Raw genomic sequence first — 57671 nt, 5'->3', positions numbered from 1 at the left:
CGCCTTGGCCTTCAGGTCCCAGAGGGCCATGTCGATCGCGCCGATGGCGCCGAACGTCGCGCCCGAGTGGCCGGTCTTGAACACCCGGGCCAGCATCCGGTCATAAAGCGCCGAGACGGCCCGGGGATCCTCGCCCTCGACGGCGCCGAAGACGCGGTCGATGTCGCCGTGCGCACCGAGTCCGACCCCCTCGAGACCGCTGTCGGTCTCGAGGATCAGCACGTGCACCTCGGTACGCGGCTCGGGCATGACCCCGTTGGCGTCGCCGATCAGGCGTCCCCAGTCGTGCTCTGTTGTCAGGCTGCGATAGCCGGTGACCTTCACATTGCTCCTTTGGCAGGGTTTCGGCTCACTCCTTGGTGCCGCCCGCCGTCATGCCGGCGACAAGGAAGCGCTGCGCGAAGAGAAAGACGATCAGCACGGGCAGCACCGAGATGACGGTCGCGAGCGCGAGCGTCGGCAACTGCACGGACTGGGCCCCGGCGGAGCTGGGGTTGAACGCCGGGGTCGAGGCGAGCAGGGAGGTCAGCCCGACCTGGATCGGGTAACCGTCGCTCGAGGGCAGCATCACGAAGGGCAGGAAGAAGTTGTTCCAGCTCTGCACGAAGCTGAAGAACGCGACGAGCGCGATGATCGGCGCGGCCAGCGGCAGCGCGACCCGCGTGAACACCTGGAGCTCGCTGCACCCGTCGAGGCGGGCCGCCGCGAGCAGGTCACGCGGAACGCTCGTCGAGAAGTAGATGTAGGTGAGATAGACGCCGAACGGGAAGAACGACATCGGCAGGATCACCGAGAGCGGGCTGCCGATCAGCCCCACCACGTTCAGCTCCAGGAAGATGGGCAGCACCAGCGCGGTGTTCGGGATCAGCATCACGATCAGCGTCAGCACCAGCAGCAGCCGCCGGAAGCGGAACTCCGTCAGGGCCATCGCGTAGCCCGCCGGGATGCTGGCGATGAGCGTGATGACCAGCGCGCCGAGCGCGTACAGCGCCGAATTGCCCACCCAGGCGGTCACCGCGCCGTCCTGGAAGCCGAACAGCTGGTCCCAGTTGGCGGCCAGGTCGCCGAGACTTCCGGGCAGGAACGGACTGCCGATGATGAGCCCGCGCGCCGACTTCGTCGTCGCCAGCAGCAGCCAGACGATCGGGATGGCGAAGAAGAGCACGAAGACCACGACCACGACCGCCACGATCGTGCGGCCGCTCCAGCCACCCAGGCCGCTGCGGCTCTTGGCGTGGCGGCCGGCGTCCACTGTCGTCATGGGCTCAGCCCCTCTCGAACAGGCCGCCGCGCGTCACGAAGACGGCCGACAGCGCGAGGGCGATGACCAGCAGCAGCAGCGAGATGGCCGCCGCTCCGTTGAAGTCGTTCTGCTGGAAGGCGTACTGGTAGGCGAGCTGGTTGAGCGAGTAGTCGTTGGGCACCACCGCGTTGCTGGCCTGCGAGAGCAACTGGGGCTCGACGAACAGCTGCGTGCCGGCGGCGAGCGACATGATGCCCATGTAGGAGATCCACTTGCGCAGCAGCGGCAGCTGGACGCGCCAGGCGATCTGCACGGTGGTCGCGCCGTCGATGCGCGCCGCCTCGATCACGTCGTGGCTGATGTTGTTCAGCGCGCCGTACATGATGACGATCCAGCCGCCGGCGCCGGTCCAGAAGGCGATGATGGCGAAGACCGGAGGCAGGTTGCCGGGCACGATGGTCTGCACGAAGCTCGAGAAGCCCAGCAGGTGGAGCAGCCCGGATACCGGGCTCGCGGTCGGGTCGAGCACGAACAGCCACAGCAGCACGCTGGAGGCGCCCGCCAGGGCGCCCGGCAGGTAGAAGATGAAGCGCAGCGTCCGGCTCATCCACCGCACGCGCACCGCGTGCACGACGATGGCCAGGAACGAGACCAGCACCACCAGGGCGACCAGCCAGATCACCAGGTACAGCGCGACGTGCGTGACGGCCGGCCCGAAACGGAAGTCGCCGACGACCTTGACGAAGTTGTCAACGCCGGCGAAGCCGCCGTCGCCGGTGGTGAACGCGAGGTAGAGGGCGTAGAACGCGGGCAGGATCCCGAACGCGACCGCGAGGATCGCGTACAGGGCGATGAAGGCGTAGCTCATCGCGCTGCGTTCTGCGCCGTCACCGCGGCCGGCCGGCCGCCTGTGCGCGTTCGCCACCGGCGGGGCGGCTTCGCCCGCCGTCGTCATCTCACTTGATCGTGTAACCATTGACCTGGGCTTGGTTCTTGATGGCGGTCTCCCATTCGGGAAGCAGGTCGACCAGGCTCTTGCCGCCGGCGATCGCGGGAGTGACCGTCTTGGCCCAGATCGCCTCCTGGCTGAAGATCCCCGAACCCCATCCGGTCCAGATCTCCGAGCCGGCCTTGACCAGCGCCTGCAGGTCGCCGGCGTAGTAGCCGCTCGACTCCTGCTTCTTGATCCACTTGTCCGCCGCCGGGGCGTAGGCCGGGAAGCCGGGAGCGAGGTTCACCTGGTAGTCGTCCGCCGTCGTGACGAACTCGACGAACTTCTCGGCCGCCTTGAGGTTCTTGGAGTGGCTGCTGACGAACCAGGTGCCGCCGCCGACGTTGCCGGTCACGGCCTCCTCGCCCTTCCACGCCAGCGGCGCGGCGACGCCGAGCTGGCCCTTGGGGACGTTGAGGGACTGCGGGTTGTTGAAGATGGCGCCCGCGTACCAGGCCGGGCCCGGCATCATGAGCACCTTGTCGGCGTACTTCTTCACGAACTCGGGGGTGAAGACGCTGATGTTGGGGGTGGTGCCGTTCTTGACCAGCGTGTCGAGCATCGCGGCGACCCGCTTGCACTCATTGGTGCCGGTGCTGACCGTCACCTCCTTGGGACCGGTGACGCCGTTCGCCTGGCACTTGCCGCTCCACATGTAGATCTCTGGGGCGAAGGCGTCTCCGACGGTCCCGACGATGTAGCCGGAGTGCTCCTGGGCGACCTTCTCACCGATCGCCTGGTACTCCTCCCACGTCGTGGGGACGGAGTAGCCGAACTTGTCGAACAGGCTCTTGTTGTACCAGAGCACCACCTGCGCGAGGTCGTTGCGGAGGCAGTAGACCTTGCCCTCGACGGTGCATGGGTTCAGCGAGCCCTTGGTGAAGTTGTCGAGCGTGCTCTGCGGAACCAGCCCGTCACTGAGCACGGCCGCGTACGCCTGCTTGCCGTTGGTCTTCTGGCTCGCCCACGCCGCGTCGTTGTTCTGCGACGAGAAGACCACGTCCGGCCAGCCGCTGCCCGCCTGGTCGAACAGCTGGATCTTGGTCCGGAAGGAGTTGGAACCGTTCGCCGAGCCGTCGTAGGTGACCACGTTCAGCTTCGCGTCGGGGTTGGCCTTCTTGAAGGCGTCCACCGCGCTCGACCGGTCGGCGTCCACCCACACCGTGATGGGGGCCTTGTCATCTTGCGCGGCCTTCGGAGCCCCGTTGGACCCGGAGGAGGCGCCGCCGCCGCCTCCGCAGCCGGCCACCGTCAGTGCGATGGCGATGGACCCGGCACCGGCGATGCCCATCCATCGGCGCGTACGTCCCGCCTTTGTGCTATCGACCATAGGAGTGTCCCTGTCTGGACGGTCATGTTGACGTGCTGTTCATCGGGTCGAAATATAAGACCATACGTATTATGTTTGCAAGGGTTCCCTTCACCTCGTGGCACGAGCGATAACAGCCGCCACAAGGTGAGGCGCTCCGGCGATCCCCTCCGCGTCCCCCGAGTTCGGACAAGTGGCGCATCGGTGCAGCATCGCGATGAAACTTTCAGCACAAGGCGGTCGCGGATGATGTGATCCGGCCCAGCAAGGAGCGGCCGGAGTCCCGCGCGGCGCCGGCGATCACCCGGGCCGACGCTTGACGGCAGCTCAGCACATCGTATTTGCTCCGCCGCATCACCCGTCCACCAGCGAGGGGTCGGCCCCGCCCCGTGAATGTTATCGATAACATCACCTCCCCCGCCTCTCGCCGGGACGACCGGCCGCCGCGCGCGGGCGCCGTCCCGCCGGCCGTGGTGACGACGGCCGCCCCATCGCGCGGGCCTCTGGGACGAGAACGGCAATGACCACGATCACGGCTTATCACGGAGGAATCAGATGCGCAGGATCCTGAAATGGGCGCTGGCGGCGTCACTGGCCGCCGGGTCCCTGGTCGCGGTCGGCGGCGCGACGTCGCCGGTCGCCGCCCTGGAGAACGGGCTGGCCCGTACGCCGCAGATGGGGTGGAACGACTGGAACAGCTTCGGCTGCAACGTCAACGAGACGCTCATCCGGCAGACCGCCGACATCATGGTGTCCAGCGGCATGGCGGCGGCGGGCTACCAGTACGTCAACATCGACGACTGCTGGTCGACCAAGAGCCGCAACGGAAGCGGCGACCTGGTGGCCGATCCGCAGAAGTTCCCCAGCGGCATCAAGGCCCTGGCCGACTACGTGCACGGCAAGGGGCTGAAGCTCGGCATCTACTCCTCGGCCGGCACCACGACGTGCGCGGGGTATCCCGCCGCCCTCGGCAACGAGCGCCGCGACGCCAACCTGTGGGCCTCGTGGGGCATCGACTACCTGAAGTACGACAACTGCGGCGACCACCAGGGCAAGAACGGCCAGCAGCGCTACACCGCCATGCGTGACGCGCTGGCCGCCACCGGCCGCTCCATCCTGTACAGCCTGTGCAACTGGGGCCAGGAGAGCGTCTGGACCTGGGGAATGGCGACGGGCAACTCCTGGCGGACCACCGGCGACATCCAGGCCAACTGGAACTCCATCACCGGTCTGCTGGACCAGCAGGTCGGCCTGGACGCCTACTCGGGGCCCGGCGGCTGGAACGACCCCGACATGCTGGAGGTCGGCGTCGGCTCGCTGACCGCCACCGAGGGCCGGGCGCACTTCAGCCTGTGGGCGCTGCTGAACGCCCCGCTCATCGCCGGCAACGACATCCGCTCGATGAGCTCCGACACCCGCACGACCCTGACCAACACCGAGGTCATCGCGGTGAACCAGGACTGGGGCGGCAGGCAGGGCACCAAGATCAGCGACAACGGGAACCTGGAGGTGTGGCGCAAGCCCATGTCCAACGGCTCGGTCGCGACCGTCCTGCTCAACCGCGGCACCAGCACCGCGACCGTCTCCACCACCGCCACCGCCCTCGGGCTCGGCTCCGGCTCCTCCTACTCGGTGCGCGACCTGTGGGCGCACACCACCGGCTCCTCCGCAGGGACGATCAGCGCCTCGGTGCCCGCCCACGGAGCCGCCATGTACATCGTGTCCGGCGGCGGCACCCCGCCCAGCCCGACCCCCACGCCCACCCTGCCGGCGGGCGGCTCGATCAAGGGCACGGCGTCGGGACGGTGCCTGGACGTCAACAACGCCGGCACTGCGAACGGCACCGGCGTCATCATCTGGGACTGCAACGGTCAGACCAACCAGCAGTGGAGCTCCACGAGCGCCAGTGAGCTGCGGGTCTACGGCAACAAGTGCCTGGACGTGAACGGCGCGGGCACGGCCAACGGCACCAGCGTCATCATCTGGGACTGCAACGGGCAGAACAACCAGAAGTGGCGGTTCAACTCCGACGGCACCATCACCGCCGTCGGCGCGAACAAGTGCCTGACCGCGGCCGACAACGCCACGGCCAACGGCACCAAGATCGTCATCTGGGACTGCAACGGCGGCGCCAACCAGCGCTGGGCCCGCGCCTGACATCCTCCGGCCCCGTCCGGGGCGGTCCTGTCCGGGGTGGCTCGCGCCCCGGACGGGACCGCTGAAATATTCACGGCCGAGGCCGGGCGGGTAAGCCGGCTTGGCCCAGGTAGACGCGGGCGCGGAGCGCCCGGCGGCCCGGCACCGCCTTGACGGGGCCGGGCCGCGTCGTATTTGCTCCGCCGCACACCACCAATCACGACCCCGGCCTCGACGCGGTTGGTGTTAGCGGTAACAGGCGCCGGGCCGATCGTGATCGCCGGACGAGGCGGGCCGCCGACGTCTCACGTGAGCACGAGCACCATGAGGCAGCGATGTTAGCGCTAACAGGCATCGGGTCCCGTCTTCGGAGACGTGCGGGGCCCGGCGCCCGCCAGAGGGCCGCTCCCCGGGACGACGGGGCGCAGAGGGAGAATTCACCACCTCAGGAGTGAACGTGAGACCAGCGATTCCACAGCCCGCCAGAGCGGGGTTCAGGCGCGCAGCCGCCTGGCTCGCGGCCCTGCTGTGCATGATGACCTTGCTCCCGGCCGCCGCGGCCCGGGCGGACAACCCCATCGTCCAGACCGTCTACACCGCGGACCCGGCTCCGCTGGAGTACAACGGCCGGCTGTACTTGTACACCGGGCACGACGAGGACGGCTCGACGTACTTCACCATGAAGGACTGGCGGGTGTGGTCGACCACCGACATGGTCAACTGGACCGACCACGGTTCGCCGCTCAGCGTCGCCACCTTCAGCTGGGCGAAGTCGGACGCGTGGGCCGGGCAGACGATTTACCGCAACGGCAAGTTCTACTGGTACGTCCCGACGACCAACCGGTCGACCGGCCGGATGGCGATCGGGGTGGCGGTCTCCGACAGTCCCACCGGGCCGTTCAAGGACGCAATCAGCCGCCCGCTGGTCGAGAACGGTGAGATCGACCCCACGGTGTTCATCGACGACAACGGCCAGGCCTACCTGTACTGGGGCAACCCGCACCTGTCGTATGTGAAGCTGAACACCGACATGATCTCCTACTCGGGCGGCGTGTCGCAGATCCAGCTCACCACCGCCGGGTTCGGCAGCCGCAGCGGGGACGCCAACCGGCCGACCCTGTTCGAAGAGGGGCCGTGGGTCTACAAGCGCGACGGCCTGTACTACATCGTGTTCGCGGCCAAGTGCTGCTCGGAGTTCATCGCCTACTCCACGGCCACCAGCCCGACCGGCCCGTGGACCTACCGGGGAACGATCATGCCGACGCAGGGCGGCAGCTTCACCAACCACCCCGGCGTCATCGACTACAAGGGCAATTCGTACTTCTTCTACCACAACGGCGCGCTGCCGGGAGGCGGCGGTTACACCCGTTCGGTCGCCGTGGAGAAGTTCAGCTACCGATCCGACGGCACCATTCCCACGATCAACATGACCACGACCGGCGCTCCCCAGGTGGGCACGCTCGATCCCTACGTCCGGCAGGAGGCCGAGACGATCGCCTGGGAGTCCGGCGTGGAGACCGAGGCCGCCGGCGAGGGCGGCATGAACGTCGGCTGGATCGAGAACGGCGACTACATCAAGGTCAAGGGCGTCGCGTTCGGCTCCGGCGCCACCTCCTTCAACGCCAGGGTCGCCTCGGGCGCCAGCGGCGGCAAGATCGAGCTGCGCCTGGACGGCACCAGCGGCACGCTGGTGGGGACGTGCACCGTCCCGGGCACCGGCGGCTGGCAGACCTGGACGACCGTCTCCTGCTCGGTCAACGGCGCGACGGGAACCCACGACCTGTACTTCAGGTACACCGGCGGCAGTGGCACCCTGTTCAACGTGAACTGGTGGCAGTTCACCGGCTCCGGCGGCCCGAGCCCCACTCCGACGCCCACTCCCACGCCCACGCCGACCCCGACTCCCACCCCCACGCCCACCCCCACACCCACGCCGACCCCCACGCCCACTCCGACGCCCACGCCCACACCGACCCCCGGCGGCGCCTGCAGCGCGGTCTACCGCACCACCAACTCCTGGTCGGGCGGCTTCCAGGGCGAGGTCACGGTGACGGCCGGCAGCTCGGCGATCAACGGCTGGACCGTCAAGTGGACCCTGGCGAGCGGGCAGAGCATCACCCAGCTCTGGAGCGGCACGCTGAGCACCAGCGGTTCCGCCGTGACGGTGAAGAACGCCTCCTACAACGGCTCACTCGGGGCGTCCGCTTCGACGACGTTCGGCTTCACCGGCGGCGGCAGCCCGTCGACGCCGACCCTCACCTGCACCAGCCCGTGAGGACGGCGGCACCCTGACCGACGACGGTGTGGGTGCGCCGCTGTGCCGGCGCACCCACACCGCGTCGTCCCTACCGGGTCACGCTGAAGTCGCTGAAGCCGAACTGCCCCGTCACGCCGGCGGCGTGCGAGGTCGCGATCAGTCCGGCGTCCTGCGTCTCGGCGATGCCGGGCAGGGTGACGGTCGGCCCCACCTTGGTCCAGTCGGCGCCGTTGGTGGAGTAGTAGCCGCTGACCCCGTCGGCGGCGCGGACGAGACGGACCCAGGCCGGCGCCTTGACCCCCGAGGCTCCGGCGAAGGAGTCGAGGTACCCGTTGCCGTTGGCGTCCCACTGGAAGGCGACCCCGTTGCCGGGGGTGACGACCAGGGCGGCGTATCCGGGCGACGACGCGGCGGCGGTGAGGTCGTTGCGGATCACCACACCCGCCTTTGCCCAGGCGTTGGTGTTATCCATCTGGGTGACCCGCGCGGTCACGGTGGCGGTTCCGGCGACCGCGTCGTCCTGGTAGAGGGCGCCGTACTCGTCGAAGGAGCCGCCGCCGTCCTGCCAGATGTCGGTCCCGGAGGTCAGGATGGCGTACGCGCCCGCGGCCTCGGCGAACCGGCTCGGCACCGAGCCGTGCCCCTTGAGGGAGGTCAGCGGGTTGAGCGCGGTCACCGTCGCCGACCGCTTCAGCTCGTAGTCGGTCTTGCCGGCCCGGAACCTCACCGACACCGCGACCGGCGCGCGGCTGACCGGCGCCGTGAACGACGCGGGCGCCGTGATCTTCCAGGACGCGGTGACCGAGGCTCCGGGAGCGAGCCCGCGCTTCGCCGGCTTGCCGACCGATTCGGCCTGCCAGCCCTCGGGGACGGCGACCGAGGCGCTCAGCTTGTCGGCGCGGCCCTCACTCACGTTCGCCACCGTGGCGGTGAGCGTGGCGGTCTCGCCGGCGCTCACGTTGGCCGGGTCGACCGTGAGGTAGGCGCCGAGCGGCGGCCGCTGCGGGTCCGGGGACCCGCGGTACGGGCCCCTAGGGCCGGCGTTGTAGATCACCCGGCCGGCCTCGATCGGCGGGTTGCCGGCGGAGATGGTGACGTTGTCGCGGGTGAGATTCCCGCGGCTGCCGTTGACGATCCCGGTGATGGCCGGGTTGGTCGTGTAGTTGCCGACGACCGTGAAGTCGCCGGTGTGGTTGCCGTTCTGGTTGTTGGCGTGCGCCCACTGCGCGGCGGTGTTGACGAAGACGTTGTGGCTCGCGCTCAGGTACCGGGAACCCTCGTCGAAGTACAGCCCGAGCTGCCCGCTGTTCTCGCAGAAGTTCTCGTCGATGGTGCTGCGCGGCATCGCCGAGAGCGTGTAGATGCAGCCGGCGTCGAACATCGTCTGGACGACGTTGCGCACGTGGTTGCCCACGACGCGGACGTCGCTCGAGGTCGTCGGCGTGTCGTAGATCGGCTGGAAGTCGTAGAGGCCGCGGTTGAGGTACTCGGGGCTGCCCCCGGGGTCGTTGGCGCCCCAGCCGTAACCGAGCCCGATGCCGGTGTAGGGCATGTCGGAGACGTAGTTGTGCTCGATGGTCAGACGCGAGACATAGCTGGCGAAGATCGCGTCCTGGTCCAGGTACTCGCGGGCGGTCGCATAGACGCGGTTGTCGCTGAGCCGGATGTCGCTGTTGACCATGCGGGGGTCGGACGGGTGGTGGGCGTCGGGCCGTACGCCGCCGACCATGATGCCGCCGCCGGCGCTCGCGGTGAACGTGCTGCCCTCGACCGCGATGTCGTGCGCGCCGAGCCCGATGCCGGAGGCGTGGGCGTTGGCGTCGTTGCCGATGCCGAGCGCGAGCGAGCCGAGGTTCACGAAGGTGGCACCGGTGAACCGGACGCCCTCCGCCGCCGACACCTGCACCGCGGCGGACGACTGCGCCCAGCCGTTGCGCGAGCCCTCGAATCCCTTGCAGCCGAACGCGCAGGAGGTGAAGGCGTCGGCCGGACGGTCGGGCTGGACACCGGAGATGAACACGCCGGTCTGCTGGTTGGCGTACCCGTCGGGCGAACTCGGGTGCAGCCACGTGGTGCCGGTGAAGGTCAGGCCCTCGAACCGCAGGTCGCGTGCCGGCTGGTCGTAGGTGCCGCCCACCTGGAGCAGCGACTCCAGCCGCGGCAGCTCCACGCGCGCCCGCGAGAGATCCTGTCCGGGGAGCGGCTTGTAGTACAGCGTCCCGGCGGTGGTGTCCAGGTACCACTCGCCGGGCTCGTCGAGGAACCTCTTGGAGTTCAGCAGGAAGAACGTCGGCGTGCGGAGCGGCGACTGGATGGTGTCGTAGCCGTAGGTGTTGTTGTCCCACGCGGGCTGCTGCATGACGACCGTGGAACCCGAGATGCTCCGCACCGGCGCGAACCGGTTGGTGAAGGACAGCATCGCCTGAAGTTCGACGCGCTTCTGGTCGGGCAGCGTGGCAAGGTAGGCCAGGGCGGGGTTGTTGACGGTGAAACCGGTCGCGTTGAGCGTGATGTCGCTGCGCGCGATCTTGGTCCGCGCCCGCTGTGCGAGAACGCCGTCGACATAGAGCTGCCGGCTGTCGAATCCGGGGCCGACCTGGGCCTTGTAGACGCCCGTGGCCGCATCGTCGGGTTCCCAGCCGGTGACGGGCTTGGCGCCGCTCAGTACGGGCTTGGCTCCACGCGCGGCCTTCCAGGTCACGGTGTGCCCGGCGCGGCCGGAGTCGACGGCGTCGAACCGCAGCGGCGAGGTCAGCCGGTAGGTGCCGTCGAGGAGTTCGACTGTGACGTCGCGCTTCCCCTCGGCCGCCGCCTCGCGCGCCCGTCTCTGTGCTTCCTCAAGGGTCGCCAACGGCCGGCCGGCACTGCCCGGACCCTTGTCGTCGGCGTTCTCGGCTCCGGCGGGGGCGACCACGATCGTGTGGCCCGCTCTGGCCGCCTCGGCCTGCGCGGCGACCGGAGCGATGAGTGATCCCATCGTGATCAGCAGGGCGGCGGATGCCGCGACCGATGTTCGCCTGTGCGACATGAGCGACGAACGCACGTGTGTTCCCTTCTTTCGGCACGGGGAGAGGGATGGCTGCACGGCGGTCAACGTCGAAATGGGTCACCCGGTGCGACCGCCGGCATACGTCCTGAATGTCCCGTTGATCACCATCCGCGCAGGAACGTAACTCGTATGACGTCCTACGTCAATACCGATGACACACGCGTACGCCTCGGTATCGCAGGCATTGAGGGTGAAACTTACATTTCGGCCGACCGGCAGAGGCGAGGGCGATTCCTCACCGCCGCCGCGACGCGCTCGCGTGACGACCGCCCGCGCGACCGACGGCGCCCCCGAGGGGAACCGCCGACGTTGAGCAGGGCATATGGCGGCGTGGACGCCATATGGGGCCGGCGACGGCGGACGGGTTCCAGGAGGCGCGACGGCGAGGCGGGGGCTTGGAGAGGCCGCACGGCACGCGGAGCCCGATGTGCTAAGTCTGAAACTTGCGTCTTGACGGACCGTCACCTTGGGCCGGTAATTAGTACCTATGTCCCCGAGAGGATCTCTCGGAGCAGGCGCAGGAGGCGTGGGAACGCCGATGGCGCCGAGCGGTTTTTCGACCTCACATGCCATCACATCGAGTCCGCAAGGACACGTACCAGGTTGTTAGCGCTAACACTGTCTCGGAGGCCGCCGGCGCATCCCCCGGCGGCCCGCCCCTCAAGGCCGCGGCCGCCCCTGGTCACGCCGGCCCGGCCGGCGTCTCGTCACACCGATTTCGCCCCTCACCGAAAGGACCCCCCATGAGCCGGCGAAGAGAAAGCACGGTGCGCGTCGCCGTGAGAGCCGCGGTCGCGCTGCTGACCATCGCGATGATGTCCCTGATAGGCGCCTCGGCCGCCCAGGCGGCGGTCGGGATCACGATCAACGGTGGTTCCGGCGGCCGTACCTTCGACGGCGTCGGCGCCATCAGCGGCGGCGGCGGCAACAGCCGCCTGCTCATCGACTATCCCGAGCCGCAGCGAGGCCAGATCCTGGACTATCTGTTCAAGCCCGGGTACGGCGCGGCGATGCAGATCCTGAAGGTCGAGATCGGCGGCGACACCAACTCCACCGACGGCGCGGAGCCGAGCCACCGGCACACCTCCGCCGACCTCGACTGCAACCGCGGGTACGAGTGGTGGCTGATGGAGCAGGCCAAGGCCCGCAACCCCAACATCAAGCTGGTCGGCCTCTCGTGGGGCGCCCCCGGCTGGCTCGGCAACGGCAACTTCTGGTCCCAGGACACCATCAACTACCTGGTCGACTGGCTCGGCTGCGCCAAGAACAGCCACGGGCTGACCATCGACTACCTCGGCGGCTGGAACGAGAAGGGCCGCGACCTCAACTGGTACGTCAACCTCAACAGCGCGCTGGACTCCCGGGGATTCGGCAACGTCAAGATCATCGCCTCGGATGACTGGGGCTTCGACGTGGCCAACGACGCGGCCAACAACACCGCCTTCCGCAACGCCGTCGACGTGTTCGGCGGCCACTACGTGTGCGGCTACCGCGGCGCCCAGCAGAACTGCCCCAGCTCAACCACCGCCATCAACTCCGGCAAGGTCCTGTGGGCCAGCGAGAACGGCTCCGATGACTACAACGACGGCGCCAAGGCGCTGGCTCGGGGCATCAACCGGGACTACATCGACGGGAAGATGACCGCCTACATCAACTGGCCGGTCATCGCCGCGATCCCGCCGAACCTGCCCTTCTCCACGATGGGCGTGGCGGTGGCTCCCCAGCCGTGGTCGGGTTACTACGCGATCGGCAAGAACGCCTGGGTGATGGCGCAGACCACGCAGTTCACCACGCCGGGGTGGAAGTACCTCGACTCCTCCACCGGCTACATCGGCGGCAACCGCAACAACGGCAGCTACGTCTCGCTGAAGTCGGCCAACAACTCCGACTACAGCACGATCATCGAGACCATGGACGCCACCGCCGCCCAGACGCTGAACTTCAACGTCACCGGAGGCCTGTCCACCGGCCAGGTGCACGTGTGGGCGACCAACCTCAACTCCGGCAACGCCTCCGACCACTTCGTCCACACCACCGACCTCACGCCCTCGGGCGGCGCGTTCTCGCTGACCGTGCAGCCCGGATACGTGTACACGATCACCACCACGACCGGCCAGGGCAAGGGCACCGCCACCAGCCCCGCCCGCGGCTCGCTGGCCCTGCCCTACTCCGACACCTTCGACTCCTACGCCACCGGCCGCGAGGCGAAGTACCTGCAGGACATGCAGGGCTCCTTCGAGATCACCGGCTGCGGCGGCGGACGCACCGGGCAGTGCGTGCGCCAGATGGCCCCCCGCCAGCCGATCCTGTGGACCGGCGGTTCCCACCCCTACGCCCTGCTGGGCGACCTCGGCTGGGCCAACTACACCGTCTCCACCGACGTGCTGCTCGAGCAGAGCGGCTACGCCGAGGTGATCGGCAGGGCCGGCGGCCAGCACTCCTTCGGCCCCGAGGGGTTGAACGCCTACTACCTGCGCGTCAGCGACAACGGCGCCTGGCAGATCCTGCGCAACAACATCGACAACCAGATGACCACGCTGCGCAGCGGGACCGTCGCCTCCCTCGGCACCGGCCGCTGGCACACCCTGACGCTCGGCTTCTCGGGCGGCACCATCACCGCCGGCATCGACGGCGCCCAGGTGGGCTCGGTCACCGACGGCACCTGGGGCGCCGGCCAGGTCGGCATCGGCACCAGCACCACCGAGACCGCCCAATTCGACAACCTCACGATCACCCCCGGCCAGGGCGGCGGCACCGGAAACGGCAACCTGCTGCGCGGACAGGCTTCCGGCCGTTGCATCGACGTGCCGAACCAGTCGCAGACCAACGGCACCCAGGTGGCGCTGTGGGACTGCAACGGCGGGGCCAACCAGCAGTGGCCCCTCACCTCCGCCAAGCAGCTCCAGGTGTACGGCACCAAGTGCCTGAGCGCCGAGAACGGCGGGACCTCGGCCGGAACCCGGGCGGTCATCGGTGACTGCAACGGGCAGTCCAGCCAGCAGTGGAACCTCAACGCCGACGGCAGCGTGACCAACGTCCAGTCCGGGCTGTGCCTGGACGCCAACAGCGCCGGCACCGCCAACGGCACCACGGTGATCCTGTGGACCTGCAACGGCGGGACCAACCAGAAGTGGACCCGCACCTGACCTGACACGGGCGGCCCGTCGTGGCGACCACCGGCCACGACGGGCCGACTCAGCTCCCGTGCCGGGGGCTTGCCGATGATCCGCGCCGGCGGGCCCGCGGACGGACCGGAGTCACTGCGGAGCTTGACCGCTGGTGCGGGCGGCCGGGTGGTGACCGTCGGCCGAGGAGAACAGGAGCTGCTGGATCTCCCTGCGGTAGTCCTCCAGCGTGTTGTCGATGTGGGCCGCCGCGGCGCGGGCCGCGGCTTCGGGATCGCCGGCGCGGATGGCCCGGTAGATGGCGCCGTGTTCCTCGACGGCCTTGGCCGCGTGCCCGCCCACGGAGCCGCGCAGCCCGATGATGGCGGACTGGGCCTGGAGCCGGCGGGCCTCCCCCACCGCGATCTGCAGGAACACATTGTGCGAGGAGGTGGCGATGGCGGCGTGGAAGGCATCGTCGCCCTCGTTGAACACATCCACGCGTCCGGTCTCGAACCCGTGGCGGCACACCTCGGCCGCCTCCTCGATGGCCCGCAGCTCCGCCGGGGTGGCGCGGTGGGCGGCCAGCCGGCTGGTCTCCATCTCCTGCGCCCGCCGGAACTCGAACAGCATGTAGACGTGGTCGAGGTCGGTGGGGAGGAACAGCGAAGCCAGCCGCCCGGCGCCGAGCATTCCCTCGTCGTCGGCCACGTACAGGCCGCGGCCCTTCTGGGCGCGTACCCGGCCGAGCGCGGAGAGGATCTTCACCGCCTCGCGGACGACGGTGCGGCTGGTGCCCAGCCGCTGCGCCAGGTCGTTCTCGGTCGGCATGCGGTCGCCCGGGCGCAGGCCCAGCCGGGCGATGAGCTCCAGCACCTGCTCGGCCGCCACCTCGTAGCCCGGCCGGTATCCGCCCTCGCGCGGGGTGTCGGTCACGGCGCTCCTCCCTAGCGATCTCAGCCAATTATGACCGAGTGCCATGCCGCGTCAGGCGGTCCGGACCTCGCCCTTTGATCGCGTACCACCAGGGGTTTCACATCGAGGGCCCATCCGCCCGCCGGGCGTCTTGGGACCGGACATCGGCGGTGGCGCCTCCACGCCTCCCATGCCACACTCATTGTTATAGAACTCAATCAAGAGTTATAGAACGATCGGAGCATGGCATGCGAGAGGTGTCGCCATGGCGCGAACCGGTCCCGCCGGACGGGACGATGGGCGAGCCCCGGACGGGAGGACGGTTCGGCGGGTACGGCGGACGGTACGCGCCGGAGTCCCTGGTCGAGGCGTGCCGCGAGGTGGAAGAGGCGTTCCGGGAGGCATGGGCCGATCCGGGCTTCCGCGGCGCCCTGGCGCGGCTGCTCGCCGTGCACGCCGGGCGGCCCACCCCGCTCACACCGGCCCGCCGGTTGTCGCAGGCGCTGGGCGTGCGGCTGTACCTCAAGCGCGAGGATCTCACCCACACCGGGTCCCATAAGATCAACAATGTGCTCGGCCAGGCCCTGCTGGCCACCCGGATGGGACGGCGCAGGCTGATCGCCGAGACGGGAGCGGGCCAGCACGGGGTGGCCACCGCGACCGCCGCCGCGCTGCTCGGGCTTGAGGCCACGGTTTTCATGGGCGAGCGCGACATCGAGCGGCAGGCGCTGAACGTGTTCCGGATGCGCATGCTGGGCGCCGAGGTGGTCCCGGTGACCACGGGCAGCCGCACCCTCAAGGACGCGACCAGCGAGGCCATGCGGCACTGGGTGGGCGCGACCGGTGACGCGCACTACTGCATCGGCTCGGTCGTCGGGCCGGATCCGTACCCGTGGATGGTCAGGGAGTTCCAGCGGATCATCGGCGACGAGGCCCGGCAACAGTGCGCCGCCGAGCTGCGTACCGGCGTCCCGGACCACGTGGTCGCGTGCGTGGGCGGCGGCTCCAACGCGGCCGGCACGTTCGCCGGATTCGCCGACACCCCGGCGCGCCTGGTCGGCGTCGAGGCGGAGGGCGGCGCCGGGGCGGCCCGCGGCCGGCTCGGCGTCCTGCACGGCTGCCGCTCGCTGTTCCTGCAGGACGACGACGGGCAGATCACCGAACCGCACTCCATCGCCGCCGGGCTCGACTATCCGGGAGTCGGACCGGAGCACGCCCACCTGCGCGACCTGGGCCGGGCCCGCTACGTCACGGTGACCGACGAGGAGGCGGTCGGCGCGGCGGTACGGCTGGCGCGCACCGAAGGCATCGTCCCGGCGCTCGAATCGGCGCACGCCCTCGCCTGGGTGATCCGCGCGGCGGGCGGCGACCTGCCGGCGGGATCGACGGTGCTGATGACGTTGTCCGGCCGGGGCGACAAGGACCTCACGACCCTGAAGGAGCTGCTGTGACCGACCCCACCACCCTGGCCGCGGGCGCGGTCGAACGCCACCTGCGCGCCCGCCGGGACACCGGCCGCGGCCTGCTCATGCCGTACGTCACCGGGGGGATCACGGCCGGTTGGACGGACTACCTGCGGGCGTTCGCCGCCGCCGGCGCCGACGCGATCGAGGTCGGCCTGCCCTTCTCCGACCCCACGCTGGACGGCGTCACCATCCAGCAGGCCAGTGACGCGGCACTGCGCCGGGGGGCGAGCGCGCGCCGGATCCTCGCCGACCTCGCCGAGGCCGGTGACCCGGGCGTGCCGCTGGTCGCCAGCACCTACTACAACCTGGTGCTGCACGACGGCCCCGAGGTGTTCTGCGCTGCGCTGCGCCGGGCCGGCGTCGGCGGCCTGATCGTGCCCGACCTGCCGGTGCACGAGGCGGACGAGCTCACCGACGCGGCCGCCGCCAACGGGATCGAGCCGGTGCTGCTGGCGTCGCCGGCGACGCCGCGGCCGCGGCTGGCCGAGATCGCGCGCCGCAGCCGCGGATTCGTCTACGCGGTGTCGGTGATGGGCACCACCGGTGAGCGGGCCGCCCTCGCCGCCTCGGCGGCGGAGCTCACCGAGCGGATCAGGGACCTCACCGACCGGCCGGTCTTGCTAGGATTCGGCATCTCCACCCCGGACCAGGCACGCGAAGCCCGCCGGCACGCCGACGGCGTGGTGGTCGGCGCCGCGGTCATGCGGCGGGTGCTCGACGGTGCCGGGCCGGACGACCTGCGGGCCTTCATCGCGACCCTGCGGCGAGCCCTCGACCAGGAGTGTGACCGACCACGATGACCCCCGACGCCGGGCACGAGGCGAGATACCGCGCCATCGCCGCCGACCTCGCCGCGAAGATCCGGTCGGGACACTACGCCCCCGGTGAGGCCCTGCCGCCGCAACGGGAGCTGAGCGCCTCCTACGGGGTGACCCTGATGACGCTGCGCCAGGCGTTGCGGGAGCTCAGCGACGAGAGGCTGATCGTGCAGCAGCCCGGCAGAGGCACGTTCGTCGCCCCGCCGCACACGGCCTACCAGCTCGACTCGCTCCGCAGCCTGGTCGACGACCTGCGCAAACAGGGCCATGACGTGCGCACCGCGGTGGCCGGGCGGGCGGTGCGCCGGGCCCCGGCCCGCATCGCCGCGCAGCTGCGGCTGCGTCCCGGCGACACCGCCCTGCGGCTGGAGCGGGTCCGCGAGTTCGCGGGCCGTCCCGCCGTGCACCAGGTGTCCTGGGTCCGGCGGCCGGCGGCCGACCGGATCCGCGACCGCGACTTCACCGCCGTCTCCCTCTACACCGCCCTCGCCGACGCGGGAGTGACGGTCGCCCGGGCGTCGGAGGTGGTGCGGCCCGGTCTGCTCGACGCCGCCGCCGCCCGCCATCTCGACGAGCCGCAGGGCAGCCCGGTGCTCGTCAGCCACCGGATCACCTACACGCTCGACGCCACGCCCGTGGTGTCGGACCATGCCACCATCCTGGGCAGCATGATGGAGATCCGCGCCGAACGCGCCGCCACCGGCCTGTCGCTCACCTGGGGCGCCACCAGCTGAGGCGCTCCGCCGCGACCGGTGGCCGGTCGCGGCGGAGCGCGTGGTGCTGGTCAGAGGTGCGGCGGGCCCGCGACCGTCACAGGTTCGTGATGGTCCACAGGTTGTTGCCGTTGCTGTTCGGCGTCCACATGCCGACGTCGGAACCGGCGCCGGTGTAGCCCATGCCGTCCAGGGCCGTGCCGGTGGCGCGGTTGATGATCTGGTAGCGGCCGCTGCCGGTGTCGTTGAGCCGCCACTGCTGGTTGTTGTTGCCGTTCGACGATGCCTGCTTGGCGATGGCGCCGTTGGAGCCGTTGCCCTGGCTGTCGATGACCAGGCCGTTGGTGCGGTTGACGATGCGGTACCAGCCGCTGCCGAGGTCGACGAGCTGCCACTGCTGGTTGTTGCCGCCGTTCGAGTTCCACTGCTTCAGGTTCGACCCGGAGGCGACGTTGCCGGCGCCGTCCAGCACCAGCCCGGTGGCGCCGTTGGAGACCCGCACGTAGGTGGAGGGCGGCGGCGTCGTCGTGCCGGTGCCCGTCAGCTTGTAGGTGTGCCCGGCCTGGCCGGTGAACCTGACGACGTCGGTCTCGGGCTTGGTCACGGTGACGGCGCCGGCGGTCGCGACGTCGACCACCTGGTAGGTGCCGGTGAAGATGCGGTTGCGCACGTTGACCGTGCCGTCGCGGTCGAACTTGACGAGGATCTCGGTGGCCGCGCCGGAGGCCCACGTCGCGTCCACGGTGTAGCCACCGCGGCCCCGCAGGCCCTGCACCTTCCCGGCCGGCCAGGCGGACGGCAGTGCCGGCAGCACGTTCAGCTCGCCGGTGTGGCTCTGCAGCAGCATCTCGGCGATGCCGGAGGTGGCGCCGAAGTTGCCGTCGATCTGGAACGGCGGGTGCAGGTCGAACATGTTCGGCGCGAGCCGGGCCGTCGTGACCAGGAGGCGGATGAGCGTCTGCGCCCGGTTGCCCTCCTCCATGCGCGCCCAGTAGTTGATCTTCCAGGCGAGCGACCACCCGGTGCCGTCGTCGCCGCGCAGCTCCAGCGTCCGCCGCGCCGCGGTGTACAGCGAGGGGGTGCCGCGCTTGGTGATCTGGTTGCTGGGGTGCAGGCCGTACAGGTGGGAGATGTGCCGGTGGTTCTGCTCGGTCTCCACCCAGTCGTACAGCCACTCCTGGATGTTGCCGCGCGAGCCGACCTTCATCGGCGCGAGCCGGTCACGCGCCGCCAGGACCCGCGTACGGAAGTCGGCGTCGGTGCCGAGCACCTGGCTGGCCTGGGCGCAGCCGTTGAACAGATCGCGCAGGATCTGGTTGTCCATCGTCGGGCCCGCGCACACGCTGACGCCCGAGTGGTGCGGCAGTTCCGGGGAGTTGGAGGGGTTGGTGACCAGGTATCCGAGGCTCGGTTCGCTCACCAGGGTGTCGAGGAAGAACTGCGCGGCGCCCTTCATCGCGGGGTAGTACTGCTGCAGGAACCCGACGTCGCCGGTGAACTGGTAGTGATCCCAGATCATGGTGGACAGCCACGCGCCACCGGTCTGCCACATGCCCCACAGCGCGCCGTCGACGACCGACGAGGCGCGCCACGCGTCGGTGTTGTGGTGGGTCACCCAGCCGCCGGCGTTGTACTGCACCCGGGCGGTGCGGGCGCCGGTGACCGCGAGCTCGCTGATCATCTTGAACACCGGCTCGTAGCACTCCGACAGGTTGGTGGTGTCGGTCGGCCAGTAGTTCATCGGCAGGTTGGCGTTGATGGTGTACTTGGAGTCCCACTGCGGGGTCAGCGAGTCGTTCCAGATGCCCTGCAGGTTGGCCGGCTGCGAGCCGGGGCGCGAGGAGCTGATCAGCAGGTAGCGGCCGTACTGGAACAGCAGCACCGAGAACTGCGGGTCGTTGGTGCTGTTGTGCTGCGCGATGCGCACGTCGGTCGGCTGGTCGGCCGCGGAGGTGCGGCCGAGATCGAGCGTCGTGCGCCCGAACAGCCGCTGGTAGTCGGCCACGTGCCGCGAGCGCAGGTCGTCGTAGGTCCTGGCCACGGCCGCGCTCAGGTAGTTGCGGGCGATGCCCTGGTAGTCGCCGCCGACGTTCTGGTAGTTGACGTAGCTGGAGCCGATGGAGATCAGCAACGTCACGCTGTTGGCGCCGCGCACCTGCAGCGTGCCGCCGGAGCTGGTGACGGTGCCGCCGTCGGCGATCGCCCTGGCCAGCGCCAGGAACCGCACCGAGCCGCTCTTGCCCTCGAAGTCGCCCGAGATGCCGTCAAGGCCCACCGTCGTGCCGTCGGGACTGCTGCGTGTCGTCCGCTGCGGGCTGTCGAACGTCGCGGAGAAGGTGATCGAGCCGGTCCGATCGGCGGTCAGGCGGATGGCGATGACCTGGTCGGGTGCGCTGGCGAACGTCTCACGCCGGTAGTTGATGCCGTTCTGCGAGTACGTCGTCGCCGTGGTGGCCGTGGTCAGGTCCAGCAGCCGGTTGTACCCCGAGACTCCGCTGGAGCCGCCGCTGAAGGTGAGCCGCAGGTTGCCGACGGTCTGGTAGGCCAGCTGGCCCGCCGGGCTGCCCAGCATGTTCTGGTCGATCAGGGTCTGGGCCTGGCTCCACTGGTTCGCGAAGACCGCCTGCCGGATCTGCGACAGCGCCCCCGCGCCGCGCGTGTTGCTCTGGTCGTACGGCCCGCCGGCCCAGACGGTGTCCTCGTTCAGCTGCAACCGTTCGACGTCGACGTTGCCGAACACCATGGCGCCCAGGCGCCCGTTGCCGATCGGCAGCGCGCGCAACCAGTCGGTCCCGGCGCTCTCGTCGTACCACAGTGCCAGATCGTTCGCGGCGGCCACCTGCGCGGGCGCCACTGACGCGGCTCGCGCGGCCGCCGTCCACTGGAACGGCAACAGCGCGGCGCCGGCTCCGGCCGCGCCGAATCGCAGCACTTGCCGACGCGACAAATCAGACATATTGCTTCTCCATCCCGAAGGGGTTGCGGACGGTGCTCCAGCCCCGGCGCACACCGCGGGGCGCAGCCGGGGACCGTAGAGGAGCGGCCGGCGTCGGGAGCCACGGACGTCGGGACATTGGACGAATGGTTCCTTCCTGACATGAAACGTCCAGTCAGGCATGACGCGCGCCGCCGCGCTGCCGAAGTAGGGCGTTGCTCGCAGAGGTGCCGCCCCTGCTTCGCAAAAGATCTCGTTGCCAGACACCCGACGTTAAGCGGGCATTTCCAGGTGTCAAGCGGGGCCGACGCCATACTGTGCGGGGACAGATCGGACCTCTACCTCAGCGCGGTGCGGCGTCGCCCCCGGACCAGGAGTTTCGACGCCGGCGCCGGCCGGAGGAGGGCTTCTTCGGACGCGGGAAGAGGCCGGGCGTGACGCGCCCGCTCTGAAAGTTTCCCGATGACATGGGATGACGACGGCCCCCTCTCCCCGGCACCGCGCGGGGCCGCGCACCCCTCAGCACCCCGGATCCGCCGGGTCACCGCCGCCCCGGCGAAGGTACGAGCCCAAGAACGCCGACCACGCAGACATCCCATGTCGAGGACGCCACTCGTCCGGCATCCGCGATCCGCTCCTCGCACGTCCGGTTCAGGACGGCGGCCCGGGAAGCGGACCGGTGGCAACACCGACACCGCACCCCAGGCCGACCGCACAGCGCCGCGATCCGGATCCCCGGCACGGAGCGCACAGCAGGAGATCGGCACCGGGGGCGTGAGGGCTGTACCGCGGAATCCGCGCCTATGTCGAGACGACGATCAGACGGCCGTGCGCGACCACTGCTGGTTGGTGCCGGTGTTGCACGTGTACTGCTTCAGGACCACGCCGTCCGCGGTCGAGGCGGAAGGCACGTCCACGCATTTGCCGCTGTGGCGTGCGCGGAGCTGGAAGTAGCCGCCGTTGGTGACCATCTGGAACTGCTGGTTGGTGCCGGTGCCGCAGGTGTACTGGATGAGTTCGGCGCCGTCGGCGGTCGAGGCGCTGGTCACGTCGAGGCACTTTCCGCTGTGGCGGCTGATGATGCGCCAGTAGCCGCTGCCGGCGTCCTGGAACTTCCACTGCTGCCAGGCGTTGCCGCCGTAGGTGTACTGGTCGACGCGCGCGCTGTTGCTCGTGCTCGCTTGCTGGACGTCCATGGCCTTGCCGCTGTGGCGCACGTTGAGCCTGTAGAACGTCTCCGGCTCTGGCGTGGGGGTGGGGGTGGGGGTGGGGTCGCCGACGTTGTCGCCCCAGGCGTACCGGACCCGGTTGGCGCCGTAGCCGTTGCGGGTGGACAGGTTGAGGGTGGTGCCGCTGCCGCCGAGAGCGAACATCGAGTAGTGGTCGTAGCCGAGGCCTGCGGTCACCTTGCCGCCGAGGGCTGGCCAGTAGGTGCCGCCCATCTGGTTGTCCCGCATCACCTGGGTCACGGCGCGGAGGTAACGCACGAAGTTGTCGGCGCTGTTCGCGTCGCCGTAGTTGAGGCCATCGGACATCGGCGCGCCGAACTCGGTCACGACCGCGCGGGAGGCGCAGTTGCCCAGAAGCGACTGCATGTGGCTTCGGAAGCCGTCGTAGGTCATCGCGCTGTAGAAGAAGGTGTAGTAGTGGAAGGACAGCAACGTCGAGTTGAAGCGGCTGTCGTTGCAGATGTCCCGCAGGTCCTGGCTGAAGCCGGTGCCGCCGATGAGCACCCGGCCGGGCGCCGCCGAGGAGTGAGTGCTGAGCCAGTTCGCCGCGACGTTGCGCCACTCCGACGACGAATAGCCGTGCGGCTCGTTCATCGGCTCGAAGTAGACGTTGCCGTTCGAGCCGTACGTGCCGACCACGCTGGACCACATCGCGTTCCATGCGGCGAGGTTCGTGATCCTGCCGCCGGAGGCGGCGCCGTCCTCCCAGTAGGCCAGGATGACCTTGAATCCACGGTCGGCGGCGGCGTCGATGGCGCCGCGGTAGGCGTTCCACCAGGTCGTGTTGGCCACAGTGTGCGTGTTGATGGGCAGCCGGACGGTGTTGACCCCCATCAGGTATTCCATGCTGTCGTAGATCGAGTTGGCCTTGGCCCGTACCGTCGCGTTGCTGTCGGACTGGCTCAGGCCCTGCACAACGAGCGGGCCGGTGCTGAAGTTGTCACCCAGCACGGCCCAGTTCATGCCTCGGAACTGGCTGGTGGCGGCATGGGCCGACGGCGCGGACACGAGGGCTGCCGCTGCGGTGAGCGCGGTCACCACAAGCCCGATCAGCAACCGGTGTAACGGCCGGGTGCTCCGCGATGGTCCTGATGAGTGACCATCAGAGGCCATGATCATTGCCATGAAACTCCCATCACTGGATCTGAATTGCCGGGCACAAACGTGCACTTGTGCACTTCGTGGTGCTGACGTACGTCCGGGCCGCGACATGTCCGGCACGCCCAGCACCGGCCTGCCGCTCGGGTTCTAGCCGTTGTTGATCATGGTCCACCGATGGTCGGTGGTGCCGCCCGCGGCCTGCAAGAGCCGACGGTGGCTGCGACATGGGGATGACAGGAGACCTCCAGCATCGTGAGCTGCGGTCGCCCGGAGAAAACGGGCGACGTCACGGCCGCCTCGCCGCAGCCGACAGCCATGAAGCGGAAACGGGAACAACGGGCAGGAGGGCGGGCATGGCCATGGATGAACGGCGGGTGGGCCGGTCGGAAACACCGGAAAGGACCGACTCTCCTTGTCTCCACACCTCTCCCATTGTTAGCGTTAACAAATAATTGTCGATCACCCACGGGGGCCTCACGCTAGAGAGGAGGCGGAAGTGCGTCAACAGAACGGGAGACGACTTGCTCGAACCGCTGGTCCGCGACGGAGGCCGCTGTAAGTTTCAGGCGGACTTCCTGACCGCGCCAACGCCCGGTCGTCCCAACGCGACTCCACCGTGCCAACGCCCGGTCGTCCCAACGCGACTCCCCCGCGCCCCGGCCGCACGCCCCACTTCTCCCATCGCGCTCGGTTGGATGATCTGACCGGGAGCCGGCGACACCCGCCTTGGGCCTCTCCGACGGGAACCTTGCCAACTACCTGTGGGACGGCAGGACGGTCCGGCTGATCGACTGGGAGGACTCCGGACGCAGCCGACCGTGCTTTCGAGCTCGCCGAGGTCATCGAACACATCTCGCCGGTCAACGGCACCTTCGACGGCGCCGCGCTGCTGTCCCACATCGCTCTCAGCCCCAGCGAAGCCGTCCGAGTATTGGCCTTCCGCCGCCTGTTCGCCTTCTCCTGGCTGCGCCTGCTCACCCCGGCGGCCTCGCCCACTCCCGGAATTCCCGATCAGCCGCGGCACGCTTTCCACGGCGGAAACTCCCGTGCCCTACGCGTCTTTCTTTGTTGACGCGGGGTGCGGTGCTCGCCGACCGGCCCCGCGACGGAAAATGCCGGGTGCGGGCGCATTTTCTGCCGCATACTCGGCAGCACGGGGAGTCGGTATGCGAGGAGTGGTCATGGGGTGTGCATTCTCTGTCGGCGGGTTGGTGGGGGACCGATGGCAGGCACTAGGGGCCGAAAGTGGCCCCTTCGGCTGTCCGGTGGGGCCGGAAATGGATCTACCGGACGACGCTCGCGGCCGGAGACAGTCGTTCGAGCGCGGGGAAATAGCGTGGATGCCCGACCAGGAGATGGTCATCAGCGTGTTCCGGCTCGGCAACGAGGCGTGCTTCGAATGGGCCCTGCTGCCGACGTCGGATCTGCATTACGACTATTTCCGGTTCGACGTGCTGTACCGGCGAGACACGGGCGCGCGGTTCGCGGGGCACGGGCACGCGAACATGAAGGTCCACGATTCCAAGAAGGGGCGGCAGTGGTTGTTCCTGCCGGCGTTGGGGGAATACGCGTTCCAGGTCAAGGGGTGTGACAATCCCACGGTCGGCTCCGAGGAAAGCCGGCAGGGCTGGACCGGGCCCGTCCATCTGACCGTGGGCGCGGCGAGCACCCCTGATCCCGGCGATCCGGCGGTCCTGGGGAGGATCGCCGACCGGTGGCAGCTTTTCGGTGGCCTCGAAGGGCCGCTAGGACGTCCGGTCGATACGGAGTCGGACGGCGGGGACGGGGCTCGCATGCAGACCTTCGAGCACGGCGTCATCACGACCTTTCCCCTGATCGACTCGGAGATGGCGGTCGTCGCGCACCAGACCGGCGGGTCCGTCGAAGTGCACTGGGGGCACATCCCGGGTGCCATTTCGATGGAGACGCGCTTCGAGGCGACGCCTGCGGACAGCGAGCACCCCGATCCCGAGTTCGGCTTCTGGGTCAGGCCGACGGATCTGGACGCCTTCCGCTGGGCCTTCGACGGCTACAGCTCGGGCCACTCCCGGTTCTCTCCCGGCCGGAAAGGGGTCGACCCGCGCACCCCCGGGACGCCGCGGCCCTACCGGATCCGGATCACCGATTTCGTCGGCCGGGTCTTCCAGGCGCAGGTCCCCTTCGTCTTTCACGCCTGTGACGTGTGGCTCGATCCGCCCGCGGTCGACGAGACACCCCAGCACGCGTTCGCCGCGCACAGCGACCGTCTGGACGCGGTGGCCGACCACTTCCTCCGGACGCGTCCGGTCGACTGGAGGGCGGTGCCGGACGGCGAGGACGTCACGTTTCACCTGTTCGCACTGCTGCATTCCATGACGCGTGATCCGGCGCATCGGAGCCCCGGACGGCCGCGCAGCAGCATTCTGGTGGCGTTGTGCCTGCGCGCGATCGTCGTCAAGAAGATGGGCACTGACGGCGACTACGACATGACCCTGAAAGGCCTGATGACCGTCGTCGGGCGTTACTCGGCGCTCCTGTCCCCCGGCCAGCTCGTCTACATCATCGACGACCTGGTCCCGGAGGGGCATTACGGCGGCCACAACATCACGACCGAGACGCACCTTGTGACAGGTTTCGGGTTCAGTTTCCTGGGCGCGGAGACCGAGAACCACCAACTGATGATCGAGTCGTGCCGGTTCCTGGTGAACCAGGCGCTGTTCGAGCGCACAGGGGAGCCGATCTACAACAGCCTCGAGAACGGGCTGAGGGACTGGCTGCTCATCTTCATGCACAATATCGCCAAGCATGACTTCATGGAGTTCAACTCGCGCAGCTACCAGCGGCTGTCGGTGCATGCGCTGCTGAACCTGTGCGAGTTCTCGAAGGACTCCGCCGTCAAGACGGGCGCGGGGAACCTGCTCGACTTCGCCGCGGTGAAGTTCGCCGTCTCCAGCAGCCGGCTGCGTCATGTGGGCCCTTTCCGCCGGCAGAAGGAGAAACTCAACCGGCCCGACGACCGGGAGTTCAACGACCTCTACTGGAAGACGGGGCACCCGCAGACCGGCTTCTTCCTCATGTATCTGGGCCGGCGCGAGGCTTCCGGGAAGCCTTCTCGGTGGTTTCCCGACGGCTGGGCCGCCGAGGCGCTCATCGCGGGGACGTCCTCCTACCGGCCGCCGGCCGCGGCGTACCTGCTGGCGCTGACGCCCTACCCGGCGAGCCAGCATGTCTTCTTCCAGGGCCGCCGTCCGACATTCACCCTGGGCGAAGAGGCGGACCCGGGCGTCGAGATCTACTACAAGTCGCCGTCGTTCGTGGTCAGTGCGGGCGGAATGTTCCTCAACAGCGGTTACGGCAGCGACGAACATGTCCAGATCGCGACGGGCAGCAATGGCGTCGCCATCGCCCAGTCGACGGCATTGCTCCCGACCCGCGCTGACGTGACGTTCGCCGACCTCATCCGGTTCGACCGCTATCCGGATATCCAGGACAAGCGCCGTCCGGTCAATACCGGGGTGCATGAGGGGTTCGCCTGCGGGGCCAACCTGCGAATCCCCGAAAGGTGGCTGAACGCGACGGGCGTCTCGCCCGCGGGGCCTTGGTGCGTGCTCAATCTGAATGCCGACCTGCCGGACATGGGGCCGCTCGGCTTCTATGTGGCCGCCTTCCGGGCGCCGGTCTCCAACGAGAGCGACCTGCAGTCCCTGTACGGCGTGGCCCCGGAGAACGTCGGCTTCTTCTACGCCGTCGACGCGGACACGGCCGGCATCGACTTCGAGACCTTCGAACAACGGACCCTCAGTCAGAACTCCTACCCGGCCGAGCTGGAGTACGGCGAGAAGTACACCTTCCACGCCCCCGACGGGCCGACATTCACGTTCCTCCTGAGAACCGAAGGCGACAAGTACCAGGCCCGAGTCCTGTCGAAGGACGACGACATACTGCCGGACTTCTCCAGCCGGCCCCGACTCGTCGATGGGCCGCATCTTCTCGCGCCGAACGGATTCGACGGGTACATCGAGATCCGCAACCCCGTCGGCGAGTGCCGGACGGCGCTCGTTCTCGACTACCGCGATCCCGTCCACCCGGGCCGCTTGGATAATTCAGCCGCGTGCCCGCAGTGGGACCTGGACACGATCGCCGCGTTCGGGGAGCGGGCCCGTTCCCTGTTCGAAAAGGGCCGGTACGATGACGCCCTGCGGACGACCAAGAACGGCGTCGCCCATTTCCAGAACGTCATCGCCGTCAATCCGGGCATCACCATCGAGCCGTTGCGGAAGATAGCCGAGATGTGGATAGGGATCGCCACGGCCGCGCATCCCGGAAACATTTCCGTCCAGCGCGCGGCGGCGGACAACGCCTGGGAGATCCTGCGTTACCTGGCGACCCGCCCGGGAGCGAACGACGCGCAACGCGCGCTTCTGGCGCCGCAAATCGCCGTTCTCACCGGCTTCCTGGCATTCGGAGCGCCCACGACGCGCCTGGCCGGGGAGGCCGCCGCGCTGGTCCGCCACCTCTACGGGGGCCTGACCGATCGTGACCACCGGCTCGACATCGCCGCCTCCTGGACCGGCGAGTCCCTTTTCCATCACGAGGTCTCCTTCAGCCCGGGCAATCCCGACCCCGTGGCCGAACAGCTCCTCCAGCGGACGACCGCGGCCGAGGCCGCCGCCATCGTCTTCCCCATGGTCCGCTCGCTGCCCGACCCGTCGCTGACCGTCTCGGACCTGCAGCGCATGGCCGACATACTGACCCGCCTTCTGGGCCTGCTCACTTACGGTGGTCCGGACTCGGCCCCAAGCGTCGAGGCGGCCGAACTGGCCCGGTTCGTCTACGCCCACCTGACCGACCGCGACCATCGCATCGACATCGCCGCGATCTGGGCCGCCCTTTCCCTGCGTCACCACGAGACGTCCGTCCACCCCCGAAACCCCGACCCGAAGGCCGAGCAGCTCCTGCAACGCCGAGCCGCGGCCGAAGCCGCCGCCGTCATCTTCCCCCTGGCCGAAGCCCTCCCCGACCCGTCGCTCACCGTCTCCGACCTACGGCGCATGGCCGACATGCTCGACGAACTGACAACGTGGCTCACCTTCGGCGCCCCCACCCCACCCGACCCCGAGACGGTCGCCCTCCAAGCTCTCTCCACCCGAGCGGCCACCCTCCGCGACCACATCCACGCCCTTCTCGGCACCCCGCACACCACCAGATAAGACTCCCCGCCGCGAACCGCTCCGTCATGAGGTGCCCCTTTTCATCGCCTGGATGAAAGACACCGAAGACCCGAGTGATCGAGGCCACGCTGGGCAGTACCTGCTGTTCGGGCAGGTGGCGGCCCGGCTGGCCGGCGTGCCCGCCGACGAGGACCGCTGGGACGACGACGTCCGCGTGGCGTTCGCCCTGGACGACATCCGCGACGTCGAGGTCGAGTCCGGGTACGCCACCGACCAGCTGGAGAACATCTGCTGGTCGGCGGCCTCCAGCGCCGGCCATGCGCGCACGACCGCCGGTGAACGGCCTGCCATCAGGGCGCATGGCAGAGGTCAGGGTCGCTTGCCCATGGCCTGGCGGATCACGTCGCGTGCCCGATCCATCATGGCGACGGGCGTGACGCGTGAACGCCTCGCTCCGCTGATCAGCGGGCGCCTGCTCGACCTCGTCGAACAGGTTTCGGATCATCCCATGCTGGGCCAGCAGCAGGTCGATGACATCGGACTTCTCAATCGTCTCCGGCCTCGTGTTCTCCGCCATGGCCGGTCTTCCTTCGTCCACCGAGGGCTACCCGAGAAGCGCCGTCTCAGGCGCCTTCCGGCGGCCCGTCAACCGCACGGCACCCTGCCCCCGCTCAAGACGTTCGACCGGGTAACCGACCGGACAGCTTGTCAAGGAAGGGGACCACCACGGCGGCCATTGACCGGGCGGCGGTGTAGTTGGCGTTGTGCGCGGCGTGGGGGACGACCGCCAGCTCCCCCCGTGGCAGCAGACGGGCGACCTCCTGCGCCCACCGCTGCGGGATCACCGGCTCACGGGCTCCCCGCGTCACCAGCACCGGTACGCCGACCGAGGGCAGCTTGTGCTCGATCGTGTCCCGCAAGGAGATGCCGAAGGTCCGCACCACCCGGCCCACGCCCGCGTCGCGGACGTCGCGCAGGATGATCGGCGCCTGCCAGGGGTCTTCGTGAGGGATGTCCCGCAGCCACCGTCCGATCTGCCGGAGCGCGGTCCTCGCATGCGCGTCGGTCGTGGGCCCGGCCAGCACCAGGCCCCGGAGCAGCGACGGATACCGGACGGCGAGGTCGACCGCGACCTGGCAGCCGAAGGAGTTTCCCAGCAGCACCGCAGGACCGATCCCAGCGGCCTCCAGCCACTCGGCCAGCGAGTCCGCCAACTCCGGCAGCTCCATGACCTTCCCGGGCTCCCCACTGAGACCGAAACCGGGCAGATCGACGGCATGCACCCGGAAACGCGGGGCCAAGTGCACGGCCAGCGGCATCATGTACCGATGGGACACCGCCAAGCCGTGCACGAGCACGACCGGAAGGGCATCTGGCGGGGGCCTCTGCGAGGCGCGATGGTGCAGCCGAACGCCTCGGACCTCCGTCCAGCGGCTCACGAACACACCGTCATCTCGCGGCGCGCGCATCGCGATCGCGTACGCCTCACGTCTCGCCGAGAGCTTCCTCATGCCGGCCCGCCACACCGCCCATCTCGTCGAACCGGGCCACCGAGCCGCTGCTTTCCGCCGCGGAGCAGGAGGGGCAGTCGGACGAACCCGTCGAGGAGGCCCGGCCTGCCGGGCAGGTGGCCATGGAAGAGGCACTGGAGGAGGCCGGCAAAGATCCCGAAGATCTGACCTGACGCCATGTCCGACCACCACGCCACGAGGCCCACGGGGATGGCCGGCAGAGCTGCACTCCTCATCACGTCATCACGGAGTTTCGAAGGCGTCGGCGTCGAGCCTTCGAATGCCACGAGCGGCGTTGCTCGCCGTACGTCCTGCTCACGACCAGAATCTCACCGGCGGCCGGACCGCAGCCGCACGGACCCGCTCATGCCCGAGACGAGGGCGTCCGTGCTCGTCTCCGGTTACCGCGTCGACCGGCCTGCGCGCTGTCGTGGCCGCCATTCGGCCGGCAGGACGGTCGCGTCGTCTTGCGGATGGCCGTTGTGATAGGCCAGCACGCTGCGGATGAGCCGGCGCAGGGTCTCGGGGACCGGAAGGCCGTCGGCGTCCGGATCATGAACTCGACGAACCGGTGCGGTACGAACTCCCGGCCCTGCGGATTGCGGGCCTCGGCGATGCCGTCGGTGTAGAACAGGACGCGGACGCCGGGCTGCAGCTGCTCGCGGCACATGATCGGTACCAGGCCCAGATCGAGCCCCATGGGGTGGGCGGGCGGACAGTGCAGCGTGGTCGTCCAGCGCCCGTCGCGGATCACCACCGGCGGGTGGTGGCCGCGGTCGACCCAGCTCAGCACACCGGTGGACTGGTCGAGGTCGGCGATGATGGCGGTGACGAACCGTCGCTCGGCTGATGAAAGCCGCCACCCGAGAGCCGAAAGGGGGCTCGCACGCCGCCACCCGCCCCCCTCTGCTGGACATGGCTGCTGAGATACGCCCGAATCAGCGGACCGAGCATTCACCGCAGTGAAACTTCACAGGTGTGGCCGGCATCAGTCGGGTGACCACCCCGGACCGCATCGTCGCCGCCGTACCATCGACCGGATCCTTCGCTCGCGGCATGCGACCTGGTGTCGCACCTTGTCATTGCGGGCGGCGCAGCCCGTCGAGCACGAGGGTGATGACATCGTCGGCCTCGGCCCGCCAACGGGGGCGGTCATGGGCCGCGCCGATGCCGTGCAGCGCCATCATCACGGCACCGGCATCCACGTCGTCGCGAACGGCGCCGTCCCGCACGGCGGCGGCCACCAGGTCGGTGACAGCCTGCTCCAGCGCCCGGCTGCCCTCGGCGAGGGCACCCGAGCGTTCGGCCATGAGCGTGGCCAGGGTCCGGGCCAGGCCCTCGTGGGCATCTATGTGGTCGACCATGCCGCGGAGGAAGGTCGCCAGAGCCTCCGCCGCGGGCAGCGTGGCCTGTAGCCGGCGGGCGCGGTCGCACAGCGCGGCGACTTCCCCGTGGTAGACCGCCTCGGCCAGTGCCTCCCGGGTGGGGAAGTGGCGGTACAGCGTGCCGGTGCCCACCCCGGCCAGGCGGGCGAAGTCATCGAAGCGCAGGTCGAAGAAGTCGCCGGCGTCAAAGACCTCTCGTGCCTTGGCGATCAGGACATCGCGGTTGCGTTGGGCGTCGGCCCGCAGCGGCTTGTCGGCGGTCATGCGCTACCTCGCGTTGACAAATGGAGATGGCCTCCATATTTTTGGAAAGTGGAGATTACCTCCAGTTCGATCGTACCCCACGAGGTGCAGCGTGAAGATCCTGATGTTCGGCCGAGGCGTGATCGCCACCATCTACGGCTGGGCCCTGGAACGGGCCGGGCATGACGTCGAGTTCTACGTCCGGCCGGGCCGCGCGGCGACGTACGCAGACGCGGTGGACCTCGACCTGCTCGATACGCGGCGCCGGGTATGGGGGCAGCGCGTCGTCGAGAAGTGGCCGGTGCGCTACCGCGAGGCGCTGGAGCCGGACCACGACTTCGACCTGATCGTGCTGAGCGTGCCGCACCACCGCCTCACGGAGGCGGCGGATTTCCTGTCCCCGCGTGTCGGCCAGGCCACGGTGCTGGTCTTCGGCAACCTCTGGGCCGAGCCGCTGACCGCGATCGGCGCACTCCCTGTCGACCAGATCGCCTGGGGCTTTCCCCAGGCCGGCGGCGGTTTCGGCGCGGACGGCGTGCTCCGTGGGGCGCTGCTGCCGTCGGTCATCTTCGGCACCCTCGGCCGGCCCCCCACCGACCGGGAGCGGGCCGTGCGCCAGGCGTTTCGCGAGGCCGGGCTCCGGCCCAAGGAGCGCCCGGACTTCCGCGGCTGGCTGTGGGTCCATTTCGCGTCGGGTGCCGGCCTGCACTCGCAGGGCCTGCGACTGGGCTCCCTGTCCAAGCTGGCCGGGGCGACGGGCGACCTGCGCCAGGCGCTGCTGGCCGGCCGCGAGCTTCTGCCGCTCCTCAAGGCGCGCGGCGTTGACCTGCGACGCCACCGGGGCGGTGTGCTGCCGCTCCGGGCGCCCACCTGGCTGACGGCCCCCGCGCTCGCCTGGCTGACCGCCCATGTCGCGCCCGTGCGCGTCAATTTCGCGGCGCACTCCGACCCCGACGCCGAGGAGCCGCGTGAGGTCTGCCGGGACACCCTGACCGAAGCACGACGGTTGGGCATCTCGGTACCGCGACTGGAAGCGGCGGAACCGAACTTCGCCCGCGAGGGGACGGGTCGAGTCTGAATTGGTGTAGCTCTTCCTCAGTGAGCGATCACGTCCAGCGGAGTGGTGTATGAGTTGATCTCCGCGTGATCCTGTTTCTGCAGTTGACCGCCCGACAATGTCGCCAGCGGCCGGTCCAGCAACCCGCCGATCCCGGGGTCCGACGCGGCCGCGTGCGCCCGCGCGGAATCACGTCCGCTCGCCAGAAGCTCGCTGACCAGGAGCGGAAACCGTCCAGCCGCCTGCCGCTGCGGCACCCACGAGAATTCGCACGCCGCCTCGCCCACGCCGCGGCGCTCCTGGCCTCGCGCCCCGCCACCGTGATGAGGCCCTCGGTCCGCCGGTACACGCCGTCCCCTCGCTTCCAATGCGTTCCTCGATCGAATCTCTGCTGCCGACGCCGATGCCCTGACCGCGTGAATCGTCTGGGCGCACGCCTGCGGCGCGGTGAGGAGACGCCCTGACGACCGCCTTGGCCGTCACCGCGGGGGGGCTTTCGCCCCCCCGCGCCTCAGCGCACCTCCTTCTTGGTTCACTTCAGGTCCACTGGTCAGTCCAGGACGGTCTCACCGATCCAGCCGCCGGGGCCGCATCCCGGCGGGATGGCGAATACCGCCGAGCCGATCGTCGTCGTCCATGTGTTGAGCAGGTCCACCTCAGCTAGGCGGCGCTGGATGGGGACGAACTGGCGGGCGACGTCGGCCTGGTAGGAGGCGAACAGCAGGCCGGTGTCGGACACGCCGTCCCGCGTTATGCCCTCGTCGTAGTTGTAGGCGCGTCGAAGGATACGCACAGCGGGATCTTCGGGGCGGGCGCGGCGGATGTGGGCGTATTCGGAGATGACCGGGAAGCCCGCGGAGGTCAGCCGCGTGAAGTCCGGTTCCTCGTGTTCGAGCCGTCCGGTCAGCGGAGCGCCGTCGGCCAGCTTCCTGCCGATGGCGAATTCCTTGGCGACGCTGTCAGCCGCGTCCCACTTCTCCAGATCCGTGCGGATGCGCCGCAGGACGAGCGTGGTGCCGCCGTCCGGCGCCCAGACGACCCGTTCGAACTCCGGCGTCCCGGGCACCGGGTTGCTCGTCCCGTCGAGTTGCCCCATCACGTTGCGCTGGGTCATACCCGGTTTCTGGGAGTGCGCCGCCTGGCGGAACCCCCGCTGGGTCCAGCTGACCGTCGCGAACGACCGGGTGTCTTTGACGATCATGCGCAGCGTGTGAGCGACGGTCAGCGCATCGTCCGCGCAGATCTGGACGAGCAGGTCACCGCCGCTCCAACGGGACTTGAGCCGGTCGGTGGTGAACGCCGGTAGCTCGGCCGGCCGGCCGCCGACCTTGGCGACGGCGTACAGGCCCGCGCCGAAGCCGAAGGTGACGGTCAGCCGCGCGGGCAGCAGCGCCAGGTGGGGTTCGGTGTCGGCGAGCGCGGGCCGTCCCTGGGTGAGTCGCCGGGCGTCGTCGGTGAGCACCCGCATCAGCCGCGACACCCCGTCCCGGTCCACCCCGCCGCGCAAGGTGAAGCCGGCGAAGACGGCGTGTGCCTGTGGCAGGGTGGCGATCCCGGCCTGCCGGGGGCCGTGGAAAGGTTCGGTCGCGGTGCCGTCCGCGACGGGGACGTCCTCGGCGGCGTGCGCTCCGGACGCGGTGCCCGCGGCCACCGCGCCCGCCGCCATCGCGGCACCCCCGGCGAAAAGGCGCCGCCGTGTCAGCGAGACCGCGGGCTGCGGCCGCCGGGCGGCCGGGACCGGCTCATCAGCCATTGCCGCCGCCCATGTCCATGCCGCCCTTGTAGTCCTCGTTCCCGCCGACGAAGTCCTTGCCCAGAGCGGTGAAGGCGAAGGTGCCTCCGTCGCCGAGCGTGAGGGTGAAGGGGATCTCGGCACCGGGCTTCACCTCTTCGGCGACGTTCATGAGCATGATGTGGTCGCCGCCGGGCTCCAGGACGTGGGTGCCGTGCGCGGGTATGACGAACCCACCCTTCTTGGGCCGCATGACCATCTTGCCCTTGGAGTTGACGACCTCGTGCAACTCGACCTCGGGTGAGAGCGGCGTCGCCCCGGAGACGACGGTGATGTCCGCGCCGGTGTTGTTGACGATGGTGCCGAAGGCGGCACTCATCCCCTTCTTCGCGGTCTTCACCCAGGGATCGGTGATGGCAAGCGCGGAAGTGGCCGAAGGCGAGACGGACGGCGCCGATGAGACGGCGGCGCTTGGCGGTGCCGGCGGCGGAGAGGCGGCCTCGCCGGTTCCACAGGCGGTGAGGCCCGCCAGGACGACGACGGCGATGATGGCACGGGAGAACATACAGAAAGGCCTTTCGATGCTGTGACACGATGTCGCGTCGGCGCGCACGCCGACGGCACCCCACAGGTGGCGGGGTGAGGGGAATCGTGAGTACCGCGCCGGACCACACCGCGACAGGCGAGACCGAGGGATCTCGCGCGAAACAGCAACGATCAGGCGGAAGCGGTACGGACAGCACCGGGCGGGCCGCGCCGGCTTATCTCGTGACCGAGCAGAATCGAGCGCACGACGATGTGCCGCTCGACCGGAGGAACGGCGTCCGGTCCGTGCACGGCGATCGCCGGAGCCGCGACCATGGCGAGCATCCGGACGGCGAGCCTCCGCAGTAGCCCCCACAGGGCGGCCTCGCCGCGGGCCAGCCACAGGCTCGTCAGCGCGACGGCCCATCCGTGCATGAGGAGCATGCCCAAGCCGGGCATCAGCCCCATGTGGGCATGACCGTGGTCGTGGAAGACGATGGGCTCGACAGTGTGCGCGAAGGAGAACAACAGGTGCAGCGCCGCTTGCGTCACGGCCAGCGCCGGCATGATCACGGCTTGGGTCCGTTCACGCCCGGCGAGGAACCACGCGGGCAGGAAGCACGTCCCCCAGGCGGCGAGCATCGCGAGCCCCGAGACGGACCCTCCCGCGAACCTGTGCGCGCCGATACCGAGCATGACCGAGACCGTCGCGAAGACCGCTGCCCTGGGGACACGGAAAGGGATCATGGCTGGCATGGCCTGGTGATTGTCTCACGCCTGTCCCACACCCGGATAGACACCCTGAATCCTCAGTACGGTCATGCCACACGAGAGGGCTTGGCCGTCCACAGGCGGTGGGCGAGTGGTTCACCCTCCGTCAACTGCTCGCGCCATGCGCGTCCTTCCGACCCGTAGGGATATTCCGGCCACAGCAGCGGGCCCCACCGATGATCTCTCCGGCGAGACCGCCACCGAGGAGATCGGGTCCGAGGCGGTACCCGCCGCACCGGAATCACATGACGAGCACAATGACCCGCTCTTGGACATGTCCGAACCGGTCCCGGGTGCAACCGATGTGTCCGACGGTGATCAGCGGGTGCGCGCGATCATCGACGCCCATCCTGATCTGCTGCGCGCCCTGCCGATCGTCGCGGCCGGCTGCGGCCTACGGCAGGGCGAGTTGTTCGGCCTGGCGCTGGAAGATCTGGATTTCGGGGAGGAACTCGTCCGGGTGCGGCGGCAGATCAAGAAGCTCGGTACGCAGTACGTCTACGCGCTGCCGAAGAACGATCGCGAGCGAGTGGTGCCACTGCCCGATTGGGTGGCTGAGGCGCTTCGCGTGCACACCCAGAAGTACAAGGCGTTGGTGTGCTCCCTGCCGTGGGAGCAGCAGAATGGCAGGCTGCGCACACATAACCTGCTGTTCCGGTGGACGGATGACCAGTTCATCAAAGCGCGGAGCTACAGCGAAACCGTCTGGAAGCCTGCCCTGGTCGCCGCCGGCGTCATTCCTGTCCCCGACAAGGACCCCAGGTCACGTCGGCGGTTCGAGACCACGCGGAAGGAAGGGCTGCATCAGCTTCGGCACTACTACGCCAGCATCGCCCTCGTCGGCGGTGTCTCCATCAAGGAACTCGCCGAGTACCTCGGGCATGCCGATCCGGGCTTCACTCTGCGGACCTACGCGCACCTGATGCCCGGCTCGCACGACCGCGCCCGGCGGGCCGTCGACCACCGGCTGTTCCGCCCCCGCGCCGTGTCTGACGGAACAGCGACGGAACAGGGGGTCGGTGCGCGGCGCTCGCCGGCGGGGCGGAATCACTGAACCTGCAGGCCGGTGACGGCGCGGCCGATAAGGAGGCGCTGGATTTCGGACGTGCCCTCGAAGATGGTGTAGATCTTGGCGTCGCGGTGGAAGCGTTCGACGGGGTGGTCGCGGGTGTAGCCGGCGCCGCCGAGAATCTGGATGGCCTGTTCGGTGACCCACACCGCGCTCTCGCCGGCGACGAGTTTGGACATCGAGCCCTCCGCGTGGTCGAAGGGGCGGCCGTTGCGGGCCATCCAGGCGGCGCGCCAGGTCATCAGGCGGGCGATGTCCACGCGCGTCGCCATCTCGGCGAGCAGGAAGGCGACGGCCTGGTTCTGGCCGATCTTGCGGCCGAACTGCTCGCGCTCGCGGGCGTAGTCGCGGGCGTATTCGTAGGCGGCGCGCGCGATGCCGACGGCCATGGCGGCGACGGTGGGCCTGGTGGTCTCGAAGGTGCGCATGGCGGCCTGCTCGCCGCTGCGGCCGCCCTCGCGGACGCGGGCCAGGCGGGCGTCGAGCTTCTCCTTGCCGCCCAGCAGGCAGCGGCCCGGCACGCGCACGTCGGAAAGGACGACCTCGGCGGTGTGGGAGGCGCGGATGCCGTGCTTCCTGAACTTCTGCCCCTGCGACAACCCCGGGGTGCCGGGCGGGACGACGAAGGACGCCTGGCCGCGGGTGCGCAGGTCAGGGTCGACGGAGGCCACGATGACGTGGACATCGGCGATGCCGCCGTTGGTGGCCCAGGTCTTGACGCCGTTGAGCACCCACTCATCCTTGGCCTGGTCGTACACGGCGCGGGTGCGGATGGCGCCGATGTCGGAGCCGGCGTCGGGTTCGGAGGCGCAGAAGGCGCCGAGCTTGACCTCGTCGGCGGTGCCGAACATCTGGGGCAGCCACTCCCCCATCTGCTCGGAGGTGCCGTTGGAGGCGAGCGCCGCGGCGGCCAGTCCGGTGCCGACGATGGACAGCCCGATGCCGGCGTCACCCCAGAAGATCTCCTCGAAGGCGACCGGGATGCCGAGGCCGCTCGGCTCGAACCACTGCTGGGCGAAGAAGTCGAGCGAGTACAGCCCGATCTTCGCGGCCTCCTGGATGACCGGCCAGGGGGTCTCCTCGCGCTCGTCCCATTCGGCGCCGGCGGGACGGATCACGGTGGCGGCGAAGTCGTGGACCCAGTCGCGTACCTCGCGGAGGTCCGCGCTCGGTTCCGGGCAGAAATCGCTCGCGCTCTCAGCCATCGTGACAACTCCTCAGGGCAACGGACAGGCGATCGGTGTCGCGGACGTATATTCCCACGACAGCGGGCGTTACCAACGGTAACATCCGAGCGCTGTCACCCTACCCGCATCCCGCCGCCCTGCCGGTGCGAACGGCGGCCAGGGCGGGCATGCCGAAGGACGGCCAGGGCTGGTCCGCCCCGGCCGTCCTTCGGTGGATGCGTCTTCGCGCCGCGGCGCCCGGGGCGATCCCCGTGCGCCGGGACGCCGGCGGGCGGCGGGCCCGCGCGCACGGCGCGACGCCCGCGCAGGGCGCGGGACGCCCGAAGGCCGTCCCGCGCGTCATGCCGGCCGGTCAGTCCTCGTCGGCGCTCCAGATCCAGTTGCCGTGGCCGCGGTCGCGGTACGAACCCTGGGTCTGCACGTTGAGGCGGTCGACGTGGACGCCCTTGGCGGGGTTGGTCCGCGGGTCGTCGATCTTGATGACGTCGAAGCCCCTGTTGAAGTCGCTGGCGTAGATGTAGCCGTTGTAGTAGTAGGCCGACCAGAAGCCGCCCGAGCCCTCGGCGGCGGGCCCGCGCTCGAAGTAGCCGATCTCAGCGGGGTGGGCCGAGTCGGTGAAGTCCCAGATCGAGGCGCCGCCCTGGTACCACGCCTGCACCATGATGTCACGGCCCTTGACCGGGATCAGCGAGCCGTTGTGCGCGACGCAGTTCTCGGTGTCGGCCTGGTAGCGCGGGATCTTGTAGTAGTTCTTGAAGACCAGCCGGCCCCCGACGATGTCGTAGATCGCGTCCGCGCCGCGGTTAGGGCCGACGACCGCGTTGCAGGTGGCCGCCCCGCCGCCGCCGAGCTCGTCGGTGAACACGACCTTCGTGCCGGCGTTGTTGAAGGTGGCCGAGTGCCAGAAGGCGAAGTTCGGGTCGGTCACCCGCGCGGTCACCTTGGGGTTCTCCGGGTCCCTGATGTCGAACAGCACGCCGTCGCCCATGCACGCGCCGGCCGCGATGCCCTTCTCGGCGTAGACGGTGATGTCGTGGCAGCCGCTGGTGGGGACCAGCAGGCCCGGCTGGGTCTCGTTGCCGCCGTCGGGGAACACGACGGGCGTGGCCACCACCGAGGCGGACACCGGGTCACGCAGCGGGACCTTGACGATCGAGATCTTGTCGTGCGGCGGCTGGCAGTCGGGGTAGGTCGCCGACGGGCTGTAGGAGGAGATGTACAGGTAGACGTTGCCGCGCCGCTTGTCGGGCACCAGCGTGTGGGTGTGCGACCCGCAGTTGGTCTCGACCGACTTGATGTACCTGGGGTTGGCCTTGTCGCTCACGTCGAAGATGCGGATGCCCTCCCAGGACTCCTTCACCGACGCCGGCTGCGCCGCGCTGTTGCAGGAGTCGTCCGAGCGGGAGGAGTCGACCGAGGCGAACAGCAGGTTCCCGTAGACCGACAGGTCCATCTGGGATCCCGGGCACACCACCGAGCTGACCACGGAGGCCTTCTTGGGGTTCTTGATGTCGTAGATGGAGAAGCCACCGTAGTTGCCGACGAAGGCGTAGTCGCCCTGGAAGGCGATGTCGGTGTTGATGGTGGCGGCGATGGCCGCGGGTTTCGGGACGTTCGCCACATGCTGGACGTTCGGGCTCATGACGATCTGGTCGGTGCCCGGGATGTCCGCTGCCTGGGCCGGGACCGTCGCCAGCAGCATCGCCGCGACCGAGCCCGCCAGGACGAGGAACCGGCCGGTCAGGCCGCCTCTGCGGGGGGTGGACAACACCTCAGGACCCTCCTTGGTGCTTTTTGCCAGAGGTGAACACAGTTGAGGAGATCATGTCCCAAACTCCGCGGTGTTGCCATAGTCCACTTTGTCAGCAAAATGTGCCAACATTCCGTCTTTACCCCAAACTCCGCGCTGGGTTAGGGTGCAGCCGCACAGCAGAGATCTTCAAGGAGGCCGGGTGCGCTTCGCGCTCCTCATCGCCGCCGGTGTGGTCGCGCTCACCGTGACCGGCTGCTCGGGAGGCTCCGCGACGCCGGTCGCGACCTCCACCGTCCCCGTCATCGTCCCCGGCAAGCCCGGCGAGGCGGCCAAGACTCTTCCCCCGGGAGCGACCGTCACCGCCGTCCCCTCCCCCACGGCCAACGCGGCGGACGTGGTCTTCATGCAGGACATGGTCGTCCACCACCGCCAGGCGCTCGACATGAGCGCCCTGGCCGCCACCCGCGCGGCGTCCGGGGACGTGAAGCGCATCGCGGCCCGGATATCGGACACGCAGGGACCGGAGATCAATGCGATGATCCGATGGCTCCAGCAGCAGGGCCAGCGCGTCCCCGACCACCACACGACCCACCATGACGCCATGCCCGGCATGGCCACCGAACGGCAGCTCTCCGACCTGCGGGCCGCCTCCGGCGCCGGCTTCGACCGCCTCTACCTGCAGCTGATGATCGCCCACCACATGGGCGCCGTCACCATGGCCGCCGGCGAGATGGAGAAAGGCTCGCACATCACCGTGCAGGAGCTGGCCGAGGACATCTCGGTCACCCAGACGGCCGAGATCCAGCGCATGCGCCGCATTCGCCCCGGCGGGTGAGCCCCGGCGTATCCGTGCCGTCGGGTGAGCCCCGGCGTATCCGCCGGATGTGACCCATCTCTCCGGGGCGGCCGAGGGGGCCCGGACGGCCCGCGGTTAGAGTGATCAGGTGGACCTCGCGGCTCTCGCCCTGCCCATCGTGCAGGCTCCTCTCGCCGGCGGCCCCTCGACTCCGGAGCTGGCCGCGGCGGTCTCGTCGGCCGGCGGCCTCGGGTTCCTGGCCGCCGGTTACCGCTCCTCGGACGATCTGCGTTCCGACATCGCCTCCGTGCGCGCCCGCACGGACGCGCCGTTCGGCGTCAACCTGTTCGTCCCCTCCAAGGGCGAGGTCGACCGGGCGGCCGTCGACGCCTACGCCGGGCGCCTGCGCGGCGAGTCCGAGCGGTACGGCGTGGCCCTCGGCGTGCCGGTGGACGACGACGACGGCTGGCAGGCCAAGCTCGCGGTCGTCACCGCCGAGCGGGTGCCGGTGGTGTCGTTCACCTTCGGGCTGCCCGCGCGCGAGGTGATCGACGAGGTGCGCGCCGCCGGCGCGCGGGTCATCGTGACGATCACCACTCCCGAGGAGGCGTCGGCCGCGCACGACGCCGGAGCGGACGCGCTGGCGGCCCAGGGCATCGAGGCCGGCGGCCACCGCGGCGGCTTCACCGACGACGGCGGGGACTACGGCTTGCTCGTGCTCCTGAGGCTGACCCTGCGCGCCACGCCGCTGCCCGTGATCGCCGCCGGGGGCATCGCCGACGGCGCCGGCATCGCGGCCGTCCTGACGGCGGGCGCCGTCGCCGCCCAGCTCGGCACCGCCTTCCTGCGCACCCCGGAGGCCGGCACCAGCCCCGCGCACCGCCAGGCGCTGAGCTCCTACGACCGCACGGCCGTCACCCGGGCGTTCACCGGCAGGCGGGCCCGGGGGCTGGTCAACCGCTTCCTCCAGGAGCACTCGGGCGAGGCGCCCTCGGCGTATCCGCAGGTCCATCATCTGACCGCGCCGCTGCGGGCGGCGGCGCGCAAGGCCGGCGACGCCGACGCCATCAACCTGTGGGCGGGGCAGGGCTTCCCGTTCGCCGAGGAGATCCCCGCCGCGGAGCTCGTGCGCCGGCTCGCCTCGGAGGCCGAGGAGGCCCTCAAGCGCGCCGCCCGCCGCTCCTTCGGCTGACGGCTCGCCGGTCGCGGTCCGCCGGAAGCGTCCAGGCCGGCTCGGAGGCCTCGGTCAGCGGTAGGCGTCCAGGCCGAGTTTGGCGGCGACGAGCAGGCCGCAGACGGCGGCGGCGTAGCGCAGGCTCGTCCCGGGCAGCCGGCGGGCCAGCACGGGGCCGAGCCGCCCTCCGACCAGGAATCCCGCCGCGAGCGGCAGCACGGCGGCCCACTGAACCGGTCCGAACACGGCGAACCCGATGGCGGCCACGGCGTTCGCCAGCCCGGACAGCACGTTTTTGAAGGCGTTGAGCCGGACCGGCGCCTCGCGCACCATCGACGCGAGCACGGCGAACATCAGGATTCCGCCGGCCGCCCCGAAATATCCGACGTACATGGCGACGGCGAACACCCCCGCGCGCAGCAGCCGGTTCCCTCCTCCGCCCGGCGCGTCCGCTGACCCGTCCGGCCTCGGCGGACGGAACAGCAGCAGTGACGCGGCGGCGATCAGGCAGGGGGCGATCATCTCGAACATCCGGGACGGCGTCACCAGCAGCAGCGCCGCGCCAACGACCCCGCCTGCCATCGACATGGTCCCGAGCGGGAGCAGCCGCCCGCTCTGACCGGCGAGTTCGGGCCGCGACCCGGCCGCCGCGCCGAGAGCGGTGAACACCAGCGAGACGGTGTTGGTGACGTTGGCGCTCAGCGGCGACAGCCCGAACGCCAGCAGGGCCGGGTAGGAGACGATCGACGCCAGGCTCACCACCGTGCTCACCAGACCGGCCGCCACTCCGACCGTCACCAGCCCCAGCGCGTCCGTGATCGTCACGGCCACCACCCAACCACGGCCGGCGTGACCCTCGACCGCCACCCCCACCTCCTCGGCCTCCGCTTCGCCGGGTCCTCGGCTCCTCGGCTCCTCGATGGCCCGGGCCGGTGACCGGCGAGACCGGACGGCGCGGGCCAGGTGCGCCGGCGTGAGGTCCGGCGCGGCGCCGGGCGCGGTGTCCAGTGCAGATTGTGGCAGGAAACGGTCAGCCGACGGCAGCTTACTGCCTTTCATTTCTCTGTTCCGCGGCCCGGAGAAAGCGCAGAGTTGGTGGTGCGAGAACAAATCCCCAGACCACGGAAAAGGAACCGGAAATGCAGAGCCAGACTCCCTTCCCCGCGAGCGGCGCACCCGCTGCGGCCGCCCCGCACGGGCGCGTCCGTCGCCTCGCCGCACCCGTCCGAACGCTCGCCGCGGCGGGAACCACCTGGGACTGAAGGGAGGAACGGCCATGCTCGTCGTGCTGACGATGCGCCCGGCCCGAGGGCGCAAGATGGACGCGAACGTCGACGGGAAACGACTGCTGGCGCTGCTGCCGAAACAATGGGAAAAGGAGTTCAAACAGGCCGCCGGTTTCGTCGCCATTCGCATCGAGACCGATGAGAACATCAGGTCCGCGCAGATCCACGCGCAGGTGGTGTCGGTGCTCACCAATCCCGAACTCGGCCCCTGGCGGCTGGTCTCCTACGAGACGCTGCTCCGCGACCACCGCCCGCCCCGGGCGACCGTACCGGTGGCGCCGGCCCGAAGGGCGGACCAGCGTTCCCAGTGGAACTGACCGCGGCCCGCGGGGCCCCACGACCTCACCGGCCACCGGAGACGGTGCGCGGCGACCCGGCCGAAAGGAGGCGGCCACGCGGCGAAAAGCTCCGTTGAAGCCCACGATCAGGAACAGGAGAAGCACCGGCGACTGACGGATCCGACGGAAAGTGAGGGACGAACCGGACGGGCGGCGCACGACCAGGAACGGAGGCACGACCGGACGACGAAGGACGAGACAGATCATCCGCGGGCATCGACCGATCCCCGCACATACGACCAGAGCATTGGAGGTGGTTCGCAGAGCCGGCGACACGGCCATGAGATGAAGGCCGGAAGCCCAAGGCCGGTCCGCCGGGAGGAGATCACATCGCGCGCACGAGGTTCACCCCGCACAGCGAACGTCAGGTCGCGACCACAGGCGGCGTCACAGGCGCAAGATCGGATTGCCCGGGCGCATGAACTCACATGGTCGGCACGAGAACGTCGCGAGCGGAAGCCGAGTCGCGAACACACGAGAAGGTCCGGCGGATCACGAACGACAGGAGGCGGGAACAAGCGCGAGGTCATCACATATGCGAGGTGAACCTGGGAGCCACAACGTCAAACCTTCCCCCGAGCAGGTCCCCGGCATGAAATGCATCGGCACACGAGATCAGAACGGGAGACACAACGCCGGACTTTCTTCATCCGAGCAGGTCGCCGACATGAGAACGGATCGCGCACGCGGAATCGGACAGGGAGATGGAACGTCAGGATTCGATCATCTGAGCAGGTCGCCGACATGAGATCAGGAACGCACACGTGAGATCACCCTGAGAGGTACGAGGTCAGGTTTCGATCACCCCGGCGGTTGGCCGGCATGAGGTCGGATTGCGAGCAGGAGTGACGGCGAAAGGAGCATTCGCGAGGTGGGCCCCGGCGCCGCCCTGGCAGGTCCAGCGGCGATCGCCGGGGCCCGGGCAGACCGACCCGCGCGCTCGGACCAGAAGCGCTTCCCCCTTACGACGAATGTGATGGATGACAATGATCTTCGCGGTTATCGATGAGAACCACCGTCGAGCGGGGAACCTCCTCGCTTCTCGCGACCGGCGCGCCGGACGGGCGTGGAGCGCTCGTCCGTGGGCGCCGCATGACGCGCGGCGACGTCACGGCCGGCATCCTCGGCTGTGCGGGAGGCGTCCCCGCCTCTGGACGGGCCACGCGCGAGGCCGCGGCCACAGTGGACGGCTCTTCGCCCGCCCCGGGCGCGTCCGCGGCCGCGTCCTGCGACTGCTGGGGCGGCGCACGAGAGTTCGTATCCCGCGACCGCGCGGCCGGCGCTCACGACCACGGGGAGGGCCCGGACGGCCGCCGCGGGCGGCGCGAGCACGACGGGGATGGCAAGCCGGCATGCCCGGTGAAGCCGGGTGAGCCGAGCGAGCAAGAGGAGCGGAGTGAGCGAGGTCTTCTGTGAACGTACACAGAGGGAGCTGCCCGCCAGAAGCCCGTCAGGCCGCTGACGTCGTGGTTAGCGAGGGCGCTGACCTGACCGTTTCCGGACGTCTTCCCAAGCCCGTCGGGGCACATTACCGTGCACGTTCACAGAATCGTCCTTTCCCTGACGGAGGACCTATGAGAAGGACGTTGGCGGCGGTGTCGTGCGGCGGCGCGCTGCTGTTCCCGATGGTGGCGGTGACGCCGGCGCGGGCCGCGACGACGGTGACGAACGGGGGGTTCGAGTCCTCCGGCACCGGGGTGGCGAGCCCCCCGGGATGGACGACGTCCGGCACGGCGTCCGCCGACTACACCGAGACCGGCGGGCGTTCCGGCTCCTACCGGCTCACCCACTGGTCGTCGTCGGCGTACACGGTGAAGACGTCGCAGACGCTCACCGGCCTGGCCGCCGGCCCCTACACGCTCAGTCTGTACGTCAAGAACGGCGGCGGGCAGGGGTCGGTGTACGCGGGCCTGGAGAACTGCGGCGGTCCGGCCGCGCAGACGGCGCTGCCGGTGACCGCCGACTGGCTGAAGGTCGTCGTGTCGGCGAACGTCTCCGGCGGTTCCTGCACGATCAGCCTGTACTCCAGCGCCTCGGCCGGGAACTGGGCCAGTTTCGACGACGTCTCGTTCGCGGCGGGCGCGAGCAACCTGTCCATCAAGGGGGCGGACGTCTCGACGCTGGCCAAGTCCGAGGCGTACGGCGGCGTCTACTACGGGTCCGACGGCGCCAGGCGGGACGCACTGTCGGTGCTGAGGTCCTCTGGCGCGAACTACGCGCGGCTGAAGGTCTGGGTGCGCCCGGCGGACGGCTACAACGACAAGGCGCACGTGCTGGCCATGGCGCGGCGGGTGAAGGCCCTGGGCATGGGCCTGCTCGTGGACTTCCACTACTCCGACCGCTGGGCCGACCCCGGCACGCAGACCAAGCCCGCGTCGTGGGCCTCACTGCCGTTCGACCAGCTCAGGCAGGCCGTGTACGACCACACCTACGACGTGCTGAACGCGTTGAAGGCACAGGGCACGACGGCCGACATGGCGCAGATCGGCAACGAGATCAACGACGGCATGCTGTGGGAGGACGGCCGGGCCTCGGCGAACTTCGGCAGGCTCGCCCAGCTGCTCAACGCCGGGTCGGACGCGGTCAAGGCCGTGTCGTCGTCGACGAAGGTGGTCGTCCACCTGGCCGAGGGCGGCAACAACTCGCTCTTCCGCTGGTTCTTCGACAACGCCAGGAACAACGGCGTGCGCTACGACGTCATCGGCGCCTCCTACTATTCGTACTGGCACGGCACGCTCGCCTCCATGCAGGCCAACCTCCTCGACATCAGGTCCAGGTACGGCAAGCCGGTGTTCCTCGCCGAGACGGCCTACCCCTTCACGACGGGCAACGACGACGGCGAGCCCAACATCATCACGACCGCCACCCCCTACACCGGCTACCCGGCGACGCAGGCGGGCCAGGCGGCCATGTTCCGCGACGTGCTGAGCACGGCGCAGGCGGCGGGCGCGCTCGGCGCCTTCTACTGGGAGCCGACCTGGACGGCCGTCACGGGCAACGGCTGGGACCCCGAGAACCCCGGCTCGGGCAACGGCTGGGACAACCAGGCCCTGTTCGACTTCAACAACCGGCCGACCGCCGCCATGGCCCAGTTCGCCCATCCCTGACCCGGCCGCGCCGCCAGAACCCCGATTCGTCGAGCCGCCGCCGGCGGGAGCCCATGAGGCCCCGCCGGCGGCGGCTCGCGCCGTTTCTGGGTGCTACAGTCATGAACATGCGTTCATGAACGCTCGTTCATGACGGAGCGCCGGGAGCGCAGGAGCTTCCGCGCCGAGGGAAGGAACGTACGCCGATGACCTCGATCGTCAACACCGCGCAGGCCGAGGCGTGGAACGGGTACGAGGGCTCACACTGGGCCGACAACCACGACCGCTACGACGCCGTCAACAACGGCTTCAACGACCATCTGCTCCGTGCGGCCGCCATCGGTGAGCACGACCAGGTGCTGGACGTCGGCTGCGGCAACGGCCGGCTGACCCGGCTGGCCGCGCGGCACGCCCCGCTGGGCGCGGCCACGGGGCTTGACCTGTCGGCGCCGATGCTCAGGCGGGCACGAGCGCTCGCCGACGCCGAAGGCGTGCGGAACCTCACCTTCGAGCAGGGGGACGCCCAGGTGCACCCCTTCCCCGAAGGCGCCTACGACGTGGCCATCAGCCGGTTCGGCGTCATGTTCTTCGCCGACCCGGTGGCGGCCTTCACCAACATCGGCCGCGCACTGCGCCCGGGCGGGCGCGTCGCCTTCCTCGCCCTGCAGACGATGGACCGGAACGACCTCGGCCGGGTCTTCGCCGGGCTGCGGGCTCTGCTCCCCCCGACCGCCGCCGTCGAGGAGGCCCACGGCCCGGGGCCCTACTCGCTCGCCGACCCGGCGCGGGTGCGGCAGATCTTCACCGCCGCAGGCTTCTCCGACGTCGCCTGCACGCCCGTCGAGGCTCCCCAGGTCTGGGGACGCGACACCGAGGACGCGGCCGCGTTCCTCGGCGGCTGGGGCCCTGTGCACCATTGGCTCGGCCAGGTGGACGCCGCGGCGGCGGCCAAGGTACGCCGGGCGCTCACCGAGGCGCTGGCCCCCTTCGAGCAGGACGGAGCCGTCCGCCTCAACGGCGCCGCCCTGCTCATCACCGCCCTCCGCCCCTGACCCGGCCCGGATCCGACACCCCGCGCCGCCCCCGATCACCGGCGGGGGCGGCGGTCAATACGATGTGGCGTGATGTCTCCGAGAAAAGCGGCCGTGCTGCGTGACCGCGGCGGGCAGAGCCTGCGCGACCACCTGATCGCCACCGCCGAACGCCTGATCGCCGAGGGCGGCACCGCAGGCCTCACCGTGCGCGCCATCGCCCGGGAGGCGCGGGTCGCCGACGGCGTGCTGTACAACCACTTCGCCGACAAGGAAGAGCTGCTCGCGCTCGGCCTGCACGCGCACGTCCGCAGCGTCGAGAAGGCGCTGGGCGAACCGCCGCGCACGGCCGGTGAGGGCACGGTGGCCGCGAACCTGCGCGCCTACATCGCCTACAGCCTGGCGCTGCACATCGCGATCATGCCCGCCTTCGCCGGGCTGCTGGGCCGGCCTCAGGTGCTGGCGAATTTCGAGCGGCTGTCCAACCCGATGGCCGGCGGGCGCGGCCTGCGCTCCGACCTGGCCGGCTATCTGCGCGCCGAACAGCGCCTCGGCCGCCTGTCCCCCGGCGCCGACGTGGACGCCGCCGCCACGATGATCATCGGCGCGTGCCATGACCTGGTCCTCCCGCGCCTGTTCACCGGCGCGCCGGCGACGCCTGTCCCCGACGATCTCATCGACGCCCTCGTCACGACCATCATGCACGGCATCATCCCCACCCCCGGCCGCCCCTCACCACCCGACGCCACGACCAAGGACGGCGAGCGCGACAACGAAGCGACGTGACTCCTGGGCTCCGCGCGTAGAGGGTGGTGGGTCAGGCCGCGAATACGGCTGACTTCAGAAATCGTGGTCCGCGACTTCACTCGCCACGGGCTCTTGCAGATCGCGAGTAGTAATGGGCGAAGCCGGCGATCGATGCGGTGAGCGATCGAAGGGACTGCGCACCAGGGACTGTCCGCGCGAGGGCCGCCGAGGGAGGCGGCGAGGGTCGCCTTAAGAAAAACTGCGCCGAAGGCACCTTTTGTCCTGGCACGCGCCCCATTACGCATGGTCGGGGCCGCGGTTCATGGGGGTGTTGGGCGGCAGGTGAGGAGGTTGGGGAGGTGGGAGGCGGCGTATTCGGGGATCTCGGCCATCGGGGGGCGTTCGGGGGCGGCGACGTCGCGGTCGATCGGCAGGTGGCCGGCCTCGCCGCGGCGGAACTGGGTCAGCCCGGAGGCGGGGACGTGCATGGGCACGATCTTGCGCTGGCGTTCCAGGCGCGCCCACGCCGTGTGCATGATCTGCCCGGCCATGACGCCCAGGGCCTCGGTGGACTGGTGGGAGTGCACCCGCCGTCCGAGGTCCACCTGGGCGAGCGCGTCCAGGCCGGCGTACTCCAGCAGGTCGACGAGCAGGCCGAGTTCCACGCCGTACCCGGTCGCGAACGGCACGCGTTCCAGCACCTCGCGGCGACCTGCGTACTCCCCGGCGAGCGGCTGGACGAAGCCGGCGAGCAGCGGCCAGTGCAGGTTCAGCATAGGGCGGGCGACCAGCTCGGTGACGCGCCCGCCGCCGCTCTGCGCCTCGCGCAGCGGCCGGTCGTAGCACCCCTTGACGTACACCACGGACGGGTCGGCGAGCAGGGGACCGAGCAGGCCGGTGACGAAGCCGGTGCCGAACTCGCGCAGGTCGGCGTCGATGAACACCAGCAGGTCACCAGAGGTGACGGCCAATGACTTCCACAGCACGTCGCCCTTGCCGTCCATCGGCGCCACGGCGGGCAGGATCTCGTCCTGGGCGAAGACCTTGGCCCCCGCCTGCACGGCGCGGGCGGCGGTGTCGTCGGTGGAGCGCGAGTCGATGACGACGAGCTCGTCGACGAGCGGGACGTCCTCCACCAGGTCGCGGCGGATCGCCGAGACGATCTCGCCGACGGTGGCGGCCTCGTTCCTGGCCGGGAGGACGACGCTGATCCTGGTGTCGCCCTTCGCGGCGATCAGGTCGCCGACCGGCCAGTCGGCCGATGCCGTCGTGCGGTCGCGCAGCCACGTCTTCACCTCAGGCAGCACGCGATCCCCCCGTCGCCTCCCATCACCTGACGTATCACTTTAAGCGGCGCGATCGCCTCCTTTGGCGGCGCGGCCGTACCGGCGCCGCCGGGTCAGGGGCCGGCGTGGCGCTCGAGGAAGGAGTAGACGTCGGCCTCGTCCACGCCGGGGAACGAGCCCGGGGGCAGGGCCGCCAGCACGTGGGAGTTGGCCCGCGCCGAGGGCCAGGCGTAGCCGTCCCAGCGCTGGGTCAGCTCGGCCGGCGGGCGGCGGCAGCATTCTCCGGACGGGCAGTTCGACTTGGTCCTGTTGGTGGTCTCCCGCCCCCGGAACCAGCGGGACTCGCGGTAGGGCACGCCGAGCGTGATGGCGAAGTCGCGCTCGCGCGAGGGGTCGACGTGGGCGATGCAGAAGTAGGTGCCGGTGGGCGAGTCGGAGTACTGGTGGTACACCGAGAAGCGATCGGGTGACAGGAAGACCTGGCGCCCGGACCAGCGCAGGCACATCCGCTGCCCCTCTATGGCGCCCTGCTCGTCGGCGGGGAAGACGATGCCGTCGTTCTCGTAGGCCTTGTAGATGATGCCGCCCGCGTCGTTGCGGACGAAGTGGCACGCCAGGTCCAGGTGGTGGGTCGCCAGGTTGGTGAAGCGGTGCGCGGCCATCTCGTAGGAGACGGCGAACACGTCCCGCAGGTCCTCCACCGACAGCGCGCGGTCGCGCTTGGCCTCCCGCAGGTAGGGGACGGCGGCCGTCTCGGGCACCAGGACGGCGGCGGCGAAGTAGTTGGCCTCGGTGCGCTGGCGCAGGAAGTCGGCGAAGTCGCGGGGCTTGTGGTGGCCGAGCGCGAGGTGGCCGAGGGTCTGCAGCAGGATCGTGCGCGGAGTGTGCATGCCGAGCTGCTCGTGCTGGACGTAGATGCGCCGGTTGCGCAGGTCGGTGATCGACCGCACCGAGCGGGGAAGGTCCTGTGCGGTCCGCACGGTGAAGCCGAAGTGGGTCACCAGCGCCTGTACCGTGCCCTGGGACAGCGCGCCGGTGCGGTAGCCCACGGCGGCCAGCGCCTCGGCCGCGGCGGTCTCGATCTCGGCGAAGTAGTTGCCCTGCTCGCGCTGCTTGCGTCGCAGCTCGGCGTTGGCCGCCCTGGCCTCCTCGGGGGTGGCGGTGCCCTTGGCCTCGCGCGAGCGCAGCTCCTCGTACAGCCCGACGATGTGCTCGAGGACGTCGCTCGGCACCCGGGCGGAGACCTTCAGCCGGGGCAGGCCGATCGAGGCGTAGACGGGGTCGCGCTGCGCCTCCTCCAGGGCGATCTCGAGCTGCGCGCGGCGACTCGGGGCCTGGCGGCGCAGCAGTTCCTCGACCGGGACGCCGAGCGCGACGGCGAGCGACTTCAGCAGCGACAGCTTGGGCTCGCGCTTGCCGTTCTCCAGCAAAGAGAGCTGGCTCGGGGCGCGGCCGACGCGTTCGCCGAGCTCCGACAGGGTGAGCCCGCGCTGCTTGCGCAGGTGCTTCAGCCGCTGGCCGAACGCGAGGAGGTCGAGCTCCTGCGTCAAAGACAGCGGTTCTTCTCCCACCAAAGACGCCATAGCACGATCCTAAACGCAAATTCCACCGTTCTTCCAGCCTTACCCGGGTACCTGGGCCGCTCGCGCCGCGGCCGTGCGCTCCTGTCCCGTCCGCGCCGCCACCCGACCGCTCCCGCGCGGGCCGGCGGCGGACCCGGCGACCGCGACAGTGATCCAAACCGGATGGATTGGTCTAGTCCATAGTGAAAACTATGCGTTTCTTGCCACGTGAATACTGCCGAGTATTCATCAGACCCGAAAATTCTGACAGCTTTCACGCGATCACTCTTGTTCCGGAGGTTCGAACCATCGCAGACTCGAACCAAGCCCCCAGAGGACGCCGAAGGAGTCAAAATGGAAGATCGCCTCAAGGGAGCTGCAGATGAGCTGCGGCGCGACTGGGAGAGCGACCCGCGCTGGAAGGACGTCGAGCGGACCTACACGGCCGAGGACGTCGTCCGCCTGCGCGGCACCGTGCAGGAGGAGCACACTCTCGCCCGTCTCGGCGCCGAGCGGCTGTGGTCACTCCTGCGGACCGACGAGTACGTGCACGCTCTGGGAGCCCTGACCGGCAACCAGGCCGTGCAGCAGGTCAAGGCGGGCCTGAAGGCCATCTACCTGTCCGGCTGGCAGGTCGCGGCGGACGCCAACCTCGGCGGCCAGACCTACCCCGACCAGAGCCTGTACCCGGCCAACTCGGTGCCCGCCGTGGTGCGCCGGATCAACAACGCGCTGATGCGCGCCGACCAGATCACCTGGTCGGAGGGCGAGACCGGTGCTCCGCACTGGATGGCCCCCATCGTCGCCGACGCCGAGGCCGGCTTCGGCGGCGTCCTCAACGCCTTCGAGTTGATGAAGGGCATGATCGCCGCGGGCGCGGCGGGCGTGCACTGGGAGGACCAGCTCGCCTCGGAGAAGAAGTGCGGCCACCTCGGCGGCAAGGTGCTGATCCCGACCGGCCAGCACATCAAGACCCTCAACGCGGCCCGCCTCGCGGCGGACGTCTGCGACGTGCCGACCCTGATCATCGCGCGGACCGACGCCCAGGCCGCGACGCTCCTGACCAGCGACGTCGACGCCCGGGACCAGGCGTTCACCACCGGCGAGCGCACTCCCGAGGGCTTCTACCGCGTGCGCAACGGCGTGGACGCCTGCATCGCCCGCGGCCTGGCCTACGCCCCGTACTCCGACCTGCTGTGGATGGAGACCTCCACACCCGACCTGGACGTGGCGCGGCGCTTCGCGGAGGCGATCAAGGACCGCTTCCCCGACCAGATGCTCGCCTACAACTGCTCGCCGTCGTTCAACTGGAAGCAGCACCTGGACGACTCGACCATCGCCAAGTTCCAGCGCGAGCTCGGCCACATGGGCTACCGGTTCCAGTTCATCACCCTGGCGGGCTTCCACTCGCTGAACTACTCGATGTACCACCTCGCGCGCGGCTACGCCGAGGAGGGCATGCCCGCCTACGTCGAGCTGCAGGAGGCGGAGTTCGCCGCCGAGCGCCAGGGCTACACCGCGACGCGCCACCAGCGCGAGGTGGGCACCGGTTACTTCGACCTGGTCAGCACCGCCGTCGCACCGGACTCCTCGACGGTGGCACTCAAGGGCTCGACCGAGGCCGAGCAGTTCGCCCGCCCGCACTAGGTTCGGGCGGCACGGGGCGGTCAGGCCGGCAGGGCGGCACGGGGCGGTCAGGCCGAGGGGGAGGAGTCGCTGAGGGTGGGAGTGGGCTGCGGCGGCGTCGGCTCCGGCGACTCGCCGTCCCCCCACTCCGGGACCTGGCTGATGCTGATCGTCGGCTTGGGGCTCTTGGTGGGCTTCGGATCGCCGGTGCCGCCGGGTGGACGCGGGCTGGGCGGGCACGGCTTCTCCTTGCCGCGCTTGTTCCGGCACGGCTGAGGCTCGTCGGGCACCTGGGGCCGGGGCGTCGTGCGCTTGGGGGACGGCGACGGCGGCGGCGAAGGGACGGGAGTCTGCCAGGTGGCCGTCGGCGCCCCCTCCGGCCCCTCGGTGCGGCGCGCCGACGGCGACCCCGGCGGGTTCGGCGTGGTGGTGAACGCCGGCGGGCGCCCGGGGGCGGTGGCGGCACCGGACGGGGACCCGTAGCCGGTGCCGCGCACGATGGGCCCCGAGGTGTCCAGCACCTCGACCGGAACGCGCGACCCCTGGATCGGCACGGCGACCGGCACCCTGCCGGGGCGGTTCGCGCTCTCGTCGATGCGGGTCGCGCCGGTGCTCGCCGCCACGACGGTCACCGCGGCGATCGACACCGTGGCGAGCGCGGCGAAGCCGGCGTGGGAGGCGTGCCCGCGCCGGGCCGCCGCCCGCCGCGCCGCCCGCGCGCCCGTGGTGGGCGCGCCGTCCTGCCGCTCGTCCTCACCGGCGCCGGCGAGCTTGAGGTGCCGCGCGCCCATCGGGTACGGGACGGGCGCCCAGATTTCCTCCAGCACGGCGGTCACGGCCTCACGGCGGTCCCAGGAACGGTCGACTCCCCCGGCGTCCAGCAGCCATCCGAGCAGCGCCGCGGCCTCGGGCCGGTCGCCGGGCTCCTTGGCCAGCGCGGCTGAGACCGGGTCCCACAGCAGCTTGGGCACCGAGGACAGCCGGGGCTGCTCGACCAGGATGCGCCGCGTGAGCACGTCGGCCTCGCCGCCCCCGAACGGGTGGTGGCCGGTCGCGGCGTAGGCGACCAGGCAGCCCCAGGCGAACACGTCGGAGGCGGGGATCGCCGGGCCGCCGGTGAGGCGCTCGGGCGCCACCCAGCCGGGGCTGCCCATGACCTGCCCGGCCTGCGTGTGCGCGACGGCGGCGTCGAGGTCCCTGGCGATGCCGAAGTCGATGATCCGCGGCCCCCTGGGAGAGAGCAGCACGTTGCCGGGCTTGAGGTCGCGGTGGACGAAGCCGGCCTCGTGGATGGCCACCAGCGCGGCCGCGGCCCCGAGGGCGACGCCGTAGGCGAGGTCGGGCGTGAGCGGCCCCCGCACGGCGACCACCTGGGACAGGGACGGGCCGGGGATGTACTCGGTCACCAGGTAGGGCCGGTCGCGGTCGGTGCCGTCCTCCTCGACGGCGGCGGTGCAGAACGGCACCACGCGGCGGGAGAACTCGACCTCCTCGGCGAAGCGCGCGCGCAGCGTCGGGTCGCCGAGATGGACCGAATGCGGGGTCTTGAGCGCCACCAGGCCGCCCTCGGGCCGCTCGGCGAGGTAGACCACGCCCATGCCACCGGCGCCGAGCCTGCCGAGCAGGAGGTAGCGCCCGATGATGACCGGGTCTCCCACCGTCAGCGGCCGAACGCCTGGAGGCGTCCCGCTCGGGACGCCTGCTCCGCCACGTGCCATCCGGAGATGACCTCCCTTCGGGGGTACGGCACAGGCCACTGTGTCTCCCCGTGAGGACATCTGGCGTGAACTAGTTGAAAGCGGCATGAGAGGTAAGGTGACTGATCCCTGCAGGTAAGGAAGCGGTGTGCCGCCTGTGACGGCAGGGACCGCTGTGAGCTGCCGACTTCCCGGGACGCCCCCTCTCACAGGGCTCCCTGACGGCCGGTCGGACCCGGTCGTGCGGGTCGGCCGACGACACGGGAAACCCGGCCTCTCGGCCGTGCGAGACCTCGGCGCCGCCGTTTCCGGCAGCGCGGAAACCCGGTGCATCTACGGAAGCGGAACCGGCGACCTTGCGGCGCGGGAACCGGCGACCCTGCGGCACCGGAACCGGCGCCCGCGTTCAGGCGGCGGCGGTGGACCCGGGGCCCTCAGGCACGCCGGCCCCGGCCACCGCGGCCCCGGCCACCGCGGACCCGACAGCCGTGGACCCGACAGCCGCCGACCCGACAGCCGCCGACCCGACAGCCGCCGACCCGACAGCCGCCGACCCGACAGCCGCCGACCCGACGGCCGTGGACCCGACGGCCGTGGCGCCGACGGCCGTGGCGCCGGACGGCTCGCTCGCGCCGGAGGCGGCGACGGCGTCCAGGAACCGCCCGATGTGGCGGAAGACCATCTGCGCCTCCGGGACGACGTCCGCCAGCATCGCGAACACGTGCGGCATGCGGCGCCACTCCTCGTAGGTCACCTTCACCCCGTCCCGGCGCGCCTGGAGGGCGACGCGGCGGTCCTCGTCGCGCAGCACCTCGGTGGACCCGGTCACGACCATCATGGGCGGCAGGCCGGTGTAGTCCCCGTACACGGGCGAGACCAGCGGGTCATGGCAGTCCAGGCCCGCGGTCCAGCGGCGCGCGAGCCAGTCGACCCGGCCGGCGGACAGCATCGGGTCGGCCCAGCGGTTGGCCCTGCGCCGCACGTCCGACAGGTCGGCCCACGGCGACAGGCAGATCGCGGCGCCGGGCAGCGGCATGCCGCGGTCGCGCAGCGCGAGCAGCGTGGCCAGGGTGAGGTGCCCGCCGGCGGAGTCGCCGGCGACGATGACGTCCTGCGGGGCGAAGCCGCGGTCGAGCAGGCCCTGGTAGGCGTCCAGGGCGTCGGCCAGCGACTCCGGCAGCGAGTGGATCGGCCCCTGGCGGTAGTCGAGGGCGAAGACCGGACGGCGCGCGACCGCCGACAGGCGCCAGGTGATCGGGCGGTGCGTCGCCGGGGAGCAGAAGAAATAGGCGCCGCCGTGGAAGTAGAGCACCACCTTGCTCTCGTCCAGGTCGTCGCCGGCCCGCACCCACTCGGAGCCGCAGGGCTCCCCGTCCACCTTGTCGATCGTCACATGGCCCGGCACCGGGAGCGGCAGCCGCTGGCTCAGCTCGACGACCCGCGAGACGCAGCTGATGCCCAGGCCGTGCCTGACCAGAAGCGCCGACAGGGGTTTGGTGGTCCCGCGCATCAGCGTGTTGAACAGTGCGGCCCGCCAGCTGACGGGGTACGCGGGCTGGATGTCTACGTCGATCTCCCGAGACATCACGAACCTCCACCGGGCGATACCAATCCGAACGCCGTTCTATGCCGACGCGTATACCCCGGTTTACATGACGTTTACACGGTACGTCGAGAGGCAAGCGGAAGATTTGACCTGGTAGGGGGCCATAAGGGCTTCAGGTGAGGTTCTGCCGGATCTCTCCGAGGAAGCGCAGGAACTGCTCGCGCTCCGCCGCGTCGAGGGTGCGCAGGGCGCGCTCGCTCAGCCGCGTCATCTCCTCGTCGATCACGCCCTCGAGCTCGCGGCCGCGGTCGGTCAGCAGCAGCCGCACGAGGCGCGCGTCGGTCGGATGCGGCTCGCGGCGCAGCAGGCCGGCGGCCTCCATGCGGGTGGCCGCACGGGTGACGGTGGGCGTGGACAGCTCCAGCAGCCGGGCGATCTCGCCGGGGGCCATGCCGTCGTTCTCCCACAGGCATCGCAGGATGAACTGCTGGCCCGAGCGCACGCCATGGCGGTTGTAGGCGGCCTCGGACGCCAGCGCCATCGCCCGCTTGGCCGTCCAGAACGCGGTCTGGAAGTCGGTGGCCACCTCTCCCCTCCTGCCGATCGTGCCGGGATCTCCCGCAACGTACCAGGAAGGCTTGACGGTCTTTCGTTAGCTGACTAACGTAATCCGCTGCCCGGCTAACGTTAGTCGGCTCACGTTCACCGCGGGCGTCCGCCGCCCACGTGCGAAAGGCACCCTATGACCGACCATCCGCGGGTGAGCTTCGGCCTCAAGACCGTCCCCGCGCATACCACCTACGACGACATCCTGCGGGTATGGCAGGAGGCCGACGCCATCCCCCTCATCGAGCACGCCTGGCTGTGGGACCACATGCTGCCGCTGTTCGGCGACCCCGGCGGCCCGATCTACGAGGGGTGGACGCTGCTCGCCGCCCTGGCCGCCCGCACCGAGCGGCTGCGCCTCGGGCTGATGGTCACCAGCAACCTCACCCGCCCGCCGGCCGTGCTCGCCAAGATCGCCGCGACCGTGGACGTGATCTCCGGCGGCCGCCTGGTCCTCGGCATCGGCGTCGGCGGCACCCACCAGCCCGGCGACATCTCCGTGCCCCGCGAGTACGACGCCTACGGCCTGACCGCCGTCTCCCCCGCGGAGGGCGTCGCCCGGCTGGCGGAGTCCTGCACGATCATCCGGCGCATGTGGACCGAGGACGTCTTCGACTTCGAGGGGCGCCACTACCGGCTCAAGGGCACCCGCTGCGCGCCCAAGCCGGTGCAGCGGCCCGGCCCGCCCATCATGATCGGCGGCTGGGGAAGCCGGACGCTGCGCGTCGTGGCCGAGCACGCCGACATCTGGAACATCCCCGCCCATCCGCACAACACCGTCGCCTACGTCAAGAAGCGCGGCGCCGTCCTGGACGAGCACTGCGCCGCCATCGGGCGCGACCCGGCAGAGATCATCCGGTCGGCCCAGATGGTGGCCGACTACGACGACCCGGCCGCCACGCGGGGCACGGCCCTGGAGCTCATCGACGCCGGCGTCACCCACATCGCCCTCGGCCTGCGCACTCCCTACCCCCAGGGCGTCGCCCACTGGGCCACCGACCACGTCATCGCCCCCGTACTTGCCCAGACCGCTCACTCTTGAGCCCTGGGGGCGACCGGGCCGGGAAGGCCTGTCATCGGCGGACCAGGGACGGGCTGCACCTCTACCTGGAACCGGTGACGATCAACCTGCCCCGGCCCTCGTGGCCGGGCGACCTTCGTAGACGCGGTCACGCGGTCCGGCGCGGACGGCGCGGACGGCGCGGACGGCGCGGACGGCGCGGACGGCGCGGACGGCGCGG

41 protein-coding genes (1 of these 41 running past the window's edge) are annotated in these 57671 nt (G+C 70.1%); 18 read left to right on the top strand and 23 right to left on the bottom strand.

Annotated elements, in window-relative coordinates; genetic code table 11:
- The 4 genes in view from ACWEN6_RS10395 to ACWEN6_RS10380 are tightly spaced (at most 25 nt apart) and all read right to left on the bottom strand, a layout consistent with a single transcriptional unit that may run on beyond the window.
- Positions 1–324, bottom strand: the 5' end (the start) of a protein-coding gene (locus tag ACWEN6_RS10395; RefSeq protein ID WP_452569933.1) for a mandelate racemase/muconate lactonizing enzyme family protein. 864 nt of this gene lie to the left of the window's left edge; only the first 324 of its 1188 coding nucleotides appear in the window; it begins with the start codon at positions 322–324; its stop codon lies off the left edge, out of view.
- A gap of 25 nt (positions 325–349) precedes the next feature.
- A complete protein-coding gene (locus ACWEN6_RS10390) occupies positions 350–1261 on the bottom strand; it encodes a carbohydrate ABC transporter permease (RefSeq protein WP_452569932.1) in 912 nt (303 codons plus the stop codon).
- A gap of 4 nt (positions 1262–1265) precedes the next feature.
- The gene (locus tag ACWEN6_RS10385) at positions 1266–2198 is read right to left on the bottom strand and encodes a carbohydrate ABC transporter permease (RefSeq protein WP_452569931.1); all 933 of its coding nucleotides are present in this window, start codon (positions 2196–2198) and stop codon (positions 1266–1268) included.
- A gap of 1 nt (position 2199) precedes the next feature.
- Positions 2200–3564 (bottom strand): ABC transporter substrate-binding protein, encoded by a 1365-nt coding sequence (locus ACWEN6_RS10380; RefSeq protein ID WP_354926792.1) that lies wholly within the window; start codon positions 3562–3564, stop codon positions 2200–2202.
- A gap of 534 nt (positions 3565–4098) precedes the next feature.
- On the opposite strand from ACWEN6_RS10380, the gene ACWEN6_RS10375 reads away from it, so the two are divergent.
- Together ACWEN6_RS10375 and ACWEN6_RS10370 are read left to right on the top strand one after the other, a co-directional pair.
- Positions 4099–5700, top strand: coding sequence for a lectin (locus ACWEN6_RS10375; RefSeq protein ID WP_452569930.1), 1602 nt, complete (start codon positions 4099–4101; stop codon positions 5698–5700).
- 436 nt (positions 5701–6136) lie between these two features.
- On the top strand, positions 6137–7954 hold the full coding sequence (locus ACWEN6_RS10370) for a family 43 glycosylhydrolase (protein WP_452569929.1): 1818 nt from the start codon (positions 6137–6139) through the stop codon (positions 7952–7954).
- Between the two features lie 70 nt (positions 7955–8024).
- Here the strand turns inward: ACWEN6_RS10370 and ACWEN6_RS10365 are convergent, their stop codons facing one another.
- Entirely contained in the window at positions 8025–10913 is a 2889-nt protein-coding gene (locus ACWEN6_RS10365; protein WP_452569928.1) for an NEW3 domain-containing protein, read from the bottom strand.
- Between the two features lie 815 nt (positions 10914–11728).
- On the opposite strand from ACWEN6_RS10365, the gene ACWEN6_RS10360 reads away from it, so the two are divergent.
- Positions 11729–14131 (top strand): ricin-type beta-trefoil lectin domain protein, encoded by a 2403-nt coding sequence (locus ACWEN6_RS10360; RefSeq protein ID WP_452569927.1) that lies wholly within the window; start codon positions 11729–11731, stop codon positions 14129–14131.
- Positions 14132–14242: 111 nt separating this feature from the next.
- Here ACWEN6_RS10360 and ACWEN6_RS10355 read toward each other — a convergent pair whose 3' ends face one another.
- The gene (locus ACWEN6_RS10355; protein ID WP_452569926.1) at positions 14243–15025 is read right to left on the bottom strand and encodes a FadR/GntR family transcriptional regulator; all 783 of its coding nucleotides are present in this window, start codon (positions 15023–15025) and stop codon (positions 14243–14245) included.
- Between the two features lie 227 nt (positions 15026–15252).
- Here ACWEN6_RS10355 and trpB point away from each other — a divergent pair, with 227 nt between their 5' ends.
- From trpB to ACWEN6_RS10340, 3 genes are read left to right on the top strand one after another with little or no spacing between them, the layout of a single operon-like run.
- Positions 15253–16455: a tryptophan synthase subunit beta gene (gene trpB / locus ACWEN6_RS10350; protein ID WP_452569925.1), complete on the top strand. Its 1203-nt coding sequence runs from the start codon at positions 15253–15255 to the stop codon at positions 16453–16455.
- Complete coding sequence (gene trpA, locus ACWEN6_RS10345; RefSeq protein WP_452569924.1) at positions 16452–17270, top strand: tryptophan synthase subunit alpha; 819 nt, start codon at positions 16452–16454, stop codon at positions 17268–17270. Before trpB ends, trpA begins: the two co-directional genes overlap by 4 nt.
- Positions 17267–18022 carry a GntR family transcriptional regulator gene (locus ACWEN6_RS10340; protein ID WP_452569923.1) on the top strand — a complete coding sequence of 252 codons (756 nt, stop codon included), beginning with the start codon at positions 17267–17269 and terminating at the stop codon, positions 18020–18022. The genes trpA and ACWEN6_RS10340 overlap by 4 nt, the downstream gene beginning before the upstream one ends.
- A gap of 76 nt (positions 18023–18098) precedes the next feature.
- Here the strand turns inward: ACWEN6_RS10340 and ACWEN6_RS10335 are convergent, their stop codons facing one another.
- Positions 18099–20933, bottom strand: a complete 2835-nt coding sequence (locus tag ACWEN6_RS10335) for a glycosyl hydrolase family 95 catalytic domain-containing protein (protein ID WP_452569922.1) — start codon at positions 20931–20933, stop codon at positions 18099–18101.
- An 821-nt stretch (positions 20934–21754) separates the two neighbouring features.
- Positions 21755–23221 carry an RICIN domain-containing protein gene (locus tag ACWEN6_RS10330; RefSeq protein ID WP_452569921.1) on the bottom strand — a complete coding sequence of 489 codons (1467 nt, stop codon included), beginning with the start codon at positions 23219–23221 and terminating at the stop codon, positions 21755–21757.
- A gap of 1211 nt (positions 23222–24432) precedes the next feature.
- Between ACWEN6_RS10330 and ACWEN6_RS10325 the strand changes: the two genes are divergently transcribed.
- Positions 24433–28455 (top strand): LGFP repeat-containing protein, encoded by a 4023-nt coding sequence (locus tag ACWEN6_RS10325; RefSeq protein ID WP_452569920.1) that lies wholly within the window; start codon positions 24433–24435, stop codon positions 28453–28455.
- 632 nt (positions 28456–29087) lie between these two features.
- Here the strand turns inward: ACWEN6_RS10325 and ACWEN6_RS10320 are convergent.
- From ACWEN6_RS10320 to ACWEN6_RS10310, 3 genes are all read right to left on the bottom strand, one after another.
- Positions 29088–29774 carry an alpha/beta fold hydrolase gene (locus ACWEN6_RS10320; RefSeq protein ID WP_452569919.1) on the bottom strand — a complete coding sequence of 229 codons (687 nt, stop codon included), beginning with the start codon at positions 29772–29774 and terminating at the stop codon, positions 29088–29090.
- 517 nt (positions 29775–30291) lie between these two features.
- A complete protein-coding gene (locus tag ACWEN6_RS10315; protein WP_452569918.1) occupies positions 30292–30720 on the bottom strand; it encodes a SpoIIE family protein phosphatase in 429 nt (142 codons plus the stop codon).
- 286 nt (positions 30721–31006) lie between these two features.
- Entirely contained in the window at positions 31007–31576 is a 570-nt protein-coding gene (locus tag ACWEN6_RS10310; protein ID WP_452569917.1) for a TetR/AcrR family transcriptional regulator, read from the bottom strand.
- A gap of 91 nt (positions 31577–31667) precedes the next feature.
- On the opposite strand from ACWEN6_RS10310, the gene ACWEN6_RS10305 reads away from it, so the two are divergent.
- Positions 31668–32633, top strand: a complete 966-nt coding sequence (locus tag ACWEN6_RS10305) for a ketopantoate reductase family protein (RefSeq protein ID WP_452569916.1) — start codon at positions 31668–31670, stop codon at positions 32631–32633.
- A gap of 17 nt (positions 32634–32650) precedes the next feature.
- Here the strand turns inward: ACWEN6_RS10305 and ACWEN6_RS10300 are convergent, their stop codons facing one another.
- The 3 genes from ACWEN6_RS10300 to ACWEN6_RS10290 form a co-directional block, all read right to left on the bottom strand.
- A complete protein-coding gene (locus ACWEN6_RS10300; protein WP_452569915.1) occupies positions 32651–32899 on the bottom strand; it encodes a hypothetical protein in 249 nt (82 codons plus the stop codon).
- Positions 32900–33162: 263 nt separating this feature from the next.
- Positions 33163–34365, bottom strand: coding sequence for a Dyp-type peroxidase (locus ACWEN6_RS10295; RefSeq protein ID WP_452569914.1), 1203 nt, complete (start codon positions 34363–34365; stop codon positions 33163–33165).
- Positions 34358–34723 (bottom strand): copper chaperone PCu(A)C, encoded by a 366-nt coding sequence (locus ACWEN6_RS10290; RefSeq protein ID WP_452569913.1) that lies wholly within the window; start codon positions 34721–34723, stop codon positions 34358–34360. Before ACWEN6_RS10290 ends, ACWEN6_RS10295 begins: the two co-directional genes overlap by 8 nt.
- Between ACWEN6_RS10290 and ACWEN6_RS10285 the strand changes: the two genes are divergently transcribed.
- The gene (locus ACWEN6_RS10285; RefSeq protein WP_452569912.1) at positions 34701–34934 is read left to right on the top strand and encodes a hypothetical protein; all 234 of its coding nucleotides are present in this window, start codon (positions 34701–34703) and stop codon (positions 34932–34934) included. The two genes, ACWEN6_RS10290 and ACWEN6_RS10285, sit on opposite strands and share 23 nt — an antisense overlap.
- A gap of 127 nt (positions 34935–35061) precedes the next feature.
- On the opposite strand, the gene ACWEN6_RS10280 is transcribed toward ACWEN6_RS10285, so the two are convergent.
- Positions 35062–35565, bottom strand: coding sequence for an MFS transporter (locus ACWEN6_RS10280; protein WP_452569911.1), 504 nt, complete (start codon positions 35563–35565; stop codon positions 35062–35064).
- Positions 35566–35761: 196 nt separating this feature from the next.
- On the opposite strand from ACWEN6_RS10280, the gene ACWEN6_RS10275 reads away from it, so the two are divergent.
- Entirely contained in the window at positions 35762–36694 is a 933-nt protein-coding gene (locus tag ACWEN6_RS10275; RefSeq protein ID WP_452569910.1) for a site-specific integrase, read from the top strand.
- Here the strand turns inward: ACWEN6_RS10275 and ACWEN6_RS10270 are convergent.
- On the bottom strand, positions 36688–37914 hold the full coding sequence (locus tag ACWEN6_RS10270; protein ID WP_452569909.1) for an acyl-CoA dehydrogenase family protein: 1227 nt from the start codon (positions 37912–37914) through the stop codon (positions 36688–36690). The two genes, ACWEN6_RS10275 and ACWEN6_RS10270, sit on opposite strands and share 7 nt — an antisense overlap.
- A 334-nt stretch (positions 37915–38248) precedes the next feature.
- The gene (locus ACWEN6_RS10265) at positions 38249–39664 is read right to left on the bottom strand and encodes an LVIVD repeat-containing protein (RefSeq protein WP_354836564.1); all 1416 of its coding nucleotides are present in this window, start codon (positions 39662–39664) and stop codon (positions 38249–38251) included.
- Between the two features lie 184 nt (positions 39665–39848).
- Between ACWEN6_RS10265 and ACWEN6_RS10260 the strand changes: the two genes are divergently transcribed.
- The gene (locus ACWEN6_RS10260; RefSeq protein WP_452569908.1) at positions 39849–40484 is read left to right on the top strand and encodes a DUF305 domain-containing protein; all 636 of its coding nucleotides are present in this window, start codon (positions 39849–39851) and stop codon (positions 40482–40484) included.
- Between the two features lie 109 nt (positions 40485–40593).
- Positions 40594–41637: a nitronate monooxygenase gene (locus ACWEN6_RS10255; protein ID WP_452569907.1), complete on the top strand. Its 1044-nt coding sequence runs from the start codon at positions 40594–40596 to the stop codon at positions 41635–41637.
- Between the two features lie 54 nt (positions 41638–41691).
- On the opposite strand, the gene ACWEN6_RS10250 is transcribed toward ACWEN6_RS10255, so the two are convergent.
- Entirely contained in the window at positions 41692–42486 is a 795-nt protein-coding gene (locus ACWEN6_RS10250) for a sulfite exporter TauE/SafE family protein (RefSeq protein ID WP_452569906.1), read from the bottom strand.
- A 409-nt stretch (positions 42487–42895) separates the two neighbouring features.
- On the opposite strand from ACWEN6_RS10250, the gene ACWEN6_RS10245 reads away from it, so the two are divergent.
- From ACWEN6_RS10245 to ACWEN6_RS10230, 4 genes are all read left to right on the top strand, one after another.
- Positions 42896–43222 carry a hypothetical protein gene (locus ACWEN6_RS10245; RefSeq protein ID WP_452569905.1) on the top strand — a complete coding sequence of 109 codons (327 nt, stop codon included), beginning with the start codon at positions 42896–42898 and terminating at the stop codon, positions 43220–43222.
- Positions 43223–44817: 1595 nt separating this feature from the next.
- Complete coding sequence (locus ACWEN6_RS10240; protein WP_452569904.1) at positions 44818–46350, top strand: glycosyl hydrolase 53 family protein; 1533 nt, start codon at positions 44818–44820, stop codon at positions 46348–46350.
- 185 nt (positions 46351–46535) lie between these two features.
- The gene (locus tag ACWEN6_RS10235; protein WP_452569903.1) at positions 46536–47381 is read left to right on the top strand and encodes a class I SAM-dependent methyltransferase; all 846 of its coding nucleotides are present in this window, start codon (positions 46536–46538) and stop codon (positions 47379–47381) included.
- 72 nt (positions 47382–47453) lie between these two features.
- Positions 47454–48146, top strand: coding sequence for a TetR/AcrR family transcriptional regulator (locus tag ACWEN6_RS10230; RefSeq protein ID WP_452569902.1), 693 nt, complete (start codon positions 47454–47456; stop codon positions 48144–48146).
- A gap of 281 nt (positions 48147–48427) precedes the next feature.
- Here ACWEN6_RS10230 and ACWEN6_RS10225 read toward each other — a convergent pair whose 3' ends face one another.
- Together ACWEN6_RS10225 and ACWEN6_RS10220 are read right to left on the bottom strand one after the other, a co-directional pair.
- Positions 48428–49414, bottom strand: coding sequence for a glucosyl-3-phosphoglycerate synthase (locus tag ACWEN6_RS10225; RefSeq protein WP_354924319.1), 987 nt, complete (start codon positions 49412–49414; stop codon positions 48428–48430).
- Between the two features lie 92 nt (positions 49415–49506).
- A complete protein-coding gene (locus tag ACWEN6_RS10220; protein WP_452569901.1) occupies positions 49507–50976 on the bottom strand; it encodes a helix-turn-helix domain-containing protein in 1470 nt (489 codons plus the stop codon).
- A gap of 333 nt (positions 50977–51309) precedes the next feature.
- On the opposite strand from ACWEN6_RS10220, the gene aceA reads away from it, so the two are divergent.
- Positions 51310–52602: an isocitrate lyase gene (gene aceA, locus ACWEN6_RS10215; protein ID WP_452569900.1), complete on the top strand. Its 1293-nt coding sequence runs from the start codon at positions 51310–51312 to the stop codon at positions 52600–52602.
- A 47-nt stretch (positions 52603–52649) separates the two neighbouring features.
- Here the strand turns inward: aceA and ACWEN6_RS10210 are convergent, their stop codons facing one another.
- From ACWEN6_RS10210 to ACWEN6_RS10200, 3 genes are all read right to left on the bottom strand, one after another.
- Positions 52650–54299, bottom strand: a complete 1650-nt coding sequence (locus ACWEN6_RS10210) for a serine/threonine protein kinase (protein WP_452569899.1) — start codon at positions 54297–54299, stop codon at positions 52650–52652.
- Positions 54300–54684: 385 nt separating this feature from the next.
- Positions 54685–55863, bottom strand: coding sequence for an alpha/beta hydrolase (locus ACWEN6_RS10205; RefSeq protein WP_452569898.1), 1179 nt, complete (start codon positions 55861–55863; stop codon positions 54685–54687).
- 133 nt (positions 55864–55996) lie between these two features.
- A complete protein-coding gene (locus tag ACWEN6_RS10200; RefSeq protein ID WP_452569897.1) occupies positions 55997–56410 on the bottom strand; it encodes a MarR family winged helix-turn-helix transcriptional regulator in 414 nt (137 codons plus the stop codon).
- A gap of 156 nt (positions 56411–56566) precedes the next feature.
- On the opposite strand from ACWEN6_RS10200, the gene ACWEN6_RS10195 reads away from it, so the two are divergent.
- Positions 56567–57472 (top strand): LLM class flavin-dependent oxidoreductase, encoded by a 906-nt coding sequence (locus ACWEN6_RS10195; RefSeq protein ID WP_452569896.1) that lies wholly within the window; start codon positions 56567–56569, stop codon positions 57470–57472.
- Positions 57473–57671: the final 199 nt, after the last annotated feature.

The organism is Sphaerisporangium sp. NPDC004334 (assembly GCF_053602655.1).
This window is presented reverse-complemented; position numbering and strand designations above follow the sequence as displayed.

Coding starts and splice junctions, on each gene's coding strand:
- ACWEN6_RS10205 (WP_452569898.1), bottom strand. CDS start 55,863: ATGTCTCGGGAGATCGACGTAGACATCCAGCCCGCGTACCCCGTCAGC.
- ACWEN6_RS10380 (WP_354926792.1), bottom strand. CDS start 3,564: ATGGTCGATAGCACAAAGGCGGGACGTACGCGCCGATGGATGGGCATC.
- ACWEN6_RS10240 (WP_452569904.1), top strand. CDS start 44,818: ATGAGAAGGACGTTGGCGGCGGTGTCGTGCGGCGGCGCGCTGCTGTTC.
- ACWEN6_RS10360 (WP_452569927.1), top strand. CDS start 11,729: ATGAGCCGGCGAAGAGAAAGCACGGTGCGCGTCGCCGTGAGAGCCGCG.
- trpB (WP_452569925.1), top strand. CDS start 15,253: ATGCGAGAGGTGTCGCCATGGCGCGAACCGGTCCCGCCGGACGGGACG.
- ACWEN6_RS10230 (WP_452569902.1), top strand. CDS start 47,454: ATGTCTCCGAGAAAAGCGGCCGTGCTGCGTGACCGCGGCGGGCAGAGC.
- ACWEN6_RS10220 (WP_452569901.1), bottom strand. CDS start 50,976: ATGGCGTCTTTGGTGGGAGAAGAACCGCTGTCTTTGACGCAGGAGCTC.
- ACWEN6_RS10235 (WP_452569903.1), top strand. CDS start 46,536: ATGACCTCGATCGTCAACACCGCGCAGGCCGAGGCGTGGAACGGGTAC.
- aceA (WP_452569900.1), top strand. CDS start 51,310: ATGGAAGATCGCCTCAAGGGAGCTGCAGATGAGCTGCGGCGCGACTGG.
- ACWEN6_RS10195 (WP_452569896.1), top strand. CDS start 56,567: ATGACCGACCATCCGCGGGTGAGCTTCGGCCTCAAGACCGTCCCCGCG.
- ACWEN6_RS10285 (WP_452569912.1), top strand. CDS start 34,701: ATGGTGCCGAAGGCGGCACTCATCCCCTTCTTCGCGGTCTTCACCCAG.
- ACWEN6_RS10275 (WP_452569910.1), top strand. CDS start 35,762: ATGCGCGTCCTTCCGACCCGTAGGGATATTCCGGCCACAGCAGCGGGC.
- ACWEN6_RS10375 (WP_452569930.1), top strand. CDS start 4,099: ATGCGCAGGATCCTGAAATGGGCGCTGGCGGCGTCACTGGCCGCCGGG.
- ACWEN6_RS10385 (WP_452569931.1), bottom strand. CDS start 2,198: ATGACGACGGCGGGCGAAGCCGCCCCGCCGGTGGCGAACGCGCACAGG.
- ACWEN6_RS10270 (WP_452569909.1), bottom strand. CDS start 37,914: ATGGCTGAGAGCGCGAGCGATTTCTGCCCGGAACCGAGCGCGGACCTC.
- ACWEN6_RS10390 (WP_452569932.1), bottom strand. CDS start 1,261: ATGACGACAGTGGACGCCGGCCGCCACGCCAAGAGCCGCAGCGGCCTG.
- ACWEN6_RS10325 (WP_452569920.1), top strand. CDS start 24,433: ATGCGAGGAGTGGTCATGGGGTGTGCATTCTCTGTCGGCGGGTTGGTG.
- ACWEN6_RS10365 (WP_452569928.1), bottom strand. CDS start 10,913: ATGGGATCACTCATCGCTCCGGTCGCCGCGCAGGCCGAGGCGGCCAGA.
- ACWEN6_RS10290 (WP_452569913.1), bottom strand. CDS start 34,723: ATGAGTGCCGCCTTCGGCACCATCGTCAACAACACCGGCGCGGACATC.
- ACWEN6_RS10310 (WP_452569917.1), bottom strand. CDS start 31,576: ATGACCGCCGACAAGCCGCTGCGGGCCGACGCCCAACGCAACCGCGAT.
- ACWEN6_RS10340 (WP_452569923.1), top strand. CDS start 17,267: ATGACCCCCGACGCCGGGCACGAGGCGAGATACCGCGCCATCGCCGCC.
- ACWEN6_RS10295 (WP_452569914.1), bottom strand. CDS start 34,365: ATGGCTGATGAGCCGGTCCCGGCCGCCCGGCGGCCGCAGCCCGCGGTC.
- ACWEN6_RS10245 (WP_452569905.1), top strand. CDS start 42,896: ATGCTCGTCGTGCTGACGATGCGCCCGGCCCGAGGGCGCAAGATGGAC.
- ACWEN6_RS10280 (WP_452569911.1), bottom strand. CDS start 35,565: ATGCTCGGTATCGGCGCGCACAGGTTCGCGGGAGGGTCCGTCTCGGGG.
- ACWEN6_RS10210 (WP_452569899.1), bottom strand. CDS start 54,299: ATGGCACGTGGCGGAGCAGGCGTCCCGAGCGGGACGCCTCCAGGCGTT.